The following is a 55227-nucleotide window of genomic DNA, read 5'->3' on the forward strand; positions in this document are numbered from 1 at the left end:
TCGGCCAGGTCAGCGACGGCGGCGTTGACTTCCTTGGCGGATTTGAACCGGCTCATCACTTCCACGGTCACCGGCCAGTCGGCAAAGCGATCACGGAAGCTGTTGTAGTGCTGTTGGGCGAGCAGGGTGGTGGGTACCAGGATCGCCACCTGGCGGCCACCGTGCACGGCAATAAACGCCGCGCGCATGGCCACTTCGGTTTTGCCGAAGCCCACGTCGCCGCAGACCAGGCGGTCCATCGGCTTGGGCGCCAGCATATCGGCGCGCACCGCTTCGATGGTGGTTTGCTGGTCGGGAGTTTCTTCGAAGGCAAAGCCGGCGCTGAAGGTGGCGTAGTCGGCTTTCGGGTCGGCAAACGCATAGCCTTCGCGCGCGGCACGGCGGGCATAAATGTCGAGCAACTCGGCCGCTACGTCGCGCACCTGTTCGGCGGCCTTGCGCTTGGCTTTCTGCCAGGTCTCGGAGCCCAGGCGATGCAACGGCGCCAGCGCGTCGTCGCTGCCGGTATAGCGGGCGATCAGGTGCAGGCTGGCCACCGGCACATAGAGCTTGGCGCCTTCGGCGTATTCCATGGTGAGGAATTCGGCGGCCTGGTTGTCGATCTCCAGGGTCTGCAGGCCCAGGTAGCGGCCCACGCCGTGGTCGATATGCACCACCGGCGCGCCTTCGCGCAGCTCGGTGAGGTTCTTGATCACCGCGTCGTTGTTGGCGTCGGCGCGTTTTTCACGGCGCCGGCGCTGCATCACGCGCTGACCGAACAGCGGGCTCTCGGCGATGAGTGCCAGCGCCGGGTCGTCCAGCAACAAGCCTTCGTCCAGCGGCGCAATGGTGATCGCCAGGCGCTCTTTGCTGGCGACGAAATCCGGCCAGCTGTCGACGGTTTTCGGGCGCAGCTTCAGGCGTTCCAGTAATTCCAGCAGCACTTCGCGACGGCCGGCGGATTCGGCGGTAAACAGCACGCGGCCAGGGAAGTCGCCAAGGAAATTCGACAGCGCTTCCAGTGGCTGGGTGGCTTTGGCCTGGATCGCCAAGTCCGGCAACGTGCTTGCCGGGAAACGCTCGCGGCCACTGCCGGTGTCCACGTCCTGCTGGCTGGCGACCACGCGCGGCCAGTTTTTCAGGCGGGCGAAGCAGTCTTCCACCGGCAGGAACAGCTCGGCGGGCGGCAATAAAGGTCGCGACGGGTCGACGCGGCGCTCTTCGTAGCGGTTGCGCACGTCGTTCCAGAAGTTTTCCGCCGCCTGCTCGATGCCCGGCAGCGAGAACACTTGGGTGTCTGCGGGCAGGTAATCGAACAGGGTGGAGGTTTCGTCGAAGAACAGCGGCAGGTAGTACTCGATACCGGCCGGTGTAATCCCGCTGCTTAAATCCTGAAAGATCGGGCAGCGGCGGAAGTCGACGTCGAAGCGTTCGCGAAAGCGCGCCTTGAAGCGCGTGACCGCGTCTTTTTGCAGCGGGAATTCGCGCGCCGGCAGCAGCTTGATCGACTCTACTTTGTCGATGGAGCGCTGGTTGTCCGGGTCGAAGGTGCGCAACGTCTCGATTTCGTCATCGAACAGGTCGATGCGGTACGGCAGTTTGCTGCCCATCGGGAACAGGTCGATCAACGCACCACGCACCGCGAATTCGCCGTGTTCGTACACCGTGTCGACGCAGCGGTAGCCGCTGGCTTCCAGGCGCGTGCGCATCTGCTCTACATCGAGTTTCTGGCCGACATCCAGCACCAGGCTGCTGCCGAGCAGGAACTTGGTCGGCGCCAGGCGGTGCAGGGCGGTGGTGATCGGCACCACCAGCACGCCGTGCGCCAGTTCCGGCAGGCGGTACAGGCTGGCGATGCGCTGGGAAATGATGTCCTGGTGCGGCGAGAACAGGTCGTAGGGCAGGGTTTCCCAGTCGGGGAAATGCAGCACCGGCAAATCGGGGGCGAAGAAGCTCAGCTCCTGCTCCAGCCGCTCGGCGCTTTGGCTGTCGGCGGTGAGTAGCAGGGTAAAGCGCTTGGCTGCGCTGGCAGCCTCGGCAATGGCCAGGCTCAGGGCGGCACCGGGCAGGTTGCCCCAGTGCTGTTTACCTGCCGCGGCAGGGAGAAGCGGTAGACGCAGAACGGGCACGGAAGGTTGAGCTCCAAGCGTTGCGACAAAGTCGGTAATTGTAGCGGCCCAAGGTGCCGCCTGTCAGTTGCTGACTGAACCTATTACGGTTTGCAGGAAATGTAGTGGCTAAGACAAACAATGGCGGGTTTTGACTCAATATGTAGTGCCATTTTGTGCAGATGTTTCGGAGGGTTACGGACAAGTCGGCGTTGGCGCTCAACCAGCGGCCTTCTGGAAGCCGCGTATTTACTGGGCTGCAGCGGTGTGTGATTTTTTCGCAAGCACTTTTTGTTGCCTGACGCGCATTGCTCCGAGGCCGGTCGGGCGGCATAATGTAGCCCCTTTTTTCTGCCCCTACATGTGGAAGGTTCCCGTGACTCAGAAGCCCGACCAGTGTCTTGGTGAATGGATCGACCGTGAAGCACTCGCTGAAGCGATGATTCCGCTTATCGGTCAGCTGTACCGCAATAACAATGTGGTGAGCTCGATCTATGGCCGCAGCCTGATCAACCAGTCAGTCATCGCGATTCTCAAAGCCCATCGCTTTGCTCGCCATCGTTCTGCCGACGACAGCGAACTCTCCGTCCACGAAACATTCCCTCTGCTTAAAGCCATGAGCGAGCTCAAGCTCGGCGCGGCTTCGGTAGACCTGGGCAAGTTGGCTTACAAGTTCCGCAAAGAAGGTGCCGGCCGCAGCGCCGAGCAGTTCGTGCGTGAAGAAATGGCCGATGTGGTTGGCCAGCAAAACGCTGCAGCCCGCAAAGGCACCGACGTGGTGTTGTACGGCTTCGGTCGTATCGGCCGCCTGCTGGCGCGCATCCTGATCGAAAAAACCGGTGGCGGCGACGGCCTGCGCCTGCGTGCCATCGTGGTGCGTAAAGGCGCCGAGAACGACCTGACCAAGCGTGCCAGCCTGCTGCGCCGCGACTCGGTACATGGCCCGTTCAACGGCACCATCGTCATCGACGAAGAAAACAACACCATCACCGCCAACGGTAACCTGATCCAGGTGATCTACGCGAAGAACCCGGCCGAGGTGGATTACACCCAATACGGCATCAAGGACGCACTGCTGGTGGACAACACCGGTGTATGGCGTGATGCCGAAGGCCTGGGCCAGCACCTGGCCTGCCCAGGTATCGACCGCGTTGTGCTGACTGCGCCTGGCAAGGGCAAGCTCAAGAACATCGTGCACGGTATCAACCACGGCGAAATCACCGCTGACGACAAGATCGTGTCCGCCGCTTCCTGCACCACCAACGCCATCGTGCCGGTGCTGAAGGCTGTGAACGACAAGTTCGGCATTGTTAACGGTCACGTTGAAACGGTTCACTCGTACACCAACGACCAGAACCTGATCGACAACTTCCACAAAGGCGATCGCCGTGGCCGTAGCGCCGCGTTGAACATGGTGATCACCGAGACCGGTGCTGCCACCGCTGCTGCCAAGGCCCTGCCTGAGCTGGCCGGCAAGCTGACCGGTAACGCGATCCGCGTACCGACGCCGAACGTGTCGATGGCCATTCTCAACCTGAACCTTGAGAAAGCCGCCACCCGCGAAGAGATGAACGAGTACCTGCGCTACATGGCGCTGCACTCCGACCTGCATAAGCAGATCGACTTCGTTAACTCGCAGGAAGTGGTGTCCACCGACTTCGTGGGCTCGCGCCACGCCGGTGTGGTCGACGCTGAAGCGACCATTACCCAGGACAACCGCGTTGTTCTGTACGTGTGGTACGACAACGAGTTCGGCTACAGCTGCCAGGTGGTTCGTGTGATGGAAGACATGGCCGGGGTTAACCCGCCAGCATTCCCGCGCTAAGCCTTTGCGGTAAATGAAAAAGCCCCGACTGGTTCGGGGCTTTTTTGTGGCTGTTGGTTTTGTGGTGAATATCAGGGCCTCATCGCAGGCAAGCCAGCTCCCACATTTCGACTTGTGAACACCGTCAAATGTGGGAGCTGGCTTGCCTGCGATAGCGGTCTATCAGGCGCCGCCAACCACCGAAGCCTGCGCAGTCCGCAGTTCATGCCGATTGCCTTTAAACAGCACCAACGTCGCAATCAGCCCCAACACCGCCGCACCACTGAGCCAAATCCCTGGCGCCGCCTTGTTATCCAGCACATGGATCAGGTAAGTACAGGCCGCCGGCGTAAACCCACCAAAGGTCGCCGTTGCCAGGCTATAAGCCAGCGAGAATCCAGTGGTGCGCACTTCAATCGGCATGATCTCGGTAAGCGCCACCACCATCGCCCCGTTGTACGAGCCATACAGGAACGACAACCACAACAGCACGATCAGCAGATGGCTGAAACTCGGATTCGCCACCAGCCACGACAGCGCCGGATACGCTGTGAGAATTGCCAGAATCGTCGCACCCAGCAGCAAGGGTTTGCGCCCGATCTTGTCGGACACCGCGCCCATCACCGGCAGCCAGATAAAGTTGGAGATGCCCACGCACACCGTCACCAGCAATGCGTCGAAGTCAGACAGGTGCAGTTCGGCCTTGCCGAAGGTCGGGGTGTAAGCGGTAATGAGGTAGAACGACACGGTGGTCATCACCACCAGCGCCATGCCGGCGATGACGATGCCAAAGTTCTGGCCGATCGAACGCACGATTTCCTGCAGGGTAGGGCGGTGTTTACGTGCCTGGAACTCTGGGGTTTCCTCCAGCGAACGGCGAATCACGAAGATCACCGGCACGATCAGGCAGCCGATCAGGAACGGCACGCGCCAGCCCCAGTCGCCCATCTCTTCCGGGCTGAGCCAGTGGTTGAGGCCCACGCCGAGCAAACCGGCGAACACCACCGCAGCCTGCTGGCTGGCGGACTGCCAACTGACGAAAAAGCCCTTGCGGCCCGGTGTGGCGATTTCTGCCAGGTACACCGACACACCGCCCAGCTCGACGCCGGCAGAGAAACCCTGAAGCAGTCGACCGAACAGCACGATCAGCGGCGCGGCCACACCCAATGTGGCGTAGCCGGGCACGCAGGCAATCAGGATGGTGCCGGCGGCCATCAAGGCCAGCGTGATGACCAGGCCCTTTTTGCGGCCGTGGCGGTCGATATAGGCGCCAAGGAAGATTGCGCCCAGTGGCCGCATCAGGAAACCGGCGCCGAAGGTCGCAAGCGATAGCATCAACGAGGCAAACGCGCTGTCGCTGGGAAAGAAGGTCTTGGCAATGGCCGTGGCGTAGAAGCCGTAGACCATGAAGTCGAACATCTCGAGGAAGTTGCCGCTGACAACGCGAAAAATCGCTTTGCCTTTGCCCGTGGTAGTGGACATGTCATGCACTCATGTTGGCTGTCTTATTAGTGATCCCTGGTCATTACTCGTCCTTGCTGCAGTTTTGTAACCATATGTGTATTGGCCATTACCGGCAATAAAAATTGATAGCAAGCATGACTAAATGCGCAGTTGTCGAGGGCGATGAAAATCAAATGTGGGAGCTGGCTTGCCTGCGATAGCGGTGTGTCAGTCCGCAAATGAATGGCTGACCCACCGCTATCGCAGGCAAGCCAGCTCCCACAGGGTTCTTTGGTGTTTTTGGGGGCGTTGGTTAGTTCAGGAGGGCGTTGCGCAGGCTGTCCGACAGGCCTTTCGGCGCGAGCCAGATACCGAGGTAGGCCTTTGCCAATTCATCATCGCGACTGCTGAACACCACTTGCTCATTGATCTCCAGGCTCAGCCCACGCCCAGGACGAAAATCCAGGGCGTAACGGTCACCGCTGCGAATGTTGCGGAAACTGGCGTGCAGTTGGTCCAGCTCAGGCTTCAGGCGGGCGAGGGTTGCAGCGGATTGCTGACGTTCAAGGGTAGCCGTAGCGGCCTTGATCACATCATTGCGGTCGATGTCGCGAAAGTAATACAGCGCCAGGCGCACAGCCTTTTGCTGGTCCCAGGCCTGTTTGGCGCTGATATCAGCTGGAGCGTACAGCGCGGCCGCATACACATCCGCCCAGAGATACACCAGCACCGCCTGGTTTTTCAGCGCCAGCTCATGCGTTTGCGCAGCAAAACCGGCTTGCTTAAGCCGACTCGCTTCACTGGCGTGCGCTGTCAGCGAAAAAATCATCATTAAACAGAAAACCACATGCCGCATAATGGCCCCGCCTGCGAAGGTGCGTGTCAGCAGTGTAATGCCAGTTTGCAGTTCCTGTAGTAAAGGCAAGACTGGCCTACGACGCGACCAAGGGTTAATGTGCGCGGCGTTGAGCCTTATATAGACTGTGCCCCGGCTCACACACTTGAGCCAAAAATTTCCTTCATGCCCGCTGGCCGCGGCATGATTTAGCCAGGCGTCCAACCGTACGCCTGGCCTGTTCTGAGGAGTACGCATGGCTGTCTACAACTACGACGTGGTGGTACTGGGTTCCGGCCCGGCTGGAGAAGGTGCGGCAATGAACGCCGCCAAAGCGGGGCGCAAGGTGGCGATGGTCGATAGCCGTCGCCAGGTCGGCGGTAACTGCACCCACCTGGGTACCATCCCGTCCAAGGCCTTGCGTCACTCGGTGCGCCAGATCATGCAGTTCAACACCAACCCGATGTTCCGGGCCATTGGTGAGCCGCGCTGGTTCTCGTTCCCGGACGTGCTTAAAAGCGCCGAGAAAGTCATCTCCAAGCAAGTTGCGTCTCGCACGGGTTACTACGCCCGTAACCGCGTCGACCTGTTTTTTGGCACCGGCAGTTTCGCCGACGAGCAAACCGTCGAAGTGGTCTGCGCCAATGGCGTGGTCGAGAAGCTGGTGGCCAAGCACATCATCATCGCCACCGGTTCGCGCCCGTATCGCCCAGCCGATATCGATTTCCACCACCCGCGTATCTACGATAGCGACACCATCCTGAGCCTGGGCCACACCCCGCGCAAACTGATCATCTATGGCGCCGGCGTTATCGGCTGTGAATACGCCTCGATCTTCAGTGGCCTGGGTGTGTTGGTGGAGCTGGTCGACAACCGCGACCAGTTGCTGAGCTTCCTCGACTCGGAAATCTCCCAGGCGTTGAGCTACCACTTCAGCAACAACAACATCACCGTGCGCCACAACGAAGAGTACGAGCGGGTCGAAGGCCTGGATAACGGGGTGATTTTGCACCTCAAGTCCGGCAAGAAGATCAAGGCCGACGCCTTGCTGTGGTGCAACGGCCGTACCGGCAACACCGACAAGCTGGGCATGGAAAACATCGGGGTCAAGGTCAACAGCCGTGGCCAGATCGAAGTGGATGAGAATTACCGCACCTGCGTACCGAACATCTACGGTGCCGGTGACGTGATCGGCTGGCCGAGCCTGGCCAGTGCTGCGCATGACCAGGGTCGTTCGGCCGCTGGCAGCATCGTCGACAATGGCAGCTGGCGTTATGTGAACGACGTGCCGACCGGGATCTACACGATTCCCGAGATCAGCTCGATCGGCAAGAACGAGCACGAACTGACCAAGGCCAAGGTGCCTTATGAAGTCGGCAAGGCATTCTTCAAGAGCATGGCGCGTGCGCAGATCGCCGGTGAGCCGCAAGGCATGCTGAAGATCCTGTTCCACCGTGAAACCCTTGAGGTTCTCGGCGTGCATTGCTTCGGCTACCAGGCCTCCGAGATCGTGCACATCGGCCAGGCGATCATGAGCCAACCGGGTGAGCAAAATACCCTCAAGTATTTTGTGAACACCACGTTCAACTACCCGACCATGGCCGAAGCCTATCGGGTAGCGGCCTACGACGGCCTCAACCGGCTTTTTTGAGCGGCTCCGGCCGGTGGCCTGAGCCGGCCGGGGAGACCGATTTCAGTAATTCTCGAGGGTGGCAGTGGCCAAACCGGGAAAGTCTGTAATCAGGCTATCTACGCCGAAGTCGGCGAGCCTGCGCATCAGCGCAGGTTCGTTGACCGTCCACACGGACACGTGCAAACCCTGACGCTGGGCTTTTTCCAGGCGCTCGGGGGTGCACAACGTCCAGTTCAACGCCAAGTACTCACAGCCGTAGTTCTGCGCGACCTTCAACGGGTCGAGCCAGGCGTATTCGGCCACCAGGCCGCGTGACAGGTCCGGGGTGAGCTCAACCGCCGCTTTTAATACTTCCCGAGAACTTGAGGTCACGGTGACCTTGTCCATCAGGCCATGCCGCACGGCCATCTCGCGGATCGCCAGCACAGTGGTCGCGGCGCGGGTGCGCGAGGCACTTTTGACTTCCAGCTGCCAGTGATCGAAGTCGCACTGTTCGAACAGTTCTTCCAGGCGGGGAATCGGGCACGGTTTGACCCAGCCTGGGCCACCTTTGCGCGCGTCCATCTTTACCAGGTCTGCCGCCGAATACTCGACGACCTTGCCGCGCCGGTCGGCGGTGCGCTTGAGGGTCGGGTCGTGGATCACCATCAACTCGCCGTCCATGGACAGGTGCAAGTCCAGTTCGCAACGGCGTACACCGTGCTTGAGGCACTCCTGAAAGCTGGTCAGGGTGTTTTCCGGTGCTTCGCCTTTGGCACCGCGGTGGCCGTAAATCAGGGTCACAGTTGCTCCTTTGCGCCAGATAGGCTGGCGTGTTCAATACGTATTCAGAGGTCGTCGCTTTGTTCCCGCGCCAGACGGCGTTCCTGTGCCTGTTTCTGCAGGATATAGCGCGCCAGCAACTGGCGTTGGGCGTCGGTCATGGATTCGAACTCCGTGCCCACGTCAAAACCATCGCCTTTGGGCTCGCAATGCGTCACGCGTGCGCGCAACAGCAGGCCGAGCGCCTGGGGCATCAGCACCAGCTTGACCGCCAGGTGCGCGCCGGGCGCCAGCGGCGTGGGGTGCTGGAAGTCGATGCCGCCTTCGGAGATGATCACCGGCTGCGGCGCACCGACCTCATCCAGCAGGCCGCGGGCCATGATCTGGCTGAGCAGGTCCACGCGTTTGTTCTGGACTTTGAGAAAGGCCGCCAGGCTGCGATCTTTCTCGCTGATCTGGCGCAGCAGGTGCTGGGCTTCGAATTCGCTGAGGTGCAGTTCGCTGAGCAGATTGAACAGCGGGGAATCATCCAGCAACACTTCCTTGCTCGCCGCTTCCGGGGCAGGCAGTGTGCTGATTTGAAGTGCGATCATGTCGTCGATACGGTAGTATTCGCGGCGTTCTTCTTCATCTAATGTCGACATGGCGAACCCCAGGTAACGGTAATGGTCAGAGTGTAAAGCTGCTTACCAGACCCCGCCACCGGGACGTCTTCTTTTCCTCCGAACAAGCCCCGACATGTTCAGACCTCTCTTCGTATTTATCGGCACGCGTTATACCCGTGCAAAGCGCCGCAATCATTTTGTGTCGTTCATTTCCCTGACCTCGATGATCGGGCTCGCCTTGGGCGTGGTCGTGATGATCGTGGTGCTGTCGGTGATGAACGGCTTCGATCATGAGATGCGCACCCGCGTGCTGGGCATGGTGCCCCACGCGACCATCGAGTCCGATGAACCCATCAACGACTGGCAAAGCCTGGCCGCCAAGGTCAAGCAGAACCCCAAGGTGGTGGCCGTTGCGCCGTTTACCCAGATGCAGGGGCTGCTGACCAACGACGGCAAGGTGCAGAAGATCCTGCTCAATGGCGTTGACCCGGCCCAGGAACGTAACGTGTCGATCATCGACAAGTTCATGTTGCAGGGCAAACTCGACGACTTGGCACCCGGCAGCTTCGGCATCGTGATCGGCGACAAGGCGGCGGCCAAGCTCGGCGTGGGCATCGGCGACAAGCTGACCTTCGTCGCGCCGGAAGTCACCGTGACCCCGGCCGGCATGTTCCCGCGCATGAAGCGCTTTACCGTGGTCGGCACCTTCCACGTCGGCGCCGGCGAAATCGACGGCTACCTGGGCCTCACCAACCTCACCGACCTGGCCCGCCTGCATCGCTGGCAGCCGGATCAGGTGCAGGGCCTGCGCCTCAAGTTCAACGACCTGTTCGATGCACCGCGCGGCGCGTGGGAAATCGCCCAGCACTTGGGCGACTCGCAGTACTACGCCCGCGACTGGACCCGCACCCACGGCAACCTCTACCAGGCCATCCGCATGGAAAAAGCCATGATTGGCCTGCTGTTGCTGCTGATCGTCGCCGTGGCTGCGTTCAACATCATCTCCACGCTGGTGATGGTGGTGAACGACAAGAAGGGCGATATCGCCATCCTGCGTACCCTTGGCGCCACGCCGGGCCAGATCATGGCGATCTTCATGGTGCAGGGCACCGTGATCGGCGTAGTCGGCACCTTGATCGGCACCGCCGTCGGCATTCTGGCCGCGCTGAACGTCAGCGCCGCCATTGCCGCGCTGGAAAAAGTCATCGGCCACAAGTTTCTCAACGCTGACGTCTACTTCATCGACTACTTGCCGTCCCAGGTTCAGGCCCAGGACGTGTTGATGGTGGGCGGCGCCGCGTTGCTATTGAGTTTCCTTGCCACCCTGTATCCAGCCTGGCGCGCGGCACGCACCCAGCCAGCACAGGCCTTACGTTATGAGTGAATCGGGCATGAGTGAAAAAGCTATCTTGAGCTGCCGCAACCTGGGCAAATCCTACGAGGAAGGCCCGGAGTCGGTAGTGGTGTTGTCCAACCTGCAGCTGGAACTGCACCCGGGCGAGCGCGTGGCGATCGTCGGCAGTTCCGGTTCCGGCAAAAGTACCTTGCTCAACCTGTTGGGCGGCCTGGATACGCCTTCCGAGGGCAGCGTGTGGCTGGCCGGCGAAGAACTGTCGGCACTCGGTGAAAAAGCCCGTGGCCAACTGCGCAACCGTTCGCTCGGTTTTGTGTACCAGTTCCACCACCTGCTGCCGGAATTCACCGCGCTGGAAAACGTGTGCATGCCGCTGCTGATCGGCAAGACTGCGATCCCCGAAGCGCGCCAGCGCGCCAAGGCACTGCTGGAGCGCGTTGGCCTCGGCCATCGCCTGGAGCACAAACCGGCGGAGCTGTCCGGCGGCGAGCGCCAGCGTGTGGCCATCGCCCGTGCCCTGGTCAACAACCCAGGCCTGGTGATGCTCGACGAGCCAACCGGCAACCTCGACTCGCACACCGCGCAAGGCATTAAGGACTTGATGCTGGAACTGAGCACCCAGATGCGCACCGCGTTCCTGGTGGTCACCCATGACATGAGCATGGCCCGCCAGATGGACCGCGTGTTGCACCTGCAGGAAGGTCATCTGGTCGCCATCTGACCCGTTTCAAGCCTGGCTTTTTTAAGCCAGGCTTTTTCATTTTTTTAAACGGTGCCCGCGAATGTTCAGACCGTTATCGATTTTTATCGGCACGCGCTATACCCGCGCCAAGCGCCGCAACCGTTTTGTCTCGTTTATCTCGATGACCTCGATGATCGGCCTCGCCCTGGGCGTGCTGGCGATGATCGTGGTGCTGTCGGTGATGAACGGCTTCCAGCGTGAAATGAGCACGCGCATCCTCGGCATGGTGCCCCACGCCACTATCGTCGGTGTAAACCCGATTGATAACTGGCAGCCCGTGGCCGCCGCCGCGCTGAAGAACCCCGAGGTCACCGCTGCGGTGCCGTTCACACAGATGGACGGCATGTTCTCCTACAAGGGCGCGATGCAGCCGATCGAGATCAGCGGCGTTGACCCGGCCCAGGAAGGCAAGGTGTCGATCGTTGCCCAGCATATCGTGCGCGGCAAACTCGAAGACCTGAAGGCCGGCGAGTTCGGCGTAGTGATCGGCGACATCACCGCACGGCGCTTTCGCCTGAATGTGGGCGACAAGCTGACCCTGATCGTGCCGGAAATCAGCACGGCCGCACCGGGTGGCATCACCCCGCGCATGCAGCGCCTGAACGTGGTCGGTATCTTCAAGGTCGGCGCCGAGCTGGATGGCTCCATGGCCCTGATCAACATGGCCGACGCCGCCGAGATCCAGCATTGGCAGCCGAACCAGGTGCAAAGCGTGCGCCTGGCGGTGAAAGACTTGTACGCGGCCCCCAAGGTTTCGGCCGACATTGCCGCGAGCCTCGGCGCCGACTACAAACCGGATGACTGGACCCACACCCAGGGCAGCCTGTTCAGCGCCATGAAGATGGAAAAGACCATGATCGGCCTGCTGTTGCTGATGATCGTCGCCGTCGCTGCGTTCAACATCATCGCCACGCTGATCATGGTGGTGAACGACAAAGGCGCAGACATCGCGATTTTGCGCACCATCGGCGCCACGCCACGGCAGATCATGGCGATCTTCATGGTGCAGGGCACGGTGATCGGTATCGTCGGCACCTTGATCGGCGGCATGCTGGGCGTGATTGCGGCGCTGAACGTGAGTGAACTGGTGGGCTGGCTGGAGCGCGTGACCGGGCAGCATATCTTCAGTTCGGACGTGTACTTCGTCAGCAACCTGCCTTCCGAGCTGCAAGGCGGCGATGTACTGCTGATTTGCACGGCCGGGTTTGTGTTGAGCTTTATGGCGACGATTTACCCGGCGTATCGGGCGGCGAAGATTGAGCCGGCGCATGCCCTCAGGTATTCGTAAACGCTAAGACCGCTATCGCAGGCAAGCCAGCTCCCACATTTTGATGTGTGAATACATTCGAATGTGGGAGCTGGCTTGCCTGCGATAGGGCCGGCCCAGCTTGCATCAATCCCCCTTGGGCAACTCAATCACAAACCTTGTCCAGCCCATTTCAGACTCACAATAAATCCTCCCTCCATGCGCCCGCACAATCGACTGGGTAATCGCCAACCCCAGCCCAGCATGCTCGCTGCTGCCTTCACGGCGCGCGGGGTCCGCCCGATAGAACCGGTCAAACAATTTAGGTAACAAAGCCGCAGGGATACCTTCCCCTGTATTGGCGACAGTCAGCGTCACAGCCTGTGCGCTTTCCATAATCCGCACCCGCACCTCGCCACCCACCGGGGTAAACCGCAGCGCGTTATCCAGCAAGTTCGACACGGCCCGGCGCAACATACCGCGATCGCCCGCCGTTTGAGCCGTGCCTTCGCACACCAGATTGACCTGCGCGTCTTCGGCCAACAGCGCAAAAAACTCCAGCAACGCCTCCACTTCATCGTGCAGCGCCAGCGCTTCGCGCTTGGGCATCAGCAGGCCATGGTCGGCTTTGGCCAGGTACAACATGTCATTCACCAACTGCGCCATCCACTGCAACTCCTCCAGGTTGCTGTGCAGCGCCTCGCGGTAGTCCTCCAGCGGGCGCGGCTGGGTGAGGATCACCTGGGTGTGGGTCAGCAGGTTCGACAGGGGCGTGCGCAGTTCATGAGCGATATCGGCGGAGAAAGACGAGAGGCGCTGGAACGCGTCGTCGAGCCGTCCCAGCATCGCGTTAAACGCTTGGGCGAGTTCGGCCAGTTCCACCGGCATTTGCGCCTGGGGCAAGCGTTGGGTCAGGGAGTGGGCCGACACGCCGGCGGCCACTTCACTCATGCGCCGTAACGGCCGCAGCCCGCTGCGCGCTGCCCATGCGCCGAGCAGCGCGGTGGCCAGGGCGGACAAGCCGACCGTGAGCCAGATCAACCGCTGCATGCGTTGCAGAAAGTGCTGGTGGTGCGTGATGTCGAGGATCAGCGTCACTTGCGGCGAGCCGGGTTGGCCCGCCAGCAACGGCGCGTTGTACACGCGGTAGTCGGTGCCCGCGTTTTGCAGGCTGTGCAGGCCGGGTGCTGCGGGCAGCGTGACGCTCGGCGCGCCATCAAACCAGCGTTGGCCGGCGGCGCTGATGCGCAAGGCGAGGTCCGGCTGGCGGCTGAGTTCGGCACGCAGTTGCGCTTCTCGCGGGGTGAAGGACGCCAGTGAGTCGACACCCTGCAAGGTGCTGCGCAGCGCGATCAGTTTGCCGTCGAGTTGCTGCTGGTCCAGCTCGATAAAGTGCGCTTCGCTGGCCTGGTTGAACAACACGCCAGCGATGAGCGAGACCACCGCCGTACAGCCGGCAAATAACAGGGCCAGACGGCTGGCCAGGGACAGGCGCGCAATCAATTGCACCGTTCCTCCAGCACATAGCCCATGCCGCGCACGGTGTGGATCAGCTTGGTGGGGAAGTTGTCGTCGACTTTAAGGCGCAAGCGGCGGATCGCCACTTCGATGATATTGGTGTCACTGTCGAAATTCATGTCCCACACCTGGGAGGCAATCAGGCTCTTGGGCAGCACTTCACCCTGGCGGCGCAGCAGCAGTTCGAGCAAGGCGAACTCCTTGGCGGTGAGGTCGATACGCTGGCCGCCGCGCTCGACGCGGCGGCGGATCAGGTCCAGGCGCAGGTCGGCCAGTTGCAGCGTGGTTTCCTGCGGGGTGCTGCTGCCACGGCGCAACAGGCTGCGCACCCGCGCCAGCAATTCGGAAAAGGCGAAAGGCTTGACCAGGTAATCGTCGGCGCCCAGCTCCAGGCCGTGCACACGGTCTTCCACGGCGTCGCGGGCGGTGAGGAACAACACCGGGATTTCCAGGCCGGCACTGCGCACCGCGTGCAGGATTTGCCAGCCGTCGCGGCCGGGCAGCATCACGTCGAGGATCAGCAGATCGTAATCGCCGGTCAGGGCCAAATGCTGCCCACTCGTGCCGTCGGCCACCAACTCGGTGGTAAAGCCAGCCTCGGTCAGGCCCTGGCGCAGGTAGTGGCCGGTTTTCGGTTGGTCTTCAACGATCAGCAGTTTCATGGGCAACTCGTGGCAACAGGTGGCGATGGGCTTTATACCGTGGGCGGCAGCGTCAGGGCGTAACCTGACAAAGTTGTAATCTAGCAGTCAGCTGGCTGGCAGCAGAGCCATCTTAAAGTGCTGACCAAGCTGGACACACTTTTTTGGAGAAGCGTCATGGCGTTGCGTACACCTCTGTTATTGGCGGGCTGTTTGTTGGCATTGAGCGTTAATGCAATGGCTGATGAGGCTCACACCTACGCGTTTGGTCACCCGGCACCGGCCGATAAAGCCACGCGCACCGTAGAAGTAACCCTGCAGGACATTTCCTTTTCGCCCAAGGCTCTGGATGTAAAAGCCGGTGAGACCGTGCGCTTTGTGCTGGTCAACAAAGGCCAGTTGCTGCACGAGTTCAACCTGGGTGATGCGGCGATGCACGCCGAACACCAAAAAGAAATGCTCAAGATGCAGGCCAGCGGCATGCTCACGGCCACCGGCATGGGCAAGATGGACCACGCCGCCATGGGGCATGGCGATATGGGCGAGATGGGTGGCATGAAGCATGACGACCCCAACAGCGTGCTGGTGGAACCGGGCAAGACCGCCGAGCTGACCTGGACCTTCAACAAGGCCACCGGTCTTGAGTTTGCCTGCAACATTGCGGGGCATTATCAGGCGGGCATGGTCGGCAAGCTGACCGTTGAGTGAGGCGATTCTTAAGGGCGGGAGCAAAGGCTGGTAGACTGGCGCGGTTTATTTAGCCAGGTTTCCGCCATGCATCCCGCAGCCGAACATTCGCCGCTGGGCAAGTCCAGTGAATACATCTCTACCTACACGCCGTCGTTGCTGTTCCCGATCCCTCGCGCCGCCAAATGGGCCGAGCTGGGCCTGACTGCCGAAACCCTGCCTTATAAGGGCGTGGATTTCTGGAACTGCTTCGAACTGTCGTGGCTGCTGCCATCCGGTAAGCCGGTGGTGGCCATCGGTGAATTCAGCATCCCGGCCGAGTCGCCGAACATCATCGAGTCCAAATCTTTCAAGCTGTACCTAAACTCGCTGAACCAGACCGCGTTTGCCGACACGCAAAGCCTGGAAGCCACCTTGCGCACCGACCTCAGCGCCGCCGCCGGCCTGCCTGTGAGTGTGCGCATCCGCAGCCTGGCCGAGGTTGAGGCCGAAGGCGTGATGGCGTTGCCGGGCGCGTGCATCGACGACCTGGACATCAGTGTCAGCAACTACGAGCACCCGCGCCCGGAACTGCTGCGTTGCGACGACTCGCGCATTATCGAGGAGAGCGTGCACAGCCACCTGCTCAAATCCAACTGCCCGGTCACCAGCCAGCCGGATTGGGGCAGCGTGGTGGTGGAATACCGTGGTCACGCGTTGGATCACGCCAGTTTGCTGGAATATATCGTGAGCTTTCGCCAGCACTCGGACTTTCATGAACAGTGCGTGGAGCGCATCTTTTTGGACTTGCAGCGGTTGCTCAAGCCAGAGAAGTTGACGGTGTATGCGCGCTATGTGCGGCGCGGTGGGTTGGATATCAACCCGTATCGCAGCACTGAGAATGTGCAGTTCCAGAACGTGCGCCTGGCGCGTCAGTAGCCGTCACACAAAACAAATGTGGGAGCTGGCTTGCCTGCGATAGCGGCCCATCAGTCATACATCGGGTGACTGATATACCGCCATCGCAGGCAAGCCAGCTCCCACATTTTGGTTCTGTGTTTGGCTTGGGGCCGGGTTAGATCCCCATGTTGCCCAAGGTGATCATGATATTGCGCAATGTCCCGGAAATGACCGGGTGTTCAGCATCGAACTCTATGGCTGCTTGATTCACATCGTCGGAAATACTGGGCGTTTGGGTGGCCGGTTCAAGTTCGAGTTGTAATTCGAACTTGGCAATCAAGGCTTCCAGTGCTTCACGTTTTTCTTCAGACAGCGGCGGTTGCTGTTCCAACTGCCCGCGCAGGATGTTGACCTGTTCTTCAAGCTTTATGCGGTCAGGCATGACGTTCTTCCTTTTATCGATAGGCACTGGCATAGACCGCGGCACGCCGTGAAAGGTCTACGGGCTGACCTGTAGATTAATCCACCGGCGCCTTGAGTGCATGATCTCTATCAGGGCTTCTCGCCTTTAAGCTGGCGCAGGCTGATATCCGCCAGGCAGGTGCCCAGCTCGCCAAGGTGATCGATCACCGAATGCACGCCCAGCCCATACAGCGCCACCGTGGCTTTGCCGCGCTTGTGCTCGCGCTGTTGTTCGGTCAACGCCTGCCATTGCTCAGGTGACAGGCCGCACAGCGAGCCGCAGGACGCCAGGCCGATGGTCCATAACCCGGCATTCAGGCCTGATTGCAGCAAACGCGGCTCGCCGCTGACCAGCACACAGCCTTCGAGGCGTTCGATATTCAGTGCCATCAAGGCTTGCCAGCAGGCATGTGGCGCCGGCCAGCGGAGGGAGGAGGGCGGTGTTGCCTTCACCCAGTCGGGCAATGCGGCCGACAGGGGTGTGGTCACCGAGGCGGGCAGCTCATCCAGCCAGGCGCAGGGCACGCCTTGGTCCTTGAGGCTGCGCAGAATCTTCAGCGCGCCGGGCGTGGCCTGGGAGTCGGGGCAGGGCGAGTCTGTGCGGGCCTGGGAACCGAAATCCACCAGGCAGCCACTCAGGCCAAACAGCACGGCAGTCAAGGTGGGGGCGCTGGCTATGGCAATTTCGGCGTGAGGCATTTCGACTTCCCTGAAATAGCTACGACGCTATCCGGGCTGCATGACAAGCGGATGACACTTAACCTGTTTGTAGGAATTTTGTGCATTTTGCGTATGTCGATTCCTCGTTACTGCCTAAATCCACACATCCGTCATATACTGACGGTCTTATTCAGGGCATAGCGCCCATGACAGATCATTCAAGGAGCCAAAGCTATGCGCTGGAGCCAGTACTTCGCTCAGCTATCTGTGTGTGCAACTATCCTGCTCGCCCCCTTCGCGGCCCAGGCTGCGTCGGAAGACGATCCATGGGAAAGCGTCAACCGCCCGATCTTCACCTTCAACGACACCGTTGATACCTACGCGCTCAAGCCGATTGCCCAGGGTTATCAATTTGTAACCCCGCAATTTGTGCAAGACGGCATCCACAACTTCTTCCGCAACATCGGCGATGTCGGCAACCTGGCCAACAACGTGCTGCAGCTCAAGCCGCACGCCGCTGGTGTGGACACTGCCCGCCTGTTGATGAACACCACCTTCGGCGTGCTTGGCTTTGTTGATGTGGGCACCAAAATGGGGCTGCAACGCAGCGATGAAGACTTCGGCCAGACCCTCGGCTACTGGGGCGTCGGCAGCGGTCCTTACGTGATGCTGCCGCTGCTCGGCCCAAGCACCCTGCGTGATGCGCCGTCCAAATACGTCGACAGCTACACCCAACCGTACCGCTATATGAACGATATCGGCTGGCGCAACAGCACCTTCGGCCTGAACATCGTTGATACCCGTGCCAGCCTGCTCGACAGCGAGAAGCTGATCACGGGCGACAAATACACCTTTATCCGTAACGCTTACCTGCAGAACCGTGAGTTCAAGGTAAAAGACGGCAAGGTCGTCGACGACTTTTAAGCCGTGACGTTTTGAAATGAAAAAAGGCGACCTCTATAGGTCGCCTTTTTTGTGCGCGTTTTTCAGCGCATTTTCAAGATCCTGAGGCCCAGGTGCTGGCGCTCGCCTTCGTTTTTGGCCCACACCACCTCGGTGTCCGCCTCCAGGCCCGTGAGGGCGGCATGTTCCGAATCGATGCGCACGGTCAGTTGGTCTCCCACCTGAAACTGGCGAGGTGCCTCAACCTGCATGCCGGAGCTGGAAAGGTCCACACAAACCCCGGCAATCTCTTGCCCCGCGTGGATCAGCGCCACATCGGCATCCACGCGCATGCGGATGAAATCGCGTTTTTCGTCGTAGCCGCGCTCATGTTCGCTCACGGGTTCCATCCTTACTTTGTGTTGTGGTGGTGACTGTTCTTATAACTCCCGGTGATTTGCGGTGTAAAGACGCCCGGCGACCATCGGCATGAGCTTGAAACCCCTGACGGATGGGAGTACCGTCTGCGCCTTAGAAGGGCACCTCTGCTTTACCGTTGTGCATGGGAGAAATCCCAGTACTTTGTAGGACAGAGAGGCTAGAAAGCGAATCCAGTACGTGAGCCCGGCCATTGCCGAGCCGCCTACGCCAACCTAATTCTGGCGCCGTTTGCCCACATGCAAAAAACCAGTGCCACGCTGCTGATAATCGATGACGACGAAGTAGTGCGCGCGAGCCTCGCGGCCTATTTGGAAGACAGTGGCTTCAGCGTCCTGCAGGCCAGTAATGGCCAACAGGGTCTCCAGGTGTTCGAGCGCGACAAGCCCGACCTCGTGATCTGCGACCTGCGCATGCCCCAAATGGGCGGCCTCGAGCTGATTCGCCAGGTAACCGAGCGTGCGCCGCAGACGCCAGTGATTGTTGTGTCCGGTGCCGGCGTAATGAACGATGCTGTAGAGGCCCTGCGCCTGGGTGCTGCCGACTACCTGATCAAGCCCCTGGAAGACCTGGCGGTGCTGGAGCATTCGGTGCGCCGCGCGCTGGACCGTGCTCGCCTGCTGCTGGAAAACCAGCGCTACCGCGAAAAGCTCGAAACCGCCAACCGCGAACTCGAAGCCAGCCTCAATTTGCTCCAGGAAGACCAGAACGCCGGTCGCCAGGTGCAGATGAACATGCTGCCGGTGAGCCCGTGGACCATCGACGAATTCAAGTTTGCGCACCAGATCATCCCGTCGCTGTACCTGTCGGGTGATTTTGTCGACTACTTCCGCGTCGATGAGCGACGTGTGGCGTTCTACCTGGCCGACGTGTCCGGCCACGGCGCTTCTTCTGCGTTTGTTACCGTGTTGTTGAAATTCATGACCACACGGCTGTTGTTCGAATCCAAGCGCAATGGCACCTTGCCGGAGTTCACCCCCTCCGAGGTGCTGGGCCACATCAACCGAGGCCTGATCAGCTGCAAGCTGGGCAAGCACGTGACGATGGTTGGCGGCGTGATTGATGAAGAAACCGGTCTTTTGACCTACAGCATCGGCGGTCACCTGCCGATGCCGGTTTTATACACTCCCGACAGTGTGCGTTACCTGGAAGGCCGTGGTCTGCCGGTGGGCTTGTTTAACGAAGCCACCTACGAAGACCACATCCTGGAATTGCCGCCGACGTTCAGCCTCACGCTGATGTCCGACGGCATACTGGACCTTCTTCCAGAGCCTACACTCAAAGAGAAAGAAGCCGCCTTGCCCCAAAAGGTCAAGTCGGCGGGCGGCAGCCTGGATGGCCTGCGGCAGGTTTTTGGATTGTCCACGCTAGGGGAGATGCCGGATGATATCGCCCTATTGGTGTTGAGCAGGAATCTTTGATGAGTACCGGAAGAATCCAATTCGCCGAGCAAGACGGGACCTTCGTCCTGAAGTTTGTCGGTGAAGTGCGCCTGACCTTGTGTTCGGCGCTGGATGCGACGATTGAGCGGATCTTCACCGCGCTGAACTTCTCAGCGATCGTGATCGATCTGACCGAAACCCGCAGCATCGATAGCACCACCCTTGGCCTGCTGGCCAAGTTGTCCATTCTGTCTCGGCAGAAGGTCGGCCTGTTGCCGACCGTCGTCACCACCCACGAAGACATCACCCGGCTGTTGCAGTCCATGGGCTTTGACCAGGTGTTCAACATCGTTGACCGCCCGATCCCCTGCCCGGAATGCCTAACCGACCTGCCTTCGCAAGACCAGTCCGAGGAAATCGTACGGGTCAAGGTGCTGGAAGCGCACAAGATCCTGATGGGCCTGAACGAGTCCAACCGCGAAGCCTTCCACGACCTGGTCAATGCCCTAGAACGCCACTAGGCCCCAGACTTGAAACCCCGTCCAATGTGGGAGCTGGCTTGCCTGCGATAGCGGTGTGTCAGCCACCTATTCATTGCTGACCCACCGCTATCGCAGGCAAGCCAGCTCCCACAGTTTGAACGGTGACTGGTTTGAGAACTGCGAACCACAAAAAAGGGCGGCACCCTCACAGGTGCCGCCCTTTTTGTCGTCGCCTGCCTTACAGCTTGGCAGTCAACAACGCCTCCAGCTTCTCCTGGTCCCGAGCAAACTGACGAATCCCCTCCGCCAGTTTCTCAGTCGCCATTGCGTCCTCGTTGGACTCCCAACGGAACTGCGCTTCAGTCAAATGCACCCGCGCTTCACCGGCATGGCCTGGCGACAGCTTGCGCTCCAGCTTGCCTTCATCCGCCGCCAGCTTCTCCAGCAGGTCCGGGCTGATGGTCAGGCGATCACAGCCGGCCAGCTCTTCAATCTGGCTGAGGTTACGGAAGCTCGCACCCATCACTACAGTTTTATAGCCATTGGCCTTGTAGTAGTTGTAGATGCGCGTTACCGACACAACGCCTGGGTCTTCAGCGCCGGTGTAGTCGTTGCCGTTAGCCTTCTTGTACCAGTCATAGATACGGCCTACAAACGGCGAAATCAGGAACACACCGGCTTCGGCGCAGGCCACGGCCTGGGCAAACGAAAACAGCAGTGTCAGGTTGGTTTGAATGCCTTCTTTTTCCAGCTTCTCCGCTGCGCGGATGCCTTCCCAGGTGGAGGCGATCTTGATCAGCACGCGGTCACGGCCTACGCCGGCTTTGTCGTACAGGTCGATCAGGCGGTGCGCACGCTTGAGAATCGCGGCTTCATCGAACGACAAACGCGCATCCACCTCGGTGGAAATACGCCCCGGCACGACTTTGAGAATCTCTTGACCTACCGCCACCGCAAAACGGTCGCTGGCCAGGCCCACGTCACCGTTGCAGTCCTTCACAGCCTCATCCAGCAGCGTGGCATAGCCTGGAATCGACGCCGCCTTGAGCAGCAGGGAAGGGTTAGTGGTGGCGTCTTGCGGCTTGAGCTTGGCGAGTGTGGAGAAATCGCCGGTATCGGCTACAACGGTGGTGAATTGCTTGAGTTGTTCCAGCTTGGAAGTCATGGGCGTGCTCTGTCCTGTGGGTCTGATGACATTACCCGAGCGCCGACAAGCGCTCAAGGGCGCAAATACATTCAGTCGTTTGCGAGGGCAACAACCTGAAAACAGCCGTTTGAATGCCCCGTCTTGGTGCTAAATAGGAGACCAAAACCCCCGACAGGTTCAACCCAAGTTCCCCCAACCCACGCGGCCCCGTGTGAGAGCTGGCTTCCTGTGGCGAGCAGCCTTGCTGTGGCGAGCAGGCTTGCCCTGCGTTGGGCTGCGAAGCAGCCCCAGTAAGGCGATCGAGTTTTTCATTCAGAACGCCGTCATAGTCATCAGGGCCGCTACGCACCCCAACGCAGGGCAAGCCTGCTCGCCACAACAGCCCAGCCACCGACCAACCCTGACACCCATCACCCAAAACGGTGGGAGCTGGCTTGCCTGCAATAACGCCAGCCCAGCCACCAACCACCCCCTGACACCCTGCACTCAAACTGTGGGAGCTGGCTTGCCTGCGATAACGCCAGCCCAGCCACCACCCAACCCCCTGACACCCCGCACTCAAACTGTGGGAGCTGGCTTGCCTGCGATGACGCCAGCCCAGCCACCAACCAACTCCCTGACACCCCGCACTCAAACTGTGGGAGCTGGCTTGCCTGCGATAACGCCAGCCCAGCCACCAACCAACCCCCTGACACCCTGCACTCAAGCCTGTGGGAGCGGGCTTGCTCGCGAAAGCGGCCTGTCAGCCTCCAAATAAACCAACTGACACCCAACCCCTCACCGCCCCTCCAACAACTCCCCAGCCTGATCCAACAAAGCCAACGGATCACTCGCCTTATGAATATCCACCGACAACAACTGCCTGAACCGCCGAGCCCCCGGAAACCCGGTCCCCAACCCCAACACATGCCGAGTAATGTGATGCATCGCACCACCGCTCGCCAAATACTCCGCAATATAAGGCCGCAACAACGCCAACACCTGCGCCCGACTCACCACCGGCGCCTCACTCCCAAACAACCGCTGATCCACCTCCGCCAACACATACGGATTGTGATAAGCCTCCCGCCCCAACATCACCCCATCAAACACCTGCAAATGCTCCTGGCACTGCTCCAGCGTCTTGATCCCACCATTCAACACAATCTCCAACGCCGGGAAATCCTGCTTCAACTGCGCCGCCACGTCATACCGCAACGGCGGAATGTCGCGATTCTCCTTCGGCGACAACCCCTCCAGAATCGCAATCCGCGCATGCACCGTAAAACTGGTACACCCCGCATCCCTCACCGTGCCAACGAAATCACACAGCTCGGCATAACTGTCCCGCCCATTGATCCCGATACGATGCTTCACCGTCACCGGAATCGACACCGCATCCCGCATCGCCTTCACGCAATCCGCCACCAGCGCCGGGTGCGCCATCAAGATCGCGCCGATCATATTGTTCTGCACCCGATCACTCGGGCAGCCGACGTTCAAGTTCACTTCATCGTAACCGGCAGCCTCAGCCATACGCGCGCAGGCGGCCAGGTCGGCGGGGACGCTGCCGCCCAACTGCAGCGCAAGCGGGTGCTCGGCTTCGTTGTGACGCAGGAAACGGTCGTGGTCGCCGTGGAGGATCGCGCCGGTGGTGACCATCTCGGTGTAGAGCAGGGCGTGCTTGGAGAGCAGGCGCAGGAAGAACCGGCAGTGGCGGTCGGTCCAATCCATCATGGGGGCAACGCTAAATCGCCGAGACAGTGCAGAGCTTGTGTTCTTTGGCTGAGTGACTGTTTTAGCTAGCATTTTTCTCTGCGTATTCTGGGCCGTTTTTAGGCGTTTTCAGACGTTTTTTTAAGGCCGGTGGTAAAATGTACCACTCACTTTCTCATTTGTACCACTGGAACGATGGCAACCATTAGAGCAAGAAAGAAGGCCGACGGATCGGTCAGTTATACGGTCCAGATCCGCCTTAAAAACAAAGGGGCGCTAGTTTACCAAGAGTGCCAGACCTTCGCCCGGAAACAGGCTGCCCAAGCGTGGGCCCGCAAACGCGAAACGGAGCTGGCTGAGCCCGGCGCGATTGAGCGGGCAAACCGCAAGGTCGCGACGGTCAAGGAGATGATCGACCGTTATTTGACTGAGATGGAGAGGGTTCGGCCTCTGGGTAAGACCAAGTTCGCTACGCTCAAGGCAATTAGCGAATCGTACCTGGGCAAATTGAATGACCAGGATATTAACAGTCAGGTGCTGGTGGAGTATGCGCTGTGGCGCATGGGCAAGGAGGGGGGGACTGTACAACCCCAGACGGCCGGCAATGATCTGGCGCATCTGGGAGCAGTGCTGTCGATCGCTCGGCCTGCCTGGGGCTACCTAGTCGATCCGCACGCAATGACGGACGCCCGGCGGGTCTTGAAAAAGCTGGGATATAACATGAAAAGTCGCGAGCGTGACCGACGCCCCACCTTGGATGAACTCGACAAGCTACTTACGCACTTTCAGGGTATCCAAGCTCGCCGCCCAACCTCGATCAACATGCTCAAGATGACTGGGTTCGCGTTATTTTCAACACGCCGGCAGGAGGAAATTACACGGATTCAGTGGACGGATCTCGATGAGGTGGGCCAGCGGGTACTGGTACGTGACATGAAAAACCCTGGCCAGAAGATCGGTAACGACGTGTGGTGCCATTTACCGCCGGAAGCCTGGGCCATTCTCCAAACCATGCCGAAGGTTTTGCCGGAGATATTTCCGTACAGCGCAGAGTCGGTATCCACGTCTTGGACTAGGGCTTGTCAGATAACTGGTATCGAGAACCTGCACTTTCATGACTTGCGCCACGACGGTGTAAGCCGTCTGTTCGAAATGGACTGGGACATTCCTCGGGTAGCGAGTGTATCGGGGCACCGCGATTGGAACTCAATGCGGCGCTATACCCACCTTCGCGGGCGCGGTGACGCTTACGAAAATTGGAAATGGTTTGAGATAGTCCTACAGGCGCCCGTAAAGCTGGGCGCCAGGACACTGAAGTGAATTAGCTACCGCGTGGCGCGCTATTCAGCTGATTGTTTTCTTTAACAGCAGCGGCGCGCTGAGCATCCAGGTATTCGGAAAGGTCCGTGATGTGAATACCCTTTGCGCTTTTTTGGCTTGGCTCCATACGAGTGATAGGAATCTTGATTTGCCCGGCCCCCACCTTGCGCTGGAACATGTCGGTGGTTAGATGAGTGAAGTAGTCCTTACATACTCGATCCAAGGGAATGACCACCTGGCCGTTGTATTGAGCCATCAAGACAAATAACGTTTTCATTGTGTTGCTCCTTCAAGTGAGAAAGTCCGAATAGTTCTGTCGTTCCTAGTCGATGGATGGTCAGCTAATAGTTGCGCCACGACGGCGAACTCATCTATTCCAGCCGGTCTTGTATCTCCGGTAGCTTGCTCGTCTTGCTGTCACCCGCATTGCCTATAAAAACTTGGATTTGCATAGTTGTAGCCTTCCTTACGCTTTAAAAATCCAGCACTTGACTGTCGTGGGACGACCTGGCGCCAGTGGTGTTTTGCTGTTCATCGCAGCGCGGACTGCGCTGTGTACCGCCTTGTTACTGTCTAGAAACTTGCGGGAACGTGACTCTTTAAGCAGATCGCGTAACGTCGCCACGTCGGCTAACTTCTGTTTGTGTTCAGCGGCGCGCTCGCTAAATTCGTTGAGGTTGATAGCTATCACGGTGGGGTCGCTGCTGTGGTTCACCACCGGGTCTTCGCTCAAGGATTCGAGGTAGTCGTACACCTCCCAAAACTCGGCCACGGCCGAATGGTCGGAACTGATCGAGGCTTGGCGCTCGATAGCCATCCGCACGATCTGGCGTTGGGTGGCAGCGACCTGGGGATCACTCAGTTTCAACACCAGGCGCAGGCAATCCAGTAGCGAGAGCAACTGCGCGTGGTTCTTACTGATGCGCTCGACACGGATGTACCCGCGCAAGTCATAGCCGCAACTGCTGCAGTTCCCCTGATCGCTGGTATAGGCGGTGTTGCAGGCAAAGCATTGGGTATGCAGGCGACGCAGCTTCGCTTCGTGTTCGGGCATACGCTGAGCGAACAGCTCAAGCACCGCGGACTCTTTGCCTACAGCCCGCAATAGGAAGTGGCTGAGGGTGCCGCCATCTAAAGCGTTTAGCTGGTCAGCTGCAGCGCGGCTTTCTGGTGTGACGGTGGGGCGTACAAAATGCAGCTTTACGATGCGCGTCATGATCGCTTCATGGGCGACCACGGCCGCGTTTTGGCTGATCGCGATCGTTCCCCGAAAAGGCGGTTCATACGTTTCGTTGCCCGCTGTCTTGACGCCTTTGGTGGCCAAAGTGCCGCCGCCGTAGAAGTCTTTCAGCTCGTCCCATTCGAAGGTTTTAGCGTGTGCCCGATCATCGCTGTGGCGATCGGCTTCCAGGAATACAACCGGCATGCCGGATACTTGACCCATCAGACGAGAGCGTCCGGCCTTGGTCGATTTCATCGGGTCGAAACCCTCATAGCCTTCACGGCCGAGGAGTTTCCAAAGGAGGTTAAGCAGTGTTGTTTTGCCTGCGCCGGCCTCACCAGTGGCTTCCAGGAACGGGAAGGACTGGTAGCGAGCGCGGATCTGTTCGCAGAACAGCGAGCCGAAGAAGAACACCAGAGCGACAAAACCCTGGGCGCCGAAGCAGGTCCACAGCAACTGCACCCACTTCTCGTCAAAGCCCTTTGCTTCGCGCTGCAGTTTGATGGGGACACCTTTCTGCAGGGTTTTTAGGCGCAGCTTGCCAAACTCGAAATAGTCTTCGCTGTTGACCTTGTAGGTGGTGCCGTCCTTGATCGCGATATCGCCGTAGACGTAGCAGGCGTATTCCTTGCTGTAGCCGACGTAATCAATGGTTGAAACGGTTTTGATACCGAACAGTTGGTCCTTCATGAGCTTGTCGAGCTGTTGGCCACTGCCGGTAAACATGGCGCCTGCCGCCATGCCGAGCAGTCGCTTTTTGAATTCGCTTGCGGCCGACAGCTGGCCGCTGGTGAAGGTGTTTTTCACGCTTTCGGAGTCGTGCGGGAAGTCCACGCGCAGGTAGTACCAGGATTCGTCTGTTACCTCGTTACGCTGGAAGTACAAGGCTTGTGGGTAGCAGTTGGCAATCTCCACAACACTGCCGGACTGCTGCAGCGCTTTTTCGCGTTGTTGCGCCTGGTTTAGCAGTTGGTCGTCGTGATTCTCGCTGTCCTCGATGTCGGACATGGCCCGGTTGAATTTCTCCATGTCCAACTTGAACCAGTACAAGCGGCTGCCGAAGCCCAGGTGAAATTCCCCGCGCTTGTTCCAGTCGTACATCAGAAGGGCCTTTTCCGCTGCGCTCTCAGCCAGCAGCAGGGCACCCTGGTGGCGGGCTTGCTTGAGGTCAGCAGCGATCTGTTCGGCGCGCTTGATGTCGTCCTGGATGAAGCTCCAACGCTGATGGAGGTCGTTCCAGTCTGATTTGCGGCCGTCACGTTGTGGGATCTGTGCCGACTCACAGACGAAGCCCAGTGCGCGGGCTTCACGTACCCAGCGCCGGGTGTAAGCGTTGGCGCTGGGCTCGTTATCAAGCGCCCAAACCAGCTTGGGCAATTTTCCGCCTTCGCGAGTCTTAACCAACGCTTTGAGCGAGTCCCCTGGGAACGCATTCGAGGACATGGCCGAGACGGCCGCGATGTCGTTGTGTACCAGGGCGATGGCATCGAAAATGCCTTCAACAATCCAGATTTCCTTGGCTTCAAGAAGGTCGACGCAGGGCGGGCACCACCAGACGCCGCGATAGCTGTCCTTGGATTTGAAGCGGGCTTTCATTTTGCCAAAGCGGTGCGGCTGATCGATCAGGCGTTCCCACCAACCTCCCTTTTCCAGAGCGAAGCGCACCGTTGCGCTGCCGGCATTGTGTTCAGCGGAATAGAAAGTTTCCTGACTGAACCAGCCCTGGATCACTTCAAACCGAAAGCCCCGGGCGAACTCCAGATAGGCGCGGGCCGTGGCGTTGGGTTGTTGGTCTGTGGCGGGCGCTCGCTTGCTCCAGTCTTCGAACAGATCGTCGTACAGCTCTTTTACATGCAGGGTGTGGCCACACTTCTCGGGGCGACCACAAATCACCATCCAAGGCGTATCAAAGCGGGAATACAGTTCTTTCTTTTTGCACTTCGGACAGGTGCCGCCGCGCATGTAGTCGGTGCCCCTGCGGTGCTTGAGTCCAAAGTCGGCCTCAAGGCGCTGTAGCACGTCGTGACGAAGATCTTCTTTCATTGGGTTATTTCACTGCTTTGAGGCTGTGGGACAGGGCTGCCATGAGGCGTTTTTGCGCAGCCATGACCGGTATGTGGGCGAGAATCGCGCCGTGGCGCAGGCCGGCCGTAACAAGACGGAATTGGTCGGCGTACCAGTGTTCGTTGAGGCTCAAGCGATACTGTTCACGCAGGTTGGCCAGCAACGCTTCGGCCTCGGCTGGGGGCAGTTGTGTGGTGACAATTACGGCGTTGGCCATCGTTAAACCTCAATTTCGGGCGCAGCTCACCCAAACCCACGGGATGTGGGGCCGGCGATTGGTTGGGTTGGGTGTTACGAGTTTGCGGAGCGTTGGCGTTGCACCGGCTCTATCAGCTCGATGTGGGCAAGGTCGGTCAGTTTGGTTGCAATCCGTTCGGCCACGTCGAGGCTTTCCACCAGATAAATGACTGCCCTTTTGCGCAGTGTCGACAGATCGCCCAGGTGTTCGGCTTGATGGCGCTTAAGGAACGCTAGTGCAGCGTTCTGGATGAACTGTTGGTAATCCAACGTGTTGGTTTGAGCGTTCATTGGCCTTTCCCTGACTTGGCGCGGTAGAGATCGATGGCGGCATGAATTTCTGCAGTACGTGCAGCTATGTGCAAGATGTGGGCGTTCATGATCAGTTCGGCCTCGTCTTCGGTGATTACGCCGTCCTCAATCGCCTGAGCGATTACTTGGTCGACCGTGCCCTGTTTGGCCGACGTCTGTACGGCCCGTGCATACATCTCGACGTTGTCCAGGTTCTCCGGTTGGATGACCGGCACGAACATGCCGCCGTACATTGCCGCAACGTAGTTGGCCAGGTGCTGGGTGCCTGTGACCTGTTCCAGTTGAAAGATCTGTAGGTCCGTCAGCGGGCGGCAGTTGTTGTTCTCGTAAGCGTGGTTATCGAACTTTTTAAGTGGTAGGCCGATGCGAGCGGCGGCGCGTTCGCGGCCACCTTCGAAGGTGCAAATAATTGCACTGACGACTTCTCGACGTGTTTTCAGAACCTGACTTTTCATCTTCTGCTGTTCCCTCAGAGACCTGGCCATTACTGTTCGATCACGCCGTCTTTGATTCCGAGTAGTACGGCTGCGCGATGAGCCTCCCCGCGACGGCATTGGCTCTGGCCATTCAGCACCGCGTAAACGGTGCTGGGGTTGAGGTTGTTCCGTTCAGCAAAATTTCTGGCAGTCTGGCCACGCTTCTCCAAGGATGCACGCGCCTGCTGGCGAGCTTGCTCGGTGATGGGTGAGTTGGGCATAGTGCAATTCCTTGCGTTTTCGTGTGATGACAAGCGCAGGATGTGGCAAAAATCTGCCAATGTAAATATCTGGATGGAAAAATATTGACACTCTCCGAAGAGATTGGCGCAAGGTTGCGCCAACAACGAGCCCAGGCTGGGCTGACGCAAGATCAACTTGCGGAACAACTTGGTGTCTCGAAAAGAACTCAAGGAAACTACGAATCCGGTGCCAGTGACGCGCCGGCCTCCTACTTGAGTATGGCTGCCAGCGCGCTCGGATTTGACGTGCTTTACATCGTTAGCGGGACTCGTACCACGATGAAAGTTGATGCGTTGTCTGAGGTTGAAGACAGCATTGTTCAGCAGTACCGCAGCATTCCTGTGGACGATCAAAAAGCCATCCGGCGCTTTCTTAAAGCTATTGCTGACGATGCTGCCAAAGGGGTGAGTTAAGCCCTCCGTTTCCGTCCCGCCACTCGATTGCCCCCATATCACTGCGACAGCAATGGATTTTATGGAGTGGTAAGCATGTTGGATCGCACAAACGCGGATGTCGGTTACGTTGATATGGCAGCATCTGCGCGGTATGAGCTTTCGCACATTGAGCGACGTCTGATTGGGTTGTATCGTCAGTTGAGCCCTCGCGACAAAGAGCAGTTGAGAAGACTGACCGAAGCGCTGATAAGCAACCCGGATCATTCCGACGAAGGTTGAATCCAGCGCCGCCGGCACTCGATTGTCGGTGGCGCGCTTCATGCGACGGCCTGCGATCCAAGCTTTTCAAACAGCTCCCGCTGTTGGGCTCTGGGCATATCTCTAAGACGATCCATCAGCAGCCTGTCGAACGTCTGAGCGGACGGGCTTAACGTATGAGAAAAAGTGAGATTAGCGACCCAGGTGTGCCCACACTTTGCATCAAGGCACTGGCAGTAAAGTTTCGCAAAGTCGTCTGACAGAACCTCACGTGACGCAATTCGCCCTTTGTGTCCGCATTTGCAAGTAACTCTCATATCCCCTCCCCAGGGTGCAGCTTATTGCCACTATACTCGCATGTGACGCAGTATATTTCTCTAGCTGTTAGGTGTCAGATAGAGGTTTCCCCTGTGCTATCGATCTTTTTCCAGCTAATACGCCTGTCCCGCCGAAGCACCTCATTGAGCTGGCTGAACAGCTGACAGATCGGCCTAATCTCGTTGCTGGTGTAAACGCGATCGATCTTCTCGATATCCCCAAACCCGCCGTTGTTTTCGGGAATGATCCCGGCTAGAGCAGGGTTCATTCGCCAAGCGGCGATCACGTCGTTGCGGGTGATGTTCTTGACCTTCTCCAGCTCGTCCTTGGCCTGGAAGTCCCCCACGGGGATGATCTGGATCGCGTTTTCCTTGCCGTTGGGGATGTTGACGAACATCGATCGGAAATTGCCCACGCCCTTACTGGCGCTGATCTGAGCGCGCAGGTTTTCTTCGTCTTCCTCGGTCAGGTCCGGGTCGTTGGTGTAGAAGATGTAGCCCGCGTGCGCGCCATTGCTGTAGTACCGCCGGCGGAACAGGGTCGCGGCTTCGTTGAGCAATAGCGCCTGTAGGCCCCCCAGGTAGTCAGGCACGCCGTAGATGTTCTGTTCCACGTCGTAGTCCAGGACGTGTTCGATTTCATCCTGGTCGAAGTCCATGTATTTGCTGTCTGGCAGCAACATCCTGAATCCGCCGTCGACCTTCACCCGCATGTTGATCGCCGGCAGGTGCTGCATCTCCAGCACTTCGCCAAAGGCGTTGGTATCGCGGTAAAAATAGGCCTCGCCAAACACCATGTAGTCCAGGCTGGCCCGGCCCATGGTCTGCGTGCTGCACCCCTCGGACGGAATAAACTCACGCAGCAGCAGGTTGCGTTTGAACTTTGGAATGGCGCCGTGATGCGCGTTGGCGCGTAGCAACTTGGCCAGGCCCGCCCGGGACACCGGCGGCTTGTAGATTTCCCCGTCGTCGCTGAGAAACACCCCCAGGTATTCGCCGATGTTGCCGGACAGCACCTGTTCGGGTTCCCCGAACGTGAACGCCCGCATGGGCTGTGGCTGTCGCGCCGGTTGGTTGATTTGGGGCTTTTTGTGTCGTTGCTTGGGCATTGTTTCCGCTCGTGACGTAGCGGCTACGGCGCCGCTTGTTGGTGTTGAGGGGTTCATTGAACAGGGCGTGCATGATCGACCAGGCAATGTCGGCGTGGCCGGTGGCGTCAGTGCGCGAAGCGCTGTAGGTGACATGGCCGCTGGTGGTGGTGCCGCGCTTGATGGTCAGGAACGCTTGGGCGATATCGGTCCAGCCAGCGTCCCATTCGATGCGGCTCCCCTGGATCGTGTCTTGGGCCTTGAGTACCAGGGTGTTTTTGGTTTCAAGGCTGTAATGGATCGCGGTCGCACGCGGATAGAAGTCGCGCACCAGGTCAAACACGCCGTAGCCAATACCGGTCGTGTCGATGCCGATGTGCTGCACGTTGAAACGCTCGGTAAGTTTCTTGACCTGTTCGGCCTGGTACTTGAACGACTGCCCACGCCAACTGTGTTTTTCCAGGATGCGGAATTTCGCCCCGGGTTCTAGTGGCGGAGCGACCACCACGCACGTGGCGTCGTCGCGGGTGCGGCTCGGATCGTAACCAAGCCACACCGGGCTATTGCCGAACGGCCGATCCAGTTCAGGGTTGTAGTCCTCCCACAACGACAGATCGGAGTAGCACCGCTCAAGGTCTTTTAGGCCGAACGCGCTCTGGCTGCTGTCGATGAACTTGCAGTAGAACAGCTGCTGGAATTTGTCCTCGTCGTACTCCAGCTGCAGCTGTTCGAGGTCGAACAGATCGCAGCCGCCGGCGATGGCGTCGTCCAGTGTGATGGTCTTGCGCCATTGGCCGTCGGGGCACAATGCGCCCTGGGTGTAGGACGCCTCGGTGGGCCAGGTGCCGCCGGCCTTCTTGCCGCGCTTGCTGTTGCGGAATTCCTCGCCCGACCAGAACGGGTACGCCTGGTGCGAGACCGCGCTGGGCGTCGAAAAGTAGGTTTTGCGCCACTTTTTGTGGGTGCCCATGGCACTGGCCACGGTGCTGAGTTTGTCGAAGTCACGTATCCAGAAATATTCATCGACGTAAACGTGGCCATGGTAGCCCTGGGCGGTGCTGCTGTTGGTCGACAGGAAACGCAGCTCGGCGCCGTTGCTGAGCGTGATCGGGTTGCCGGTCAGCTCGATGTCGAACCACTGCTTTGCAAACTGGATGATGTAACTGCGGAAAATCTCAGACTGCGAGCGGCTGGCCGACAGGAACACCTGGTTGTCGCCAGTCAGCACGGCGTCCATGAACGCTTCGCCGGCGAAGTAGTACGTGAGGCCCACCTGGCGGCTTTTTAGGATGTTGCGGATTCGGCACGTCAGCGGATTTTGCTTTGCGGCAAACAGCTCCTGCTGATAGCGGTACATCTTGCTGATGAACTTATCCAGGAAGTCGACTTCGGTCAGCCCGCTAATGTCGTTCTTGGCTTTCTTCTCGCGTTTCTTCCCGCTGCTATCGCCACGCGCCGAGCGTTCGCCACGCGGCCGCTGGCGGCCTTCCTGTGGCTCGCCGGAAGGTTCCCCGATCGGTGCTGGCAAGGGTTTGGCCGCTTGCTTTAACAGACGCTCGCGCACGGTGGTCAGCCGGTCCAGCTCGTTGAGCTCGTCCTTTGTAAGGCTGCTGGCTTTGTCCAGGAGGAGGGTGATTCGCCGGCCAACGGCGGTCAGTGGTTCCTCGTCCGACAGCATGTCTTCCCATCCGCCCTGGCGTATCCAGTAGTAGACGATTCGGATGTTGGGCAGGTTGAGCTGCGCCTGAATTTCCTTGGCCTTACAGCGGCGCAGAAACAGGCGTTTGGCGGCTTCTTTAACTTCGGTCGAGTAGTACATGGGCCGCAGTCTATGCGGCGAAAACGCTGGAAACGCGGGGTTAAATTCCGCGCTTCTCCTATATGCCGAATCTAGGAGAAACGCGCATTTGAACCGTTTGTTTAGGGCTCGGCGGCTCCCTATCTTGGCGGCTCATTCAACCGATTGAGCGCAGTTAACGCCCATGCCCCGTTCCCTTGTTTCGTACTGGAAACGTGTCGCCACCAGCGGCACCACCGCCGATGGTCGCGAGATCCTTCCCCAGGAACTGCGCGATATCGCTGAAACCTACAAGCCTTCGAAATACACAGCGGTGATCTGGTGCGACCACGAGCGTTGGAGTGGCTCCCACGGAACGGTCTTTGCCGTGCGTTTGTTGGAGGAGGGCGAAGACCTGGAGCCTGGGCAAATCGCTCTGGAGGCACAACTCAAGCCGAATGATCGCCTGCTTTACCTGAATGATCAGGGCCAAAAGCTTTTCTCTAGCATCGAGATCACTCCGAATTTCGCTGGCAGCGGAAAAGCCTACCTGACAGGCCTCGGCGTCACCGATGAACCGGCCAGCCTGGGCACCCAGGAACTCTATTTTTCGAAGCAGACGCACAAAAACTCTTTCTATGCCGCGTCCGTTGAACTGGGCTCCTTTGAAACTGAGCCACAGAGCGAGGTCGGCAAATTGATCGGCTTGCTGACTGGTTTGTTCAAGCGCTTTTCCACGGACGCCGAGCCATCCGAACCCACCACCCCAACCGAGAGCAAACCCCCAATGGATGAAGCTACCGCAACGGCGCTCAAAGCCCTGCTGGAGCAGCTGCTTGTCGTCGCTGCCGGCATTCAGGCTGTAATCGAGCCTGCCGCCGCAGACGCACCAGAACCCGACCAGGCACCAATCGACGACGTAGCAGCAGCTGTCGACGATATCGTCACCACCGCCGAAGACGAGCGCGAGTTCAGCCGAAAAGGCGGTGCCACCAACAAGGCATTGTTGGCGAGCATGGCTGCGCTGCAAAAGCAGTTCACTGCTCTGCAAAACACCTCCAATGGTCGCCAGCTGCCGCGCAATTCTGGCCCGGTAGCCACTGTTAAAAAGCGGGTGCTCTGATATGGCCCAGCCATTAAGCGCCCGTGGCGCCAGACAATATGCCGAGCTGCAGGAAGCGATGGCCGAAGCGTACGGCGTCGAAAGTTCGGCCCGCATGTTCAGCGTGGACCCGACGATCGCTCAGGAACTGAACGACGCGATCACCGCCAAGGCTGATTTCCTGGAGCGTATCAACGTCGTTCCGGTGAGTGAGATCAAGGGCGAAAAAGTCTTCATCGGCGTGAACGGTCCTGTCACTGGCCGCACCAATACCAAGACCACCGATCGCGAAGCCAAGGACGCATCGGCCCTGGATAACACCCAATACGAACTGGCTGATACCCAGTCTGACGTGGGCTTGCCGTACGCCAAAATCGACGCCTGGGCGAAGTTTCCCGACTTCAAAGAGCGTTATTCCGCCGCCGTGCAAAAGCGCATCGCGCAGGACCGAATCGTTATTGGCTTCCACGGCACCCACGCCGCCACGCAGACCGACTTGGAGAAATTCCCCAAGCTGCAGGACGTTAACAAAGGCTGGCTGCAGCAACTGCGTGAACAGGCCCCGCAGCAGGTTCTGAAAGAGGGAACCACTGCTGGCAAGGTCACGCTCGGCGCCGGTGGCGACTACGCCAACCTTGATGCTCTGGTGCACGACACCAAGCAGATGGTGGACGAGATTCTGCGTGAAGACGGCGACCTGGTTGCGATTATCGGCACCGATTTGCTCGCCGCTGACAAGGCCAAGCTGTACACCAAACAGGGCGACACTCCGACCGAAAAAGAGCGCATCGAAAACGCGCAGGTCATTGCGACCTACGGCGGTCTTCCGGCGTACAGCGTGCCGAACTTCCCGGTCAACGCCGTGCTGGTCACCAGTTGGGACAACCTGTCGATTTACTTCCAGGACACCAGCTGGCGTAAGCAGACGATCGAGAACCCGAAACGCTCCCGAGTCGAGGAATACAACAGCCGCAACGAAGGCTACGTGATCGAGCAGCTGGAAAAGATCGCGTTTACTGAAAACGTCGAGCTGGTGGCCGCGTGAGCCTGGCACTGGCGCACAAGCGCCGCACCTTGGCCTTGGGCAATACTGCAGTAGCGGCACTCGCCGCTGCAGCAAGCTTGGCCTATTCGCCGGCTGATGCCCTGAGCAGTCCCGCCAATGCGCGTAAACACCTGCTGCTGCAGGAAGCTGCACTGGATCAGGACTTGGCACGGATCAGCGCCATCAACGGACTGGCTGGGCGTCAGTCGCTCAAGCGCGAGGAGCTGCTACCCAAGTACCAGGAATACGTCCAGCGCTACTGCGAGTCGGGTCTGAACTTCCCAAACCGAGTTGCGGTGCAGGTGATGGTCTGGCTGTTCGACACCGCCCAGTTCGAAGACGCCCTGGAGCTGGCCGACTTCCTGATCGAGCAGGGCCAGCAGATGCCGGAGCGCTTCAAGCGCCGCGACATCCCGACCTTTGTAGCCGATGCCGTGTGCGAATGGGCCTACGCCGAATACACCGCTAAGCGCAGCCCGGAACCTTACCTGTCCGACCTGCTGCCGCGAGTTGATGGTGAGTGGAACCTGACGGAGCAGATCCCGAGTAAGTACCACAAGTTGATCGGCATGCGCGCCATGGAGGCCGAGCAGTGGGAAACCGCGCTCAAGCACCTGGAGCGCTCGACGGAGTTGTACGCCCAGGCCGGCAACAACACACGCATCAAACAGATCCGCAGAACCTTGGAAAAACAAACGGCCGCTAACCCGGCCACCGAATAACCGACTACCCCCCCAGCGGGGACCTGTGGAAGTGAGCCGCCCATTTATGGACCGTCCCACTGAAAACAGGCTCCCCGCCCTATTTGAGCGGCCAGCAATGAGCTTTTCCGGGAAACCCACCACCTTTGTGGAAATGACGATCGAGAACGACGGCTTCTGGCCAGACCTCTCTGTGTCCGAATTCCAGAAGGAACAACGCCTGCCGGCGGAGTACCTGGTAGAGCTGCTGGCCGACGCCTTGAGCACCGCCATGGTCGAGGTCAATACGGACCTGGCCAGGTGCAAAGCACGTTGGAAGGCCAACGGCATGACGCGTGTCGAGTCCGCAGATTCCACGCTGCTGCCAGAACGTACCTTCCAGGTGAAGCTGTACAAGCGCGCCGTGTACTGCCGCGCTAAGGGCAGTTTGCTGCCGCAGTTTGCAACCGTCACCCGCCGCGAGAGCGCCGAAAACACAGGCAAGGAAGCGCCTGAGCGTGCCGAAACCTTCCTGGCGTTCAGCCAGCAAGCCGTGCGTGCCCTGCAGGGCCGTGGCCGCATCACGGCGGCGTTGCTGTGATCCAGCTGCAGGCGCTGACCGCCTATCTGATGGCCCGCAACCTGGTGGAGCCTGAGCAGTTCGACAGTTGGACCGAGCAGGTCAGCCTTGAGCTGATCTGGAAACCCGACCGCGACGGCCTGCACATGGCTGACATGCGCTATCGCGCCGTGTTCTCCCTGGAACGCTTCGCCGGCAATCCGGCCAGGCTGATGGCCCTGGTGGGTAGTTGGCTGGAAACCCACGATCCTGACCGGCACCGCCACGAACTGCCGGCGCCCCTGTTTGCCGTTGAACCTCTCGACCAGGACACCTTCGACGTGGACTTGTCCCTGGAGTTCGTCGAGCCGCAATACCTCGCCCAAGACCCTGCCGGCGAGATCGAGGCATTCGGCAAAACCTGGGCCTTCGTCCCGTTCGATCTGTGGATTGCCGAGCATGGCGAGGTGGGCATCAATGGCCGCTAACCCGCTCGACCTCGATATCAGGGGCTTGCTCGACGTCGACGCCCAGTTGGCGTTGCTTGAACTGCCTCCGCAGCTGCGCCGGCGATTGCTGAACAGAGTGACCACACGCGTGCGGACGATGAGCCGTAAGCGTGTGCGCGAGCAGAGGAACCCCGACGGCACCTCGTTCGCTGAACGCAAGGGCAGCGCCAAAGGCAAAAAGAAGATGGAAGCCGGCCTGGCCAAGCTGTTGCAGGTCACCCGCGTCAGTCCGGATGAAGCCGAACTGGGCTGGAAAAACGCCTTGACCCGTTGGGTCGCCGCCCAGCAGCACAACGGCGTCAGCAAGCGACGTACCGCTGCGCAGATGCGGCGCTGGAACAAAGCCCCGCCCGGTATTGCATGCACCGACAAACAGGCCAAGCGCCTGCGCCGGCTGGGCTTCCGTGTTCGCCAGAAGGGCAAAAAGGCGCTGGCCAGGCCTTCGGTGGCATGGATTCAAGAGCATGTGAACTACGCCAAGGCCGGCTTGCTGATCCGCATCTTGAACGACGAACAAACAGAGAAAACGGGCGCGCAAAGCTGGGACATCACCTTGCCAAAACGCCAGTTCCTCGGCGTGGAAACCAGCGGCGAAACCCGCGAGCTGGTTAACCAGGTCTTCGAACAAATCCTTAATTCACCCCGCTAACGAGGCACAGCATGGCACTTGGCACAGTCAGCGTTAACAATCTCAATCTGGGCCAAGGCGCCGTGACTGAGATCGAGCGCTATTTCCTATACATCGGGCCAGGCCCGAAAACCGCTCCCAAAAACATCGGCAAACTGGTGCCGCTCAATACCGAAAGCGACCTCGATGCCGCCCTGGGTACTGCTGCCAGCGACCTGAAAACCCAGATCACCGCCGCACGATTGAACGGCGGCGATCGCTGGGCCTGTCTGGCGGCACCGATCCTGGCCGATACCGACTGGCGCGCCTCTTTGGAGACTTGCCAGCAGCAGGGCTTTTCGGTCGAGGCGGTCGTTATCACGCAGCCTGTGACCAAGGGCGACGACCTGACGGCCATGCACGACGCGGCTGTGCTGGTTAATAACGTCTACGGCCGCCGCTTGTTTGTCATGGCCGCAACTGCCAGCCCGACAGTGCTGCAGTCCTGGTCGGAATATGTGGCCGAGCAAAAGGCGATTACCGCCAACGTGGCCGCGCCGCGTGTGATGGTGGTGCCGCAGCTGCACGGCAATGACCTGGGCGTGTTGGCCGGTCGCTTGGCCAACGCTGCCGTGAGTATTGCCGACAGCCCAATGCGTGTGGCCACCGGTGCCGTAACCGGTCTCGGCAGTGTGCCGGTCGATAAAGATGGCGTGCCGCTGCCGTCCGCAATCCGCGCCGAGTTGGACAAGTCCCGCTTTTCTGTTTCCCAGACCTACCCGGACTATCCGGGTGTTTATTGGGGCGACGGCAACATGCTGGACACCCCAGGCAGCGACTACCAGGTAATCGAATATCTGCGCCTGACGGACAAGGCGGCGCGTCAGGTGCGGCCGCTGCTGATCCGCCGTGTGGCTGATCGTCGCTTGAACAACACACCCAACAGCATGGCCGTGAATGTCAACGCGCTAATGGCGCCACTGCGCCGGATGGCCAAGTCGGTCAAGTTCGCCGGTCAGGTGTTCCCGGGAGAGATCGAGACGCCGAAAGACGGCGACATCGTGCTGACCTGGAAGAGCAAAACCGCTGTCGAGGCGTACATCAAGCTCAAACCCCACAACTGCCCGAAAGACCTCACGGCGAACATCGCCCTGGATCTTTCCAACGACGATTCGGAGTAACCCCCCATGTCACGTATTGGCGGCAAGAACTTTGACGTGAACCTGGGCGATCTGCAGGTACACGTCGAAAGCTGCACCCTGGATATCACCGACAACAGCAAGACTGCGCAAACCCGGGGCGTGCCTGATGGCTACGTCGACGGCGACGTGGCGGCGGCTGGTGAAGTTGAGCTGGACTCGACCAACTTTAACCTGGTGGTCGAAGCGGCGCGCACTGCCGGCAGCTTCCGCAAACTGGATGCGTTCGACGTGGTGTTTTTCGCCAAAGCTGGCGACGACGAGCTGCGCATCGAGGCCTTCGGCTGCAAGTTGAAGATTTCCAGCCTGCTAAGCATCGATCCGAAGGGCGGCGAGAAGACCAAGCACAAGGTGCCCTTTGAGGTTACCAGCCCGGACTTTATCCGCATCAACGGCGTGCCTTACCTGGACTCCACCGAGATCGAGGGCATTAGCTGATGGTATGCCCGTTCGATCGCGCCCAAGCCCTGGAACAACGTCAGCGGGACCAGGCTATCAACGCCCAGTTGGCCCAGGCCCGGCGTGAGTCAGCGGGCCCAAGCCTTACTCACTGCCAGGACTGTGGTAACGAGATTCCTGCAGCGCGCCAGGCGCTCGGCGGCAAGACCCGCTGTGTCCCGTGCCAGTCTTTTTTCGAAAAAGGAGTGCAGCGATGAGTACTAATCAGGCGGCCCAGGACACCGCCATTGCACTGGCGAAAGCGTCACCTGCGATCGGTGTAGCCGCCACTGGGGCGACAGGGGCCGTCGACTGGTCGGCTGTCGCCTACATGCTGACTGCCGTTTACATGGTGCTGCAGATCCTGCTGTTGGTTCCCAAGTATCGCCAGATGTTGCGCGACTGGAAGGTGAGGCCATGAGCCTGCGCGGCAAGATCGCCGCCGGCGCTATCACGCTCTGCAGCTCTGCGTTGGTGGTGTTCCTGGGCACCTGGGAGGGCAACGGCCAGAACACGGTCTATGCCGACAAGCTGGCCCTTGGGCTGCCAACTGTATGCAAAGGCATCACACGCCATACGAGCCCCTACCCGGTGGTGGTTGGTGACTATTGGTCGGATGCGCGCTGCAACGAGGTGGAGCAGTTGGTGATCAGCAAAGGCCAATTGCAACTGGCCGACTGCATTACCAACCAGGACGTGGGACAGGACACATTCGACGCCCTGAGCAGCCATGGCCACAACTTCGGCACGGCCAGCACGTGCGCCAGTCGTGCCGTAGGCCTGATCAATTCCGGCCGGATTAAAGAGGGCTGCCAGGCGCTTGCCTGGGCACCTGACGGCAAGACGCCGGTGTGGGCTTTTGTGACGACCGGCCAAGGTAAGAAGGTGTTTGTGCCAGGCCTGCACGCCCGCCGATTGGCGGAAGCCGCTCTGTGTCAGGCGGGTCTGTGATGCGCGAGGGCTCTTTCATCCTGCTGCTGTGCCTGTTGGCCTGGTTCGGCTTTGACCTGCTGGAAGGCCAGCGCGACACCGCACGTGCGGAGCGTGACGCCGCGCAGGGCGAAGTGAGCGGCCTTCGGGAAGCGGCGCGTATCAGCGGCGAAATGCTTGCTGAGCGTGACGCTATCGACCTCAAACGTACCCAGGAACTGAACGATGAACGTGCTGAAAATGATGCTCTGCGTCTCGATGTTGCTGCTGGCCGTAAGCGGCTGCGCCTCAACGCCACCTGCAGCGCCCCAGTGCCCGCCAGTGCCGGCGCCGGCGGCGTGGCTCATGCAGCCACCCCCGAACTCACAGCAGACGCTGGATCGGATTATTTCACCCTCAGAGATCAGCTCGCCCTCAGCCGGCAAATGATCCTGGGCTTGCAAGACCACGCCCTGCGGGTTTGCCCGCACCAACCATAACTGACACCCAACCTCTGAACGGAGCAACACCATGACCGATACACGCGATATCACCCTGGAAGTAGGCGACAAAGAATTCACCTTCGCACTGACCCCGCAGGACGTGACGAAGTACTTCAACGCCGTTACCCAAGCCAACAAGGTTTCGCCGGCAAACAACCTGCTGGTGACCACCGTTAAGCAGGAACAGCGCGCCGCCCTCAAGTCCCTGTTGGGCAATCCGGTACTGGTCATGCAGCTGGCGGGCGCGCTCCTGGAAGAGTACGGCCCGGACGTTGAAATCACCGTAAAAAAGCCCTCGACCACGCCGAACGACTGACCGAAAACGGCCTGGGCCAACTGGTGGCCTTGGTCGGCCGCTGGCTACCAGGTGCCGAGCCCACCGCCGAGGTGATGGGCACGGCCAAGTGGCTGGAGGACGAGCATTGGCGCCGCATGGAAATCGCCATTGCTAACGGCATCGCATACGCACTCAACGGATAACGACTGATGGCTGACAAAAGCGCCCGCCTGGCTTTCATCTTGAGCCTGACCGATAAGGTTACCGCCCCGCTGGGCAAGGTCAAAACCGGGTTTTCCGACTTGGCCGAACAGAGCGAAAAGCACATCAAGACTATGGGTTTTGGTCTGGCGGGCATCACGGGCGCCTATGTCGGTATCACCCAATCCATGGAACCCGCCCTGGAGATGAACCGCGCCCTGGGCGAAGTCCGATCGCTGAACGTGGCCGAAGACGCGTTGAACTCGCTGAATCGCAAGTCCCTGGAGTTTTCCGTGGCGTACGGAGAGAACGCCCGGGATTTTGTCGCCTCGGCGTATCAGATCGAGGGCGGCATTAAGGGAATGGTGGGCAGCCAGTTGGCCACCTTCACCAATGCCAGCAATGTGTTGGCCAAGGCCACCAAGTCTGATGCGGCGACCATGGGCACCTACGTCGGCACGATGTACAACCTGTTCAAAGGCCAGGCCGACGCCATGGGGAAGGGCCAGTGGGTCGAGACCCTGGCGGGTCAGACCGCTACGGCTGTGCAGTTGTTTCGCACAAGTGGCGAGCAGATCGGCGAGGCGTTCAAGGCTGCCGGTGGCCTGGCCAGCACCGCCGGCGTAAGCCTGGCTGAGCAAATGGCCGTGCTGGGCACGCTGGGCAGCACCATGGACGGCGGGGAGGCCGGCGGCCTCTACAAATCGTTCTTTGAAAACGTCAGCGCGGCCTCTGAAAAACTCGGCATGAAGTTCGTGGATCAGCAGGGCAAGTTGCTGCCGATGATGGACATCCTAGACAAGCTGAAAGGTAAGTTTGGCGATCTGTCGATTGAGGCGAACGGTAAACAACTGCGCGATGCGTTCGGCGGTGAAGCGGCGCGCTTGATCACCAGCCTGATGGGCGACACAGACCGCCTGAAAAACGGCATGGAGCGACTGGGCAATGTGCGTGGTTTAGAAAACGCCGAACGCATGGCCAAGAACATGGTGGACCCGTGGCAGCAGTTCGGGGCCGCTGTAGAGGCTCTGCGTATCGCGTTTGGCCAGGCGTTGATTCCGATCCTGACCCCGCTGATGGAGCGCCTGGTAGGGATTGCCAGCACGTTGACCCGCTGGACCCAGTTGTTCCCCAACATTACCCGCCTTATTGGGATCGTAACCCTGTCGTTCCTGGCCATTACCGCCGCCATGTCGTTACTCACCCTGACGGTGGGGCTTTCCAAAATGGCGTGGCTGGGGGCCGTTGTGGTGTGGAATGCCCTCACCTGGTCGGGCTATCGCAGCATCGCCATGTTCCTGTACCACACCGTCATGGTGGTGGGGTTCGTGGCCGGCCTCGTACTGATGGTCGCCTGGATGGGCCTGGTCAAGGGCGCGATGCTGCTGTGGCAGGGCGCGATCTGGCTGGTCAACACCGCGTTGCTGGCCAACCCGGTGGCCTGGATCGTGATAGGCATTGTTGCCCTGGTCGCGGCCGTGGCGGCCGCGATCATCTATTGGGACGACTGGACCAGCGCGCTACTCAACAGCGAAGCGTTCCAGTGGGTTAGCGGGCAATTGGCTGCGCTGTCGGCGTGGTTCGACTCGATGGGCGGTTGGTCGAATATGGCCAGCGCCGCGTGGGACGCCATCGTCAACGTCTTTAAAGGCGCTATCAATGGCTTGATCGAGATGTTGAACAAGATCCCCGGCGTGAACATTGAAGCGGCGTTCGGGGACATGCCGGCGGCGCCAGAGCTACCCACCATCAGTGCCCCGCAAGTGGAAGCGCCGTTGTTGCCGCAACTGGTGAGCGCACCACAGCAACCGATCCAGGCACCACCCCTGGTGCTGGCTCCTACGCCAAAAGCACCGGCGCCAGTGATGCCGACGCTGGAAGCGTTGCAGCCCCCGGCAAAGGCGCCGGCACTGGTATTGGCTCCGGCCCCGGCCATGGCCGCACCTGCAGCGTTGCAGCCGCCGGCACAGCTTCCGTCCCAGGTCCTGGCACCGGTGGCACAGCCCCAGACGCCCAAGGAATTGCCGCGCACGTTGCCCAAGCTGGTGGCAGTGCCACCGGTGCAAACGCCGGCGCCGATCGGGCCGCAGTTGACTGTCCCGCAGCCGCTGCAGACGCCGCCCCTGGTCACCGCACCAGCGCCAACCGAGAAGGCCGAGCAAAGCCAGCAGCGCATCAATGGATCGGTAGCGAGCCTATCGCCGAAACGGCCAGACGCCGTACCCCGGGGCGGCTTCCTGGCCAGCATCCAGAACAACAATCAAACCCAGAACAAGGGCACTCATGTGGAGAACGTCAACATTCACACCGCCAAGCAAATGAATCCGCTCGAACTGGAAGGCATGTTGGCCATGGCGGTGGGCGGATGAGCGAATACATCGATCTGTTGATCATGGACAACGACCTGGTACTGGACCCATCGCGTCAGCCGCTGCTGATCGAGGACCGGGCCAGCATCGCCCAGGACATCGCGCACATGATCCGCGAGAGCGGGTTGCTGGTCACGCTGGTGGCCGAGCGCAGCCGTCTGCGTCAGCGCGATTGCATCCAGCAACTGGAACTGCTGGTAGAGGCCGACGCGCGTCTGGTGCCGGGCACGGCGTTGATTAAACAAGTGGAGTCTGGCCGCTACCTGGTCACGGCGAAAACGCTGAAATTTGGCGATATCGAGGTGACGTTGTGAGCGACGTAGATTTTAAACAGGCGCTGGCAGACAGCGGCATTCCGGTGACTGAGGACGGCTTGCGCAAGGCCTGGGAAAGCGAAGTTGCCGCGCAAGGTAGCAAGCTGAGCAACACCAGCGCCTACTCGCCGTTCTGGCGGCTGATCACCGCGCTGGTGACCAAGCCGGTGTTGTGGCTGATCAACTTTGTCAGCGGCACCGTCCTGCCCAACTTCTTTGTTAAAACCGCTGTGGACAAGTGGCTGGACATGCTGGCCTGGGCGGTCAACGTCGAGCGCAAAGGGGCGACCAAGGCCAAAGGCGTGCTGCTGTTTACCCGCGATGTCGCCGGTGGCGTGCTGGAGCTGCCCGCCGGCGTCCTGGTGCAATCGGCTGCTATCAACGGCCATATTTACCAACTGATCACCACCCAGGCCGTGACCTTCGCGGACGGCGTGCTGCAGCTGGAAGTCCCGGTAGAAGCCCAGGAAGTGGGCAGCGGCTACAACTTGGCCCCAGGTTACTACGCCATTCTGCCCGTCCCGATTGCCGGCATTGCCCAGGTGGTGAACGCGGACGGCTGGCTGATCGCACCAGGTGCAGATCCTGAACCGAACGATCAACTGCGTTTGCGCACCCGCAACCAGTTCTCGGCGGTCAACAAGTGGCACACCGACTCCGTGTACCGCGCCATGATTTCAGCCTTCCCAGGCGTGCGGCCAGATGGCGTGTATTTCCTGCACGGCGCGCCACGTGGCCCTGGCAGCGCCAATGCCTATGTGCTGTTTGATGCGGATGTGCCGGCGGCGACTTACCTGGAGCAAATCAACGCGCATATCCGCGACCAGGGCAACCATGGCCACGGTGATGACCTGCTGGTGATGGTCATGCCTGAGACACAGCACGCGCTAAGCCTCACCTGGTGGCCACGATCGTTGCTGACCGTCGAGCAGCGCGAAAAGCTGCAGGCGGAAATTGGGCAGTTCATCCGGGCGGCCTTTCGCGAGAGCGGCACGGGCGACTATCAGCCGACGCTGACCTATCCCCAGTCGCGGTTTTCGTTCAGCCGCTTGGGCGAAGAGCTTCACCAGCAGTTCGCCGGCATCGAGTCGCTACATTTTGACAATGCCGACATCGTGTCAGAGCTGAGCATTCCCAGGATCAAAACCCTGCAGGTGGTGCCGGCATGATCAAGCTAAGTTTGCCTTTCTGGCTGGACGGCCCGCAGTTGGCCAAGTTGAAAGCCGCCGCCCAGTCCTGGTGGGAAAAGGTCGAAGGTTGGCTGCAGTGGCCGCTCCTGCAGATGGACGCGGACACCTGCCACCTGACCGTCCTCGATCTGCTGGCCTGGCAGCGCGATATCAGCCGTTTCAAAGACGAGCCGGAAAGCCTCTACCGGCTGCGGGTGAAGTTCGCCTTCATAAACGCGGTCGACGCCGGCAGCACGGCTGGACTCAAACGCATCCTGCAGCGACTGGGCGTTGGCTATGTCGAGATCAACGAGCGGTTGCCCGATCGGGATTGGGACGTGGTGCTGTTGCGCCTCTCTGATTCTCAACTTTCGCAAAACCCGGAGCTGATGCGCGTACTGATTCAACAGTACGGCCGCACCTGCCGGCGTTATGACTTCGTGACCATCACCCCCGTATCACTGCGCATCGTCGCGGTGGACTTCAACGACGACCAGCAAACGCTGGTTGCCAGCCTGTAGGAGCCCCCATGGGAGCCAGCATTACCCTTGCAGGTGAAAGCCTGATCGCGCAGAAACTCGGCGCACAACAATCACTGAGCGTTGCCCGATTTGTCCTGGCCAACGTGCCCGGACTTGACCCGAATGCCGGTGTAGATCGAACAGCGGGCAAGCCAGTGCCGGCGCAAATCGTCGGCACCTATGACGTTACCCAGAAAGGTTTCGTGAATCCGAACCAGGTGGTCTATAGCCTGATGCTTGGTAGCGATATTGGGGACTTTGACTTCAACTGGATCGGCCTTGAGACCAGTGAAAACGTATTGCTGGCCGTAGCGTATGTGCCGGTACAGCAAAAGCGCCGAAACATCCCGCCGCGTCAGATCGGCAACAACGTGACGCGTAATTTTTTGGTGGTGTTTGACGGCGCCCAGGCGCTGACCGGGATCAAGATCGATGCCAGCACCTGGCAGCACGACTTCACCGTGCGCCTGAGCGGCATTGATGAGCGCGAGCGCTTGAGCAATCGCGATGTTTTCGGGCGCGCTTGCTTCCACGGCAGTGCGCTTGAACTGCAAAAAGTGGGCAATGCGTACAGCCTGAAACCTGGCATTGCTTATGTTGAAGGTGTTCGGCTGGAGCTAAAAGGCGCCCAAGCTGTTGCTGTTCCTTCAATCCCTAACGTTGCATGGCTTGACGTACGCCTGCAGCGCGAATTAAGCGATGTGGTCGGCACATACCAGGTTGTTTTCGGTGCGGATAAGCAGGACTACACCGACAGCGCCGGTGTTCGCCATTACCTGGTCCCTATTGCTGACATTCCAACCACCAACGCGATCAACGACCTGCGAGCCGTTGAACCGATCGCCGGCGAGCTGATCAAGCATCTGGCAGCCAGGACAGGTGACTACCCCCGTTTGCGCGCCCGAGCCACGACCAAAGCTGACGTAGGACTGGACCAGATCCCGAACGCCATCAGCAATGATTCAAATACGGATGACCCTTGGATTCTCGCTACAACCCGCATGGTTCAGGTCGTGCGCAATCATCTGTACGCCGGCATTAATGCGTTGGTGGATGGAACTACCGCTGCCGGTAGAGCGATAAAGTTGGTGACAGCGCGCAGGTTTAATTTCAGCGGTGCAGCTACAGGCAGCGCGACGTTTGACGGCTCCGCTGACGTGGAAGTCGCTCTGACTCTTGCTGACAGTGGCGCAGCCGCAGGCGCCTATACAAAGGTCACTATTAACACGAAGGGGTTGATAACAGCGGGGAGCAATCCCACAACGCTGGGCGGCTACGGCATCACCGATGCGTACTCAAAAACTGATGCTTACAACGCTTTTGTAAAACAAGGTGGTGGGATTGGCCAAACGCCAAACCGTGTGTTTATCGGTTGGTCTGAAATTGGGCTCAAGGCAACAGTTGATGCTCTTGATTTAGGTCGGATTTGGACCGAATACAGCTTCAACCCTAATACCAAAGCAGATAAGTCGAACTCGCTTGCGGGTTACGGCATTAAAGATGCCTATACCATTGATCAAGCTAATCAGCAGATCAATTACCGCGTTATCCGCGACGGCATCACTGCTGCCGGCTTTGCCGGGGGAGATATAAATCTTCCGTACTTTCGTCAAGAGTCAGATGGAAAAATCCAGTATCTGCAACCGAGGCTAGGATATACGGCAGTTCAACAGGGTACGGGGGTTGGGCAGCTCAGTAATCTTATTAAGATTGGTTGGAATGGTACTGCTCTCAAGGTTACCGTTGATGCTCTTGACCTTGGCGTAGTCTGGACTGCGTGGAACTTCAATCCTGATGAAAAGGCAAATAAGGGTAATTCCTTAGAAGCGTATGGCATCACGAATGCTTACACGATCGAACAGACTAACCAACAACTCATGCTCAGGACTGTGGGGGATGCTGTCTCTACGGTAGGATTTGCAGGTGGTAACTCGGTTTACCCATACTTTCGTCACAAAGATAATGGGCAGGTTTATTACCTCCAGCCACAGCTTGGGTTTACTCCCGTCGAACAGGGCGGCGGTGCGGGTCAAGCCTCTAACAAAATTCGCTACGGTTGGGATAGTCAAGGCCGAGGTATGCGCACCCAAGTAGACAATTCCGACATGGGGCTGCAATGGGGCGAAAAGAATTTTTACAGGCCTGATACTGATAACTTTATGGGTGTTGGCGTCGTAGGTACATCAGTACAACTTCCGCCTGGCGGGTCTTGGTGTTACTCGCTCATGCATTACTACTCGGCTGGCCAGGGCGTTGTTGGCAAAAGTGGCCACGCCCCTGGTGGGGCAGTTATTTCTTTTGCTGGTGGTGCAACTATTTACGGTTTTGCTTGGAGGTATGCGCCTTGATTGAGGAGTTTGAAGAGAATGGAGTTACGGCTCCGATCGAGGATTCACCATCTGCCCCGCCTGCGGAAGTAATGGTGATGTTCAGCGACGTGTCAGTTAAAGCGGACAAAACTTTTGTGGTCACCGTTGCGGGTAATCGTTGTCATGTTACCCAAGACTACAACAAGCCTTTGTATCAGGCCATTCGCGCCTACCTGGACGACGGCGGGAAGTTCTCAAAATATGCAGAGGATGTTTTCGTCGATTCAGATCCTCTTGTACTTGCACGACTTTGGGCTGAAACAAGTTTGCAGAAAACGGAAACGCTCGTTGCTCAATACCGCGACGCCCGCGACTTGGGCGGGGACTTGCCAATCACTGCTGAGCAATTTACAGCACTGCTGAATTGGCGTCAGGCGGTTAGAGACTGGCCGAAAGCCAAACGCTATCCGGCGGAGTCGACCCAGCCCAAAGCCCCTGCCTGGTTGAGCGCGGTTCTACAAAATGGTGAATGATTGGGCACCAGTAACTATGCGCTGGCCCGAGCAGGCTACCCAATGGATGGGGCAACTGTCAGCGGCCCAGGGGTTGGCCGGCGGCGAGCTGGCCAGCACGTCTAAGCGTCTGATAGCCCTCAACGGGAAAGCCTCAACAAGCCCTGGGCCGGTGGGTGATGCCGCTCAAGGTGCGATAGCGGCCGGCCGTTCGGCAATCACCGAGCAGTTGGGCGAAGCGCCGACGTGCCTGGTAGTGACGCCGTTCCAAAGTGGTATTGGCCAGGGCCGCGGCTATCAGCGCTTCCTGTCTGCGCCGAACTTGCTGCAGCTGCTCGCCGGCAAACTGGTGGACGTGAGCGACACCGGGCGACCGAACGGCCCCCAGTTCGCCCTGTGCCTGATGTTCCTGTCCACACGCTTTGATCAGTTGGCTGCGAGCCTGGCGCGCTTCAATGCCTTGGTCCCGATGCCTGACCTGGTGCGAGCTGAACGCCGTGCACGGCACCTGTCGAAGCTGGAGACAGAAAAGTGGGAGATTCCCGCCGCCGGCACCTTGCCGCGTTGGCAAGCACTGCCCTTGGAGCGCTGCACTGTGGTCAAGGCCGCGCAGCAATCTATGGCCGGCCAGTTGGCCATCTTGGAAGGTTACGCGGCCGACAGCTCGCCCATGGCCGACCTTGCCGCACTGGCTAACCGTAAGGCCACTCAGCAAAAGGATCGTGATCAGCATCTGGCCGACCTGAAAGCCCTCTTGGCTGATGGCAGTCCGGATAGCAGCATGCGCGCCCGCCTCATCGGCCCCGGTAGCGCCACAGAGTTACGCCAGGAACTGTTGGCGGGTGATGGCCCAGGGCATGAATGGGTTCTGTGCGCCGGTGCGCTGCTGGTGGGATCTGAGAAGGGTTTGAGCTTTGTTCGTGAACTGGTGGGCCTATGACGCTGCTACTTGACGGGCAAGAGGTGCGCGGGAAGAACCTCAAGGTCACCGGCAACCTGCGCATCGAGAGCGACGACCTGTCGGGCCAGACCAGCAACACCGACAAGGGGCACAAGGGTTTCAAACCCAAGACCCTGACGGTCAGCCTGATGATCCCTTTCGTTGACCAGGTGCAGTTGCGCGACCTGATGCGCCTGGTGGAAGCGACCGAAGGCGGTGGCCAGCTCAAGACATACCGAATCGTCAACGACACCGCCGCTGCGTTCGGTATGCGCCAGGTGACCTTTACCGAGGGCGTCAGCGCCCGTGAAGACGATAACCTGCGCGGCTGGCTGATTCAGTTCACGTTGACTGAAAAGCTGTCGAACCCGGAGAAAGTGGAAGGGCGGCGATCGGGCAACGCGGTGACAGCACAGTCCGGCCCCGGTGGGGCAGTGGGTGGCACTGGCGGCACCAGTGGCGACTCGAGCGACGGACCCGAGGAACTGACCGGCTTCGAAGCCACGTTGAAAAAAGTGGATGGCTGGCTGGGTGGGAGTGACAAGACATGAAGCTGCACAAGGAGCTGGCCATAAACGGCGTGCCCTACGTCCTGGTGAAAAACGACGTCCGGCTGGACGCAAAAAGCCCCGGCCGGGCGACCTTTACCATTCAGGCCAAAGCGCCAGTTAAAGGCCTGGTAACGCTCGATATCGGCTACAACGGCAGCACGCTGCAGCGTCACTTCATCGGCTACGTGGAACGCTCCACCACGGCCAGCAGCACCCAGCAGGTGTTGTTCTGCCGAGAACTGGCCGCGATCCTGGCCAACCCGTTGCCGCTGAACCTGCGCCACGTCGACCTACGCGCCGTCCTGGTTCAGATCAGCCAGCACACGGGCTTGCGCTTTCGCGTACCGGAACAACCGTATGCCAGCGTCAAGGCGCCTTTTTTCTACAGCCTGGCCGCCGGCTATCAAGCGATGGACAGCCTGGCCCGGGTTTTCAACATTCCCGACTTCATCTGGCAGCAGCAGGGTGACGGCGAAGTGTTTGTGGGAAGTTGGGCTGACAGCTTCTTTGGCGTTCGCTCGCCGCTGCAGCTGCCGGTGGAACTGTTCGACGACTACCAGGGCAACCAGAGCGCGATGATTGCAGCCCTTCCAGGATTGCGACCAGGTGCAACGATCAACCACGGCGAGCGCATTACCAGTGTGGCGCTCATCGACAACCAGATGGCCATCCGATGGACGACGCAATCCGCCGCAGCGTAGAACGACAATTTCCCGAACTCACCGGCGGTTACCACCTGCCACGCTTTGCCCGAGTTGTAGCCGTGGCAGACGCCCCGGCCGGTGCCGGCATCTGCGATGACTTCCGACCGCGCTACGCGGTCGACATCGAGGTCATGGGGCCGGACGGCGAGCCAGATACCAAGCTGCCGATCCTGGCCGGCGTACCTTTACCGCTGCCCACAGGTGGCGAGGAGATGGGTATCTATGCGTTCCCCGAGGAAGGCACCCAGGTTGTGGTGTGCTTCGCCTACGGCTTACCGCATAAACCCTATATCCAAACCATCCTGCCGCACGGTTTGAGCATGCCCAGCGTCCCGAAGGGCGACCACGTGTGGCAGCACAGCGAAGCCTGTCAGCAGCGGGTAGACGCTGACGGCAATTGGCTGCGCCAGACTGACGGCAAGATCCTGGACAAGGCGATCGAGCGGGAAGTGGAGGCGATGAGCAACACTGAGCGCTACCAGAGCCACAACAGGACCGTGGACGACCACTCAACCGAATCGGTAGGGGGCATCAAGACCCTTGAAGCGCTGGGCGCGCTCAAGCTGCTGTCGGGCGGATCTGCGAGCCTGGCTGCGGTGAATGATCTGAACCAGGCGACTGGACGAGATTTGAACATGGTGGTTGGGCAAAAGCACAACGCTACAGTGGGTGGCGATATGGAGGAGCGGATCGAAGGTCTGCGCAAGAGCGTCTCGGCAGTCAGTCAACACCTGCAATCCCCTAAGACGTGGTTGGGTTCAGAGGAGGTTAACGTCCTGCAAGTTTTGGTTGATTTGCTCGAACTCGTGCAGCTAATTAATATGCAGCTAGCTGTTCATACCCATGGCACGACACCGATTCCATCCTCCACGGTAGCATTCACCATGAATGCTGAAACAGCTGCTAACCTCGTAAAAAAGATGCGCCCATTAATAATTTGAAATACTAATAGCATATAACGTAAAAGCTGTGTTTCGCGAGCTAAAAAATTGAGGAGTGTATGTGCAAATTAACGTAAGTAATGAGTTTTTATAAAAAGTAGGCAGGCGTCAAAAGCCACCTGCCTACTTCAAAATATAGAAATTATTTTCGATATGATTTGCTTCTGCCAGGGGTTTTCACTGATTCATATTTAATCCAGTCTGATAAGTCAGATAGAAAAGCTTGATCTTCTGGGGACGAAGCTGTCCTAATTAGTCTTTGAATGGTAATGTTGGATTTAGTTAGTTTCGATCGCATATATGTGTCTTTGTATTCTTCCGGCAAAGCATCGAATTCGTCTTTCATTCTTCTCATGGAAGAAATACTACCGTAAGTGTCGCCTGCCTGGCAGCTAAAGTCTGCCTCACGGTAATTTAATTGGACGCGAGTGTCGTAGTATGTTTTTTTCAGCCCGTCGTCGAGAAGGTCTATTTTAAGGCTTAGCTCTTCAGTTAAAGTCCTGACCTCCGAGAATTTATGCTGAAACATATATCCTCGGCTTAGGCTTATGGCAACTTCTGCTGAGCTACTGTCAAGCTTGCGAGCTGTTTCGAACTGTTCGACTGCATCATCTACTGACTCTTCTTCGCGTAAAATAAACTTGCCGAACCAATAGTGTAGTTGCGCAGTATTAGGAGCTAGTGCGATAGCTAACTCGTAACTCTCTCTTGCTTCCGGATAATTACCATTTTTTTGATGGAAATAAGCAAGTACGCGTGGAACTTCAAAATAGTCCGGTGCTAGCCTTCTCGCCTCTTCCAAAATCTCGTACGCGGGTTCATTAGCAGCCACCCGCAAATGCTTCATCGCGTCATGCAACATTTTTACGATAACACGATCAGCTTTGGATCGTACTTTGATATTCATTGTCGAGTATTTGTTACCATTAGCGGCGCTTCTCATTTCTACTACAGAGTTTAGTCTGTTTCTGTTTGCTTTTACTTTCTGTTGGAATGCATTTGAAGGCCGATGGTGCTTGTTTAGGTATGCTCTGGCTAGTTCCGCGAGCTGGTATGTAGTTTTGACACTGCCACCAGTCGGCTTGGAGGACTCAGCGAGCATATTTGTTGTCATTAGCTCCTGTAGTGCTTTCTGAATTCTGATCGCCTCGAAGCCAGACAAATATGAAAGTTCTGCTATATCTTTCCAACCTGGAGCACACTGCATAGTTGTAGTTAGGTCTCGAGTGTCCTGAGATAAAAATTGATAAACATTACTCATGCAGAACTCTAGGAAAAGGGAGGAGTTTTGCAATACGGCCTCTGCCGCGATCCCTGTCTGAATGGCGCTAACAAACCATTTTATATAGCCTGGGTTTAGATACATCCTATTCGCGTATCTGCGCAGTGTAGGCTCGTCCTGAGTTGCCAAAGTCCTAACGTTTCTGAGCTGGCCAAGGGTGCGTATTAGTTTGGCGGCGTACGCTTCTTCAATGCCACCTAATTTTATTGGATACTCGTATGCACCGAGACCTATTCTAGACGTAATGATTAGTTTGCTACCGTCAGGTAATGAACTCACGAATTTATGGATGTTTTGGTCCATAATGGTTTCTAGGTTGTCTATAAATAAAGCAATTTTGAAAGTGCCTAGGTACTCAATGATTTCAGCTAATGGATCTCCCGACTCCACACCGCTCAACTGAGCTGAAATTTCTTGAAGTACGCCGACCGAACTTGTTATTGCTCCCTTAATGTCGCGTATTTCATTCACTGTTATTTGGGTTGTTTTAGATGTTACCCACACTACGGCATCGAAAGGGTTAACATCTTCCTCTAATAACTCATAAGCTACCTTTAAGGCTAGAGCACTTTTGCCTACGCCGCCTTCACCAACAATAGATATAACAGGAAAGCCACCAAGGCACAGTTTTTTTATTTGCTTGACTTGCGTGTCTCTGCCAATTAATCCTGTTTCATCGAAGTCGGGAAGTGGCAAGTTATGAGGTATTTTATCCCTGTCTGCATCCAGTAAAGGTATTTTTAAGTCCAGAACAAAACTAGGATCGTCTTCCAAGCGATTAAAAGTGTCTTGTAAGTTTTCCCAAGAATAAGAGCTGTTGTTTACCAGCTCGTTACAGAAGTCTGTAACTAAAGGTAAATCATCGAAATTAAGAGGCCTAATATGCATTACTCTATTTCGGATGGGTATTATTTTTTCGAATTGTTTTGTCCTTGATCTGATTGTTTGGCTAAAGTCTTCATCAAAACTCTGTTGGTTTGAATTGATAATTTGATATGTGTCGCCTAAGTCGCAATAATCAATTAGGTTGTCGAGAGTGTTTTCATCGTATGAAGATCCTATTTCTTTTTCAAGTCTGGATTTGCATCGTGATATGAGCTGCTGATCAAATCTTTCATTTTCATGTCTCTCGGCTCCCAAGCGATTTTTAATCACGGCTCTGAGATCTTCTTCTAACCCACTTAATAGTGCGTATACGGTCATTCTTGACAAACTATAAGCCATAAAAATATCCCTTTAGCTATGGACTGAAGCTGAAAATTGAATAGGGATCATAATGGCACATTGATTTAATGACGTCCAACGAACGATGGAGCAGGTGAGTGAGTCTCTAACTAATTGATTTTTAAGAAAATACTTGCGCTTTGGTTCGACGCATTCTGAGCGCATGGTTCTGAAGACTCTTTACCTTCATCCTGAGGTAAGAGGGGCGCTCTTTCTTTGGCGCTCTTGCTCACTGAGCAAATAGGTATGTGTACGCTAGGAAGCCGTCCTGCACGAAAAAACTCACAGTAAAAGCACTTATCCCCCTCCCGCCGACGGGCTTTTCATCTGCTTTTTGTGCAAGAGGTTAGGTGATGTAATTGACGTTCTGACACAGGCCCGCTGTGGGGGGCGGGGACGACGCTGCTATTGCATTGTGTGTAAGGTTTTGCAAAAAGGTGCAGCGGATTTGCGCACCACCCGGAGCCAGGCAGATCGAACTCAGATCTCTGGAGGCCTTGGTTTGCAAGGGTGAATACAGAAAAATATGCAAATTCTAGGGTTTTTACTTTCTTAACAGCTCGTACTAGGTAGTTATTGACGCGCTCCAAAAATGGTATCAGCTCGTCGGAACGGCCCAGAACAAAGGGCTTTCACGCTGTTTTGCTAATTTCACACATTGACGTGCGATGAGGGACTCGTCAGTTAGAGCACGATAAATCCCAAGAGGACTTATTCCAACAGCTCTGCTCTGCGATTTAGGAGTCCCCCCAAGGGTCTCTACAAAATTAAGATGCAATTCAGATCAGTGAGTGACCAATGTCGGGTGTCACTAGCTCATGCAACAGCTCTTATATTTTCGCCCAGAGCCACAAAGGCATTGATCGTTTCGGCCTGTTTTTTTAGTTGGCTGAGTTAATGATTGCCAGAAAATATGAGTGATTTTATCAAAAACTTCACAAAGTGATTTAGAGCGTAAAATTTCTTCATTTTCCAGCTTTAGGGCGTTCAAACCCAGGTCGATTGCGATCCGACGTTGCTCATTTGATGGGTGTGAGTCAGAGGGTGTGCTAACGAATTTTTTCTTTACTCCTGATTTAATGAAGTCTGCATATCTGTTAGCTAAGTCTAGGATTGAGAAGAATAGCTTTACTCCAATTATGGATAGGGCAACGTCGTATCCTTCCTTGGTTAAAACAGCTAATGTTAATACAAGTCCAATATAATCAGCTTCATATTCCTTCTTGTGCTGTGGCGAAACGTTCGAGTCGGAAGGAAAGGCATTCATCG

General features: G+C 58.3%; 60 protein-coding genes (2 of these 60 running past the window's edge). 37 read left to right on the forward strand and 23 right to left on the reverse strand.

Translation table 11 applies throughout. The annotated features are described in order from the left end of the window. Positions 1-2108, reverse strand: partial view of a transcription-repair coupling factor gene (gene mfd / locus HBO41_RS06895; RefSeq protein WP_017137428.1) — the 5' portion only. 1342 nt of this gene lie to the left of the window's left edge; only the first 2108 of its 3450 coding nucleotides appear in the window; the start codon lies at positions 2106-2108; the stop codon falls past the left edge of the window. Between the two features lie 340 nt (positions 2109-2448). Between mfd and HBO41_RS06900 the strand changes: the two genes are divergently transcribed. Further along, on the forward strand, positions 2449-3912 hold the full coding sequence (locus HBO41_RS06900) for a glyceraldehyde-3-phosphate dehydrogenase (RefSeq protein WP_017137429.1): 1464 nt from the start codon (positions 2449-2451) through the stop codon (positions 3910-3912). A gap of 162 nt (positions 3913-4074) precedes the next feature. Here HBO41_RS06900 and HBO41_RS06905 read toward each other — a convergent pair whose 3' ends face one another. Both HBO41_RS06905 and HBO41_RS06910 read right to left on the reverse strand, forming a co-directional pair. After that, positions 4075-5373, reverse strand: a complete 1299-nt coding sequence (locus HBO41_RS06905) for an MFS transporter (RefSeq protein WP_017137430.1) — start codon at positions 5371-5373, stop codon at positions 4075-4077. A 274-nt stretch (positions 5374-5647) separates the two neighbouring features. Next, positions 5648-6190, reverse strand: coding sequence for a chalcone isomerase family protein (locus HBO41_RS06910; protein WP_138454216.1), 543 nt, complete (start codon positions 6188-6190; stop codon positions 5648-5650). Positions 6191-6425: 235 nt separating this feature from the next. Here HBO41_RS06910 and sthA point away from each other — a divergent pair, with 235 nt between their 5' ends. Then, on the forward strand, positions 6426-7820 hold the full coding sequence (sthA, locus tag HBO41_RS06915; RefSeq protein ID WP_017137432.1) for a Si-specific NAD(P)(+) transhydrogenase: 1395 nt from the start codon (positions 6426-6428) through the stop codon (positions 7818-7820). Positions 7821-7862: 42 nt separating this feature from the next. On the opposite strand, the gene HBO41_RS06920 is transcribed toward sthA, so the two are convergent. Both HBO41_RS06920 and HBO41_RS06925 read right to left on the reverse strand, forming a co-directional pair. Further along, a complete protein-coding gene (locus tag HBO41_RS06920; protein ID WP_017137433.1) occupies positions 7863-8585 on the reverse strand; it encodes a glycerophosphodiester phosphodiesterase in 723 nt (240 codons plus the stop codon). 44 nt (positions 8586-8629) lie between these two features. Continuing rightward, positions 8630-9208 carry a PilZ domain-containing protein gene (locus HBO41_RS06925; protein WP_169985564.1) on the reverse strand — a complete coding sequence of 193 codons (579 nt, stop codon included), beginning with the start codon at positions 9206-9208 and terminating at the stop codon, positions 8630-8632. 94 nt (positions 9209-9302) lie between these two features. Here HBO41_RS06925 and HBO41_RS06930 point away from each other — a divergent pair, with 94 nt between their 5' ends. From HBO41_RS06930 to HBO41_RS06940, 3 genes are all read left to right on the forward strand, one after another. Continuing rightward, on the forward strand, positions 9303-10553 hold the full coding sequence (locus HBO41_RS06930) for a lipoprotein-releasing ABC transporter permease subunit (RefSeq protein ID WP_017137435.1): 1251 nt from the start codon (positions 9303-9305) through the stop codon (positions 10551-10553). Between the two features lie 7 nt (positions 10554-10560). Next, positions 10561-11244 carry a lipoprotein-releasing ABC transporter ATP-binding protein LolD gene (gene lolD / locus HBO41_RS06935; protein ID WP_020372695.1) on the forward strand — a complete coding sequence of 228 codons (684 nt, stop codon included), beginning with the start codon at positions 10561-10563 and terminating at the stop codon, positions 11242-11244. Between the two features lie 61 nt (positions 11245-11305). Next, positions 11306-12553 (forward strand): lipoprotein-releasing ABC transporter permease subunit, encoded by a 1248-nt coding sequence (locus HBO41_RS06940; RefSeq protein WP_169985566.1) that lies wholly within the window; start codon positions 11306-11308, stop codon positions 12551-12553. Positions 12554-12658: 105 nt separating this feature from the next. Here the strand turns inward: HBO41_RS06940 and HBO41_RS06945 are convergent, their stop codons facing one another. Next, complete coding sequence (locus HBO41_RS06945) at positions 12659-14014, reverse strand: heavy metal sensor histidine kinase (protein WP_169985855.1); 1356 nt, start codon at positions 14012-14014, stop codon at positions 12659-12661. After that, positions 14011-14691 carry a heavy metal response regulator transcription factor gene (locus HBO41_RS06950; RefSeq protein WP_169985568.1) on the reverse strand — a complete coding sequence of 227 codons (681 nt, stop codon included), beginning with the start codon at positions 14689-14691 and terminating at the stop codon, positions 14011-14013. Before HBO41_RS06950 ends, HBO41_RS06945 begins: the two co-directional genes overlap by 4 nt. Before the next feature lie 156 nt (positions 14692-14847). Between HBO41_RS06950 and HBO41_RS06955 the strand changes: the two genes are divergently transcribed. Both HBO41_RS06955 and queF read left to right on the forward strand, forming a co-directional pair. Continuing rightward, entirely contained in the window at positions 14848-15378 is a 531-nt protein-coding gene (locus tag HBO41_RS06955; protein WP_026013731.1) for a plastocyanin/azurin family copper-binding protein, read from the forward strand. 66 nt (positions 15379-15444) lie between these two features. Beyond that, complete coding sequence (gene queF, locus HBO41_RS06960; protein WP_169985570.1) at positions 15445-16275, forward strand: NADPH-dependent 7-cyano-7-deazaguanine reductase QueF; 831 nt, start codon at positions 15445-15447, stop codon at positions 16273-16275. Positions 16276-16411: 136 nt separating this feature from the next. On the opposite strand, the gene HBO41_RS06965 is transcribed toward queF, so the two are convergent. Together HBO41_RS06965 and HBO41_RS06970 are read right to left on the reverse strand one after the other, a co-directional pair. Beyond that, positions 16412-16678 carry a DUF4404 family protein gene (locus tag HBO41_RS06965; RefSeq protein ID WP_017137441.1) on the reverse strand — a complete coding sequence of 89 codons (267 nt, stop codon included), beginning with the start codon at positions 16676-16678 and terminating at the stop codon, positions 16412-16414. Positions 16679-16788: 110 nt separating this feature from the next. Continuing rightward, positions 16789-17397 carry a phosphatase gene (locus HBO41_RS06970; RefSeq protein WP_099548682.1) on the reverse strand — a complete coding sequence of 203 codons (609 nt, stop codon included), beginning with the start codon at positions 17395-17397 and terminating at the stop codon, positions 16789-16791. Positions 17398-17592: 195 nt separating this feature from the next. Here HBO41_RS06970 and HBO41_RS06975 point away from each other — a divergent pair, with 195 nt between their 5' ends. Continuing rightward, a complete protein-coding gene (locus HBO41_RS06975) occupies positions 17593-18282 on the forward strand; it encodes a VacJ family lipoprotein (protein WP_065929195.1) in 690 nt (229 codons plus the stop codon). Between the two features lie 62 nt (positions 18283-18344). On the opposite strand, the gene HBO41_RS06980 is transcribed toward HBO41_RS06975, so the two are convergent. Continuing rightward, positions 18345-18641 carry a PilZ domain-containing protein gene (locus HBO41_RS06980; protein WP_017137444.1) on the reverse strand — a complete coding sequence of 99 codons (297 nt, stop codon included), beginning with the start codon at positions 18639-18641 and terminating at the stop codon, positions 18345-18347. A gap of 276 nt (positions 18642-18917) precedes the next feature. Here HBO41_RS06980 and rssB point away from each other — a divergent pair, with 276 nt between their 5' ends. Then, entirely contained in the window at positions 18918-20099 is a 1182-nt protein-coding gene (rssB, locus tag HBO41_RS06985; RefSeq protein ID WP_099548684.1) for a two-component system response regulator RssB, read from the forward strand. Continuing rightward, positions 20099-20581 (forward strand): anti-sigma factor antagonist RssC, encoded by a 483-nt coding sequence (gene rssC, locus HBO41_RS06990; protein ID WP_010212025.1) that lies wholly within the window; start codon positions 20099-20101, stop codon positions 20579-20581. The genes rssB and rssC overlap by 1 nt, the downstream gene beginning before the upstream one ends. A 199-nt stretch (positions 20582-20780) precedes the next feature. Here the strand turns inward: rssC and tal are convergent, their stop codons facing one another. Together tal and dusA are read right to left on the reverse strand one after the other, a co-directional pair. Then, positions 20781-21707: a transaldolase gene (tal, locus tag HBO41_RS06995; protein WP_138454296.1), complete on the reverse strand. Its 927-nt coding sequence runs from the start codon at positions 21705-21707 to the stop codon at positions 20781-20783. A gap of 759 nt (positions 21708-22466) precedes the next feature. Further along, complete coding sequence (gene dusA / locus HBO41_RS07000; RefSeq protein ID WP_169985571.1) at positions 22467-23477, reverse strand: tRNA dihydrouridine(20/20a) synthase DusA; 1011 nt, start codon at positions 23475-23477, stop codon at positions 22467-22469. Positions 23478-23579: 102 nt separating this feature from the next. Between dusA and HBO41_RS07005 the strand changes: the two genes are divergently transcribed. Continuing rightward, entirely contained in the window at positions 23580-24704 is a 1125-nt protein-coding gene (locus tag HBO41_RS07005; protein WP_169985573.1) for a tyrosine-type recombinase/integrase, read from the forward strand. A gap of 1 nt (position 24705) precedes the next feature. Here HBO41_RS07005 and HBO41_RS07010 read toward each other — a convergent pair whose 3' ends face one another. From HBO41_RS07010 to HBO41_RS07035, 6 genes are all read right to left on the reverse strand, one after another. Continuing rightward, positions 24706-24981: a pyocin activator PrtN family protein gene (locus HBO41_RS07010; protein WP_169985575.1), complete on the reverse strand. Its 276-nt coding sequence runs from the start codon at positions 24979-24981 to the stop codon at positions 24706-24708. A gap of 189 nt (positions 24982-25170) precedes the next feature. Then, positions 25171-27969 (reverse strand): toprim domain-containing protein, encoded by a 2799-nt coding sequence (locus HBO41_RS07015; RefSeq protein WP_169985577.1) that lies wholly within the window; start codon positions 27967-27969, stop codon positions 25171-25173. 4 nt (positions 27970-27973) lie between these two features. Beyond that, a complete protein-coding gene (locus HBO41_RS07020) occupies positions 27974-28207 on the reverse strand; it encodes a hypothetical protein (protein ID WP_106576220.1) in 234 nt (77 codons plus the stop codon). A gap of 74 nt (positions 28208-28281) precedes the next feature. After that, positions 28282-28518, reverse strand: coding sequence for a hypothetical protein (locus tag HBO41_RS07025; RefSeq protein WP_169985579.1), 237 nt, complete (start codon positions 28516-28518; stop codon positions 28282-28284). Continuing rightward, on the reverse strand, positions 28515-28994 hold the full coding sequence (locus HBO41_RS07030) for a YmfL family putative regulatory protein (RefSeq protein ID WP_275942378.1): 480 nt from the start codon (positions 28992-28994) through the stop codon (positions 28515-28517). The genes HBO41_RS07025 and HBO41_RS07030 overlap by 4 nt, the downstream gene beginning before the upstream one ends. A gap of 29 nt (positions 28995-29023) precedes the next feature. Further along, positions 29024-29236 (reverse strand): DNA-binding protein, encoded by a 213-nt coding sequence (locus HBO41_RS07035; protein WP_106576223.1) that lies wholly within the window; start codon positions 29234-29236, stop codon positions 29024-29026. Between the two features lie 42 nt (positions 29237-29278). Here HBO41_RS07035 and HBO41_RS07040 point away from each other — a divergent pair, with 42 nt between their 5' ends. Together HBO41_RS07040 and HBO41_RS07045 are read left to right on the forward strand one after the other, a co-directional pair. Next, entirely contained in the window at positions 29279-29671 is a 393-nt protein-coding gene (locus HBO41_RS07040; protein ID WP_256586904.1) for a helix-turn-helix domain-containing protein, read from the forward strand. Between the two features lie 75 nt (positions 29672-29746). After that, the gene (locus HBO41_RS07045; protein ID WP_169985583.1) at positions 29747-29932 is read left to right on the forward strand and encodes a hypothetical protein; all 186 of its coding nucleotides are present in this window, start codon (positions 29747-29749) and stop codon (positions 29930-29932) included. Between the two features lie 38 nt (positions 29933-29970). On the opposite strand, the gene HBO41_RS07050 is transcribed toward HBO41_RS07045, so the two are convergent. The 3 genes from HBO41_RS07050 to HBO41_RS07060 all read right to left on the reverse strand — a co-directional run bounded on the left by HBO41_RS07050 (position 29971) and on the right by HBO41_RS07060 (position 33135). After that, positions 29971-30228 carry an ogr/Delta-like zinc finger family protein gene (locus HBO41_RS07050; RefSeq protein WP_169985585.1) on the reverse strand — a complete coding sequence of 86 codons (258 nt, stop codon included), beginning with the start codon at positions 30226-30228 and terminating at the stop codon, positions 29971-29973. Positions 30229-30302: 74 nt separating this feature from the next. After that, positions 30303-31172, reverse strand: coding sequence for a phage portal protein (locus tag HBO41_RS07055; protein ID WP_169985857.1), 870 nt, complete (start codon positions 31170-31172; stop codon positions 30303-30305). Continuing rightward, positions 31084-33135: a terminase large subunit domain-containing protein gene (locus HBO41_RS07060; RefSeq protein ID WP_169985587.1), complete on the reverse strand. Its 2052-nt coding sequence runs from the start codon at positions 33133-33135 to the stop codon at positions 31084-31086. Before HBO41_RS07060 ends, HBO41_RS07055 begins: the two co-directional genes overlap by 89 nt. 163 nt (positions 33136-33298) lie before the next feature. On the opposite strand from HBO41_RS07060, the gene HBO41_RS07065 reads away from it, so the two are divergent. From HBO41_RS07065 to HBO41_RS07175, 24 genes are all read left to right on the forward strand, one after another. Further along, on the forward strand, positions 33299-34216 hold the full coding sequence (locus HBO41_RS07065; RefSeq protein WP_169985590.1) for a GPO family capsid scaffolding protein: 918 nt from the start codon (positions 33299-33301) through the stop codon (positions 34214-34216). A 1-nt stretch (position 34217) separates the two neighbouring features. Next, positions 34218-35240 carry a phage major capsid protein, P2 family gene (locus tag HBO41_RS07070; RefSeq protein WP_169985592.1) on the forward strand — a complete coding sequence of 341 codons (1023 nt, stop codon included), beginning with the start codon at positions 34218-34220 and terminating at the stop codon, positions 35238-35240. After that, positions 35237-35962: a phage terminase small subunit gene (gpM, locus tag HBO41_RS07075; RefSeq protein WP_169985594.1), complete on the forward strand. Its 726-nt coding sequence runs from the start codon at positions 35237-35239 to the stop codon at positions 35960-35962. Before HBO41_RS07070 ends, gpM begins: the two co-directional genes overlap by 4 nt. 97 nt (positions 35963-36059) lie before the next feature. Next, positions 36060-36521: a head completion/stabilization protein gene (locus HBO41_RS07080; protein ID WP_169985596.1), complete on the forward strand. Its 462-nt coding sequence runs from the start codon at positions 36060-36062 to the stop codon at positions 36519-36521. Next, on the forward strand, positions 36518-36967 hold the full coding sequence (locus tag HBO41_RS07085; protein WP_169985598.1) for a phage tail protein: 450 nt from the start codon (positions 36518-36520) through the stop codon (positions 36965-36967). Before HBO41_RS07080 ends, HBO41_RS07085 begins: the two co-directional genes overlap by 4 nt. After that, positions 36957-37637 carry a phage virion morphogenesis protein gene (locus tag HBO41_RS07090; protein ID WP_169985600.1) on the forward strand — a complete coding sequence of 227 codons (681 nt, stop codon included), beginning with the start codon at positions 36957-36959 and terminating at the stop codon, positions 37635-37637. The genes HBO41_RS07085 and HBO41_RS07090 overlap by 11 nt, the downstream gene beginning before the upstream one ends. 11 nt (positions 37638-37648) lie before the next feature. Further along, on the forward strand, positions 37649-38776 hold the full coding sequence (locus HBO41_RS07095; protein WP_169985602.1) for a DUF2586 domain-containing protein: 1128 nt from the start codon (positions 37649-37651) through the stop codon (positions 38774-38776). A gap of 6 nt (positions 38777-38782) precedes the next feature. Then, a complete protein-coding gene (locus HBO41_RS07100; RefSeq protein WP_053253844.1) occupies positions 38783-39232 on the forward strand; it encodes a phage protein in 450 nt (149 codons plus the stop codon). Continuing rightward, a complete protein-coding gene (locus tag HBO41_RS07105; protein WP_053253845.1) occupies positions 39232-39450 on the forward strand; it encodes a TraR/DksA family transcriptional regulator in 219 nt (72 codons plus the stop codon). Before HBO41_RS07100 ends, HBO41_RS07105 begins: the two co-directional genes overlap by 1 nt. Beyond that, positions 39447-39653 (forward strand): hypothetical protein, encoded by a 207-nt coding sequence (locus HBO41_RS07110; protein WP_122527444.1) that lies wholly within the window; start codon positions 39447-39449, stop codon positions 39651-39653. Before HBO41_RS07105 ends, HBO41_RS07110 begins: the two co-directional genes overlap by 4 nt. Beyond that, positions 39650-40183: a lysozyme gene (locus tag HBO41_RS07115; protein WP_169985604.1), complete on the forward strand. Its 534-nt coding sequence runs from the start codon at positions 39650-39652 to the stop codon at positions 40181-40183. Before HBO41_RS07110 ends, HBO41_RS07115 begins: the two co-directional genes overlap by 4 nt. Then, positions 40183-40641, forward strand: coding sequence for a lysis protein (locus tag HBO41_RS07120; RefSeq protein WP_169985606.1), 459 nt, complete (start codon positions 40183-40185; stop codon positions 40639-40641). Before HBO41_RS07115 ends, HBO41_RS07120 begins: the two co-directional genes overlap by 1 nt. 31 nt (positions 40642-40672) lie before the next feature. Continuing rightward, positions 40673-40960 (forward strand): putative phage tail assembly chaperone, encoded by a 288-nt coding sequence (locus HBO41_RS07125; protein WP_169985608.1) that lies wholly within the window; start codon positions 40673-40675, stop codon positions 40958-40960. Positions 40961-40980: 20 nt separating this feature from the next. Next, positions 40981-41124 carry a DUF6890 family protein gene (locus tag HBO41_RS29775; RefSeq protein ID WP_407073957.1) on the forward strand — a complete coding sequence of 48 codons (144 nt, stop codon included), beginning with the start codon at positions 40981-40983 and terminating at the stop codon, positions 41122-41124. 6 nt (positions 41125-41130) lie between these two features. Next, positions 41131-43491 (forward strand): phage tail tape measure protein, encoded by a 2361-nt coding sequence (locus tag HBO41_RS07130; protein ID WP_169985610.1) that lies wholly within the window; start codon positions 41131-41133, stop codon positions 43489-43491. Beyond that, positions 43488-43805 carry a DUF2590 family protein gene (locus tag HBO41_RS07135; protein WP_069553415.1) on the forward strand — a complete coding sequence of 106 codons (318 nt, stop codon included), beginning with the start codon at positions 43488-43490 and terminating at the stop codon, positions 43803-43805. Before HBO41_RS07130 ends, HBO41_RS07135 begins: the two co-directional genes overlap by 4 nt. Beyond that, positions 43802-44974 (forward strand): baseplate J/gp47 family protein, encoded by a 1173-nt coding sequence (locus tag HBO41_RS07140; RefSeq protein ID WP_169985612.1) that lies wholly within the window; start codon positions 43802-43804, stop codon positions 44972-44974. Before HBO41_RS07135 ends, HBO41_RS07140 begins: the two co-directional genes overlap by 4 nt. Further along, the gene (locus tag HBO41_RS07145) at positions 44971-45495 is read left to right on the forward strand and encodes a phage tail protein (protein WP_069553413.1); all 525 of its coding nucleotides are present in this window, start codon (positions 44971-44973) and stop codon (positions 45493-45495) included. The genes HBO41_RS07140 and HBO41_RS07145 overlap by 4 nt, the downstream gene beginning before the upstream one ends. 8 nt (positions 45496-45503) lie before the next feature. Next, positions 45504-47843: a phage tail protein gene (locus HBO41_RS07150; RefSeq protein WP_169985614.1), complete on the forward strand. Its 2340-nt coding sequence runs from the start codon at positions 45504-45506 to the stop codon at positions 47841-47843. Further along, the gene (locus HBO41_RS07155) at positions 47840-48337 is read left to right on the forward strand and encodes a hypothetical protein (protein WP_169985616.1); all 498 of its coding nucleotides are present in this window, start codon (positions 47840-47842) and stop codon (positions 48335-48337) included. The genes HBO41_RS07150 and HBO41_RS07155 overlap by 4 nt, the downstream gene beginning before the upstream one ends. Before the next feature lie 46 nt (positions 48338-48383). Then, complete coding sequence (locus tag HBO41_RS07160; RefSeq protein ID WP_262380205.1) at positions 48384-49256, forward strand: hypothetical protein; 873 nt, start codon at positions 48384-48386, stop codon at positions 49254-49256. Then, positions 49253-49807 carry a DNA-binding protein gene (locus tag HBO41_RS07165; RefSeq protein ID WP_169985620.1) on the forward strand — a complete coding sequence of 185 codons (555 nt, stop codon included), beginning with the start codon at positions 49253-49255 and terminating at the stop codon, positions 49805-49807. Before HBO41_RS07160 ends, HBO41_RS07165 begins: the two co-directional genes overlap by 4 nt. Then, a complete protein-coding gene (locus HBO41_RS07170) occupies positions 49804-50508 on the forward strand; it encodes a hypothetical protein (RefSeq protein ID WP_169985622.1) in 705 nt (234 codons plus the stop codon). Before HBO41_RS07165 ends, HBO41_RS07170 begins: the two co-directional genes overlap by 4 nt. Continuing rightward, positions 50481-51452: a hypothetical protein gene (locus tag HBO41_RS07175; protein ID WP_169985624.1), complete on the forward strand. Its 972-nt coding sequence runs from the start codon at positions 50481-50483 to the stop codon at positions 51450-51452. Before HBO41_RS07170 ends, HBO41_RS07175 begins: the two co-directional genes overlap by 28 nt. 142 nt (positions 51453-51594) lie before the next feature. On the opposite strand, the gene HBO41_RS07180 is transcribed toward HBO41_RS07175, so the two are convergent. Together HBO41_RS07180 and HBO41_RS07185 are read right to left on the reverse strand one after the other, a co-directional pair. Next, positions 51595-53958 (reverse strand): NB-ARC domain-containing protein, encoded by a 2364-nt coding sequence (locus tag HBO41_RS07180; protein ID WP_169985626.1) that lies wholly within the window; start codon positions 53956-53958, stop codon positions 51595-51597. 811 nt (positions 53959-54769) lie between these two features. Continuing rightward, positions 54770-55227: the end of an SEC-C metal-binding domain-containing protein gene (locus HBO41_RS07185; protein ID WP_169985628.1), read on the reverse strand. Its footprint extends 745 nt past the window's final position; 458 of the gene's 1203 nt are visible here — the last part of the coding sequence; its start codon lies beyond the right edge, outside the window — the gene reads right to left on this strand; it ends in the stop codon at positions 54770-54772.

Origin of the sequence: Pseudomonas sp. WS 5146 (genome assembly GCF_012985495.1) — a bacterium.
Taxonomy (GTDB): Bacteria; Pseudomonadota; Gammaproteobacteria; order Pseudomonadales; family Pseudomonadaceae; genus Aquipseudomonas; species Aquipseudomonas edaphica.

What these genes read in the sequence shown, in the direction of transcription:
- HBO41_RS06905 (WP_017137430.1), bottom strand. Translation starts at nt 5,373, where the DNA reads ATGTCCACTACCACGGGCAAAGGCAAAGCGATTTTTCGCGTTGTCAGC.
- HBO41_RS07145 (WP_069553413.1), top strand. Translation starts at nt 44,971, where the DNA reads ATGATCAAGCTAAGTTTGCCTTTCTGGCTGGACGGCCCGCAGTTGGCC.
- HBO41_RS07125 (WP_169985608.1), top strand. Translation starts at nt 40,673, where the DNA reads ATGACCGATACACGCGATATCACCCTGGAAGTAGGCGACAAAGAATTC.
- HBO41_RS06925 (WP_169985564.1), bottom strand. Translation starts at nt 9,208, where the DNA reads ATGTCGACATTAGATGAAGAAGAACGCCGCGAATACTACCGTATCGAC.
- HBO41_RS07035 (WP_106576223.1), bottom strand. Translation starts at nt 29,236, where the DNA reads ATGCCCAACTCACCCATCACCGAGCAAGCTCGCCAGCAGGCGCGTGCA.
- HBO41_RS07080 (WP_169985596.1), top strand. Translation starts at nt 36,060, where the DNA reads ATGAGCTTTTCCGGGAAACCCACCACCTTTGTGGAAATGACGATCGAG.
- HBO41_RS07010 (WP_169985575.1), bottom strand. Translation starts at nt 24,981, where the DNA reads ATGAAAACGTTATTTGTCTTGATGGCTCAATACAACGGCCAGGTGGTC.
- HBO41_RS07105 (WP_053253845.1), top strand. Translation starts at nt 39,232, where the DNA reads ATGGTATGCCCGTTCGATCGCGCCCAAGCCCTGGAACAACGTCAGCGG.
- HBO41_RS07110 (WP_122527444.1), top strand. Translation starts at nt 39,447, where the DNA reads ATGAGTACTAATCAGGCGGCCCAGGACACCGCCATTGCACTGGCGAAA.
- HBO41_RS07025 (WP_169985579.1), bottom strand. Translation starts at nt 28,518, where the DNA reads ATGAACGCTCAAACCAACACGTTGGATTACCAACAGTTCATCCAGAAC.
- queF (WP_169985570.1), top strand. Translation starts at nt 15,445, where the DNA reads ATGCATCCCGCAGCCGAACATTCGCCGCTGGGCAAGTCCAGTGAATAC.
- HBO41_RS07100 (WP_053253844.1), top strand. Translation starts at nt 38,783, where the DNA reads ATGTCACGTATTGGCGGCAAGAACTTTGACGTGAACCTGGGCGATCTG.
- HBO41_RS07150 (WP_169985614.1), top strand. Translation starts at nt 45,504, where the DNA reads ATGGGAGCCAGCATTACCCTTGCAGGTGAAAGCCTGATCGCGCAGAAA.
- sthA (WP_017137432.1), top strand. Translation starts at nt 6,426, where the DNA reads ATGGCTGTCTACAACTACGACGTGGTGGTACTGGGTTCCGGCCCGGCT.
- HBO41_RS07060 (WP_169985587.1), bottom strand. Translation starts at nt 33,135, where the DNA reads ATGTACTACTCGACCGAAGTTAAAGAAGCCGCCAAACGCCTGTTTCTG.
- HBO41_RS07005 (WP_169985573.1), top strand. Translation starts at nt 23,580, where the DNA reads ATGGCAACCATTAGAGCAAGAAAGAAGGCCGACGGATCGGTCAGTTAT.
- HBO41_RS06955 (WP_026013731.1), top strand. Translation starts at nt 14,848, where the DNA reads ATGGCGTTGCGTACACCTCTGTTATTGGCGGGCTGTTTGTTGGCATTG.
- HBO41_RS07175 (WP_169985624.1), top strand. Translation starts at nt 50,481, where the DNA reads ATGGACGACGCAATCCGCCGCAGCGTAGAACGACAATTTCCCGAACTC.
- HBO41_RS07130 (WP_169985610.1), top strand. Translation starts at nt 41,131, where the DNA reads ATGGCTGACAAAAGCGCCCGCCTGGCTTTCATCTTGAGCCTGACCGAT.
- HBO41_RS06910 (WP_138454216.1), bottom strand. Translation starts at nt 6,190, where the DNA reads ATGCGGCATGTGGTTTTCTGTTTAATGATGATTTTTTCGCTGACAGCG.
- rssC (WP_010212025.1), top strand. Translation starts at nt 20,099, where the DNA reads ATGAGTACCGGAAGAATCCAATTCGCCGAGCAAGACGGGACCTTCGTC.
- HBO41_RS07020 (WP_106576220.1), bottom strand. Translation starts at nt 28,207, where the DNA reads ATGGCCAACGCCGTAATTGTCACCACACAACTGCCCCCAGCCGAGGCC.
- dusA (WP_169985571.1), bottom strand. Translation starts at nt 23,477, where the DNA reads ATGCTAGCTAAAACAGTCACTCAGCCAAAGAACACAAGCTCTGCACTG.
- HBO41_RS06940 (WP_169985566.1), top strand. Translation starts at nt 11,306, where the DNA reads ATGTTCAGACCGTTATCGATTTTTATCGGCACGCGCTATACCCGCGCC.
- HBO41_RS07165 (WP_169985620.1), top strand. Translation starts at nt 49,253, where the DNA reads ATGACGCTGCTACTTGACGGGCAAGAGGTGCGCGGGAAGAACCTCAAG.
- HBO41_RS07095 (WP_169985602.1), top strand. Translation starts at nt 37,649, where the DNA reads ATGGCACTTGGCACAGTCAGCGTTAACAATCTCAATCTGGGCCAAGGC.
- HBO41_RS07015 (WP_169985577.1), bottom strand. Translation starts at nt 27,969, where the DNA reads ATGAAAGAAGATCTTCGTCACGACGTGCTACAGCGCCTTGAGGCCGAC.
- HBO41_RS06975 (WP_065929195.1), top strand. Translation starts at nt 17,593, where the DNA reads ATGCGCTGGAGCCAGTACTTCGCTCAGCTATCTGTGTGTGCAACTATC.
- HBO41_RS06900 (WP_017137429.1), top strand. Translation starts at nt 2,449, where the DNA reads ATGTGGAAGGTTCCCGTGACTCAGAAGCCCGACCAGTGTCTTGGTGAA.
- HBO41_RS07160 (WP_262380205.1), top strand. Translation starts at nt 48,384, where the DNA reads ATGGGGCAACTGTCAGCGGCCCAGGGGTTGGCCGGCGGCGAGCTGGCC.
- HBO41_RS07045 (WP_169985583.1), top strand. Translation starts at nt 29,747, where the DNA reads ATGTTGGATCGCACAAACGCGGATGTCGGTTACGTTGATATGGCAGCA.
- HBO41_RS07070 (WP_169985592.1), top strand. Translation starts at nt 34,218, where the DNA reads ATGGCCCAGCCATTAAGCGCCCGTGGCGCCAGACAATATGCCGAGCTG.
- HBO41_RS07170 (WP_169985622.1), top strand. Translation starts at nt 49,804, where the DNA reads ATGAAGCTGCACAAGGAGCTGGCCATAAACGGCGTGCCCTACGTCCTG.
- HBO41_RS07030 (WP_275942378.1), bottom strand. Translation starts at nt 28,994, where the DNA reads ATGAAAAGTCAGGTTCTGAAAACACGTCGAGAAGTCGTCAGTGCAATT.
- HBO41_RS06970 (WP_099548682.1), bottom strand. Translation starts at nt 17,397, where the DNA reads ATGCCTCACGCCGAAATTGCCATAGCCAGCGCCCCCACCTTGACTGCC.
- tal (WP_138454296.1), bottom strand. Translation starts at nt 21,707, where the DNA reads ATGACTTCCAAGCTGGAACAACTCAAGCAATTCACCACCGTTGTAGCC.
- lolD (WP_020372695.1), top strand. Translation starts at nt 10,561, where the DNA reads ATGAGTGAAAAAGCTATCTTGAGCTGCCGCAACCTGGGCAAATCCTAC.
- HBO41_RS07120 (WP_169985606.1), top strand. Translation starts at nt 40,183, where the DNA reads ATGCGCGAGGGCTCTTTCATCCTGCTGCTGTGCCTGTTGGCCTGGTTC.
- HBO41_RS07115 (WP_169985604.1), top strand. Translation starts at nt 39,650, where the DNA reads ATGAGCCTGCGCGGCAAGATCGCCGCCGGCGCTATCACGCTCTGCAGC.
- HBO41_RS06930 (WP_017137435.1), top strand. Translation starts at nt 9,303, where the DNA reads ATGTTCAGACCTCTCTTCGTATTTATCGGCACGCGTTATACCCGTGCA.
- rssB (WP_099548684.1), top strand. Translation starts at nt 18,918, where the DNA reads ATGCAAAAAACCAGTGCCACGCTGCTGATAATCGATGACGACGAAGTA.
- HBO41_RS07065 (WP_169985590.1), top strand. Translation starts at nt 33,299, where the DNA reads ATGCCCCGTTCCCTTGTTTCGTACTGGAAACGTGTCGCCACCAGCGGC.
- HBO41_RS07090 (WP_169985600.1), top strand. Translation starts at nt 36,957, where the DNA reads ATGGCCGCTAACCCGCTCGACCTCGATATCAGGGGCTTGCTCGACGTC.
- HBO41_RS07180 (WP_169985626.1), bottom strand. Translation starts at nt 53,958, where the DNA reads ATGGCTTATAGTTTGTCAAGAATGACCGTATACGCACTATTAAGTGGG.
- HBO41_RS07135 (WP_069553415.1), top strand. Translation starts at nt 43,488, where the DNA reads ATGAGCGAATACATCGATCTGTTGATCATGGACAACGACCTGGTACTG.
- HBO41_RS07050 (WP_169985585.1), bottom strand. Translation starts at nt 30,228, where the DNA reads ATGAGAGTTACTTGCAAATGCGGACACAAAGGGCGAATTGCGTCACGT.
- HBO41_RS06965 (WP_017137441.1), bottom strand. Translation starts at nt 16,678, where the DNA reads ATGCCTGACCGCATAAAGCTTGAAGAACAGGTCAACATCCTGCGCGGG.
- HBO41_RS06950 (WP_169985568.1), bottom strand. Translation starts at nt 14,691, where the DNA reads ATGAAACTGCTGATCGTTGAAGACCAACCGAAAACCGGCCACTACCTG.